This is a genomic window from Actinophytocola sp. (genome assembly GCF_035942955.1).
GTDB lineage: Bacteria > Actinomycetota > Actinomycetes > Mycobacteriales > Pseudonocardiaceae > DASYTH01.
On the sequence record NZ_DASZCQ010000329.1, the window covers coordinates 1 to 53,079 of the forward strand.

Annotated in this window: 50 protein-coding genes; 32 read left to right on the forward strand and 18 right to left on the reverse strand. The window is 71.8% G+C overall.

What is annotated here, in order from left to right:
• On the forward strand, window positions 1-665 hold a 665-nt coding region (locus tag VGX25_RS32795), incomplete at its 5' end, for a MauE/DoxX family redox-associated membrane protein (RefSeq protein WP_326921848.1).
• Between the two features lie 86 nt (window positions 666-751).
• Here VGX25_RS32795 and VGX25_RS32800 read toward each other — a convergent pair.
• Together VGX25_RS32800 and VGX25_RS32805 are read right to left on the reverse strand one after the other, a co-directional pair.
• Entirely contained in the window at window positions 752-1,270 is a 519-nt protein-coding gene (locus VGX25_RS32800) for a hypothetical protein (protein ID WP_326921849.1), read from the reverse strand.
• A 100-nt stretch (window positions 1,271-1,370) separates the two neighbouring features.
• On the reverse strand, window positions 1,371-1,928 hold the full coding sequence (locus tag VGX25_RS32805) for a GNAT family N-acetyltransferase (protein WP_326921850.1): 558 nt from the start codon (window positions 1,926-1,928) through the stop codon (window positions 1,371-1,373).
• 106 nt (window positions 1,929-2,034) lie between these two features.
• On the opposite strand from VGX25_RS32805, the gene VGX25_RS32810 reads away from it, so the two are divergent.
• The 3 genes from VGX25_RS32810 to VGX25_RS32820 all read left to right on the forward strand — a co-directional run bounded on the left by VGX25_RS32810 (window position 2,035) and on the right by VGX25_RS32820 (window position 5,959).
• The gene (locus VGX25_RS32810) at window positions 2,035-3,006 is read left to right on the forward strand and encodes an EamA family transporter (protein WP_326921851.1); all 972 of its coding nucleotides are present in this window, start codon (window positions 2,035-2,037) and stop codon (window positions 3,004-3,006) included.
• Window positions 3,003-4,235, forward strand: a complete 1,233-nt coding sequence (locus VGX25_RS32815; RefSeq protein ID WP_326921852.1) for a winged helix-turn-helix domain-containing protein — start codon at window positions 3,003-3,005, stop codon at window positions 4,233-4,235. Before VGX25_RS32810 ends, VGX25_RS32815 begins: the two co-directional genes overlap by 4 nt.
• 143 nt (window positions 4,236-4,378) lie before the next feature.
• Complete coding sequence (locus VGX25_RS32820) at window positions 4,379-5,959, forward strand: right-handed parallel beta-helix repeat-containing protein (protein ID WP_326921853.1); 1,581 nt, start codon at window positions 4,379-4,381, stop codon at window positions 5,957-5,959.
• 77 nt (window positions 5,960-6,036) lie between these two features.
• Here the strand turns inward: VGX25_RS32820 and VGX25_RS32825 are convergent, their stop codons facing one another.
• Entirely contained in the window at window positions 6,037-6,963 is a 927-nt protein-coding gene (locus VGX25_RS32825; protein WP_326921895.1) for a DUF4097 family beta strand repeat-containing protein, read from the reverse strand.
• Window positions 6,964-6,977: 14 nt separating this feature from the next.
• Window positions 6,978-7,526, reverse strand: a complete 549-nt coding sequence (locus tag VGX25_RS32830; RefSeq protein ID WP_326921854.1) for a toxin-antitoxin system HicB family antitoxin — start codon at window positions 7,524-7,526, stop codon at window positions 6,978-6,980.
• Between the two features lie 138 nt (window positions 7,527-7,664).
• Here VGX25_RS32830 and thyX point away from each other — a divergent pair, with 138 nt between their 5' ends.
• Together thyX and VGX25_RS32840 are read left to right on the forward strand one after the other, a co-directional pair.
• Complete coding sequence (gene thyX, locus VGX25_RS32835; RefSeq protein ID WP_326921855.1) at window positions 7,665-8,417, forward strand: FAD-dependent thymidylate synthase; 753 nt, start codon at window positions 7,665-7,667, stop codon at window positions 8,415-8,417.
• Between the two features lies 1 nt (window position 8,418).
• Window positions 8,419-8,820, forward strand: a complete 402-nt coding sequence (locus VGX25_RS32840; protein ID WP_326921856.1) for an ACT domain-containing protein — start codon at window positions 8,419-8,421, stop codon at window positions 8,818-8,820.
• A gap of 305 nt (window positions 8,821-9,125) precedes the next feature.
• On the opposite strand, the gene VGX25_RS32845 is transcribed toward VGX25_RS32840, so the two are convergent.
• Window positions 9,126-10,166 (reverse strand): DNA polymerase IV, encoded by a 1,041-nt coding sequence (locus tag VGX25_RS32845; protein ID WP_326921857.1) that lies wholly within the window; start codon window positions 10,164-10,166, stop codon window positions 9,126-9,128.
• 196 nt (window positions 10,167-10,362) lie between these two features.
• On the opposite strand from VGX25_RS32845, the gene VGX25_RS32850 reads away from it, so the two are divergent.
• From VGX25_RS32850 to VGX25_RS32865, 4 genes are all read left to right on the forward strand, one after another.
• Window positions 10,363-11,805 carry a serine/threonine-protein kinase gene (locus VGX25_RS32850; protein WP_326921858.1) on the forward strand — a complete coding sequence of 481 codons (1,443 nt, stop codon included), beginning with the start codon at window positions 10,363-10,365 and terminating at the stop codon, window positions 11,803-11,805.
• 28 nt (window positions 11,806-11,833) lie between these two features.
• Complete coding sequence (locus VGX25_RS32855) at window positions 11,834-12,466, forward strand: TIGR03085 family metal-binding protein (protein WP_326921859.1); 633 nt, start codon at window positions 11,834-11,836, stop codon at window positions 12,464-12,466.
• Window positions 12,467-12,525: 59 nt separating this feature from the next.
• Entirely contained in the window at window positions 12,526-13,458 is a 933-nt protein-coding gene (gene dapA / locus VGX25_RS32860) for a 4-hydroxy-tetrahydrodipicolinate synthase (RefSeq protein ID WP_326921860.1), read from the forward strand.
• A gap of 97 nt (window positions 13,459-13,555) precedes the next feature.
• Window positions 13,556-15,256 carry a ribonuclease J gene (locus tag VGX25_RS32865; RefSeq protein WP_326921861.1) on the forward strand — a complete coding sequence of 567 codons (1,701 nt, stop codon included), beginning with the start codon at window positions 13,556-13,558 and terminating at the stop codon, window positions 15,254-15,256.
• A gap of 100 nt (window positions 15,257-15,356) precedes the next feature.
• On the opposite strand, the gene VGX25_RS32870 is transcribed toward VGX25_RS32865, so the two are convergent.
• Entirely contained in the window at window positions 15,357-16,319 is a 963-nt protein-coding gene (locus tag VGX25_RS32870) for an EamA family transporter (RefSeq protein ID WP_326921862.1), read from the reverse strand.
• A gap of 63 nt (window positions 16,320-16,382) precedes the next feature.
• Complete coding sequence (locus VGX25_RS32875) at window positions 16,383-17,219, reverse strand: lysophospholipid acyltransferase family protein (protein WP_414636059.1); 837 nt, start codon at window positions 17,217-17,219, stop codon at window positions 16,383-16,385.
• A 74-nt stretch (window positions 17,220-17,293) separates the two neighbouring features.
• Here VGX25_RS32875 and VGX25_RS32880 point away from each other — a divergent pair, with 74 nt between their 5' ends.
• A complete protein-coding gene (locus tag VGX25_RS32880; protein WP_326921864.1) occupies window positions 17,294-19,687 on the forward strand; it encodes an FtsK/SpoIIIE family DNA translocase in 2,394 nt (797 codons plus the stop codon).
• Between the two features lie 149 nt (window positions 19,688-19,836).
• The gene (locus VGX25_RS32885; protein WP_326921865.1) at window positions 19,837-20,730 is read left to right on the forward strand and encodes a DUF559 domain-containing protein; all 894 of its coding nucleotides are present in this window, start codon (window positions 19,837-19,839) and stop codon (window positions 20,728-20,730) included.
• Between the two features lie 46 nt (window positions 20,731-20,776).
• Here the strand turns inward: VGX25_RS32885 and VGX25_RS32890 are convergent, their stop codons facing one another.
• Entirely contained in the window at window positions 20,777-21,286 is a 510-nt protein-coding gene (locus tag VGX25_RS32890; RefSeq protein WP_326921866.1) for an amino-acid N-acetyltransferase, read from the reverse strand.
• 110 nt (window positions 21,287-21,396) lie between these two features.
• Between VGX25_RS32890 and VGX25_RS32895 the strand changes: the two genes are divergently transcribed.
• From VGX25_RS32895 to pspM, 13 genes are all read left to right on the forward strand, one after another.
• Window positions 21,397-21,930: a flavin reductase family protein gene (locus VGX25_RS32895; RefSeq protein WP_326921867.1), complete on the forward strand. Its 534-nt coding sequence runs from the start codon at window positions 21,397-21,399 to the stop codon at window positions 21,928-21,930.
• A gap of 88 nt (window positions 21,931-22,018) precedes the next feature.
• Window positions 22,019-23,524: a 4-hydroxyphenylacetate 3-hydroxylase N-terminal domain-containing protein gene (locus tag VGX25_RS32900; protein ID WP_326921896.1), complete on the forward strand. Its 1,506-nt coding sequence runs from the start codon at window positions 22,019-22,021 to the stop codon at window positions 23,522-23,524.
• Window positions 23,521-24,354, forward strand: coding sequence for an IclR family transcriptional regulator domain-containing protein (locus VGX25_RS32905; RefSeq protein WP_326921868.1), 834 nt, complete (start codon window positions 23,521-23,523; stop codon window positions 24,352-24,354). Before VGX25_RS32900 ends, VGX25_RS32905 begins: the two co-directional genes overlap by 4 nt.
• Window positions 24,347-25,606, forward strand: coding sequence for an acetyl-CoA C-acetyltransferase (locus VGX25_RS32910; protein ID WP_326921869.1), 1,260 nt, complete (start codon window positions 24,347-24,349; stop codon window positions 25,604-25,606). The genes VGX25_RS32905 and VGX25_RS32910 overlap by 8 nt, the downstream gene beginning before the upstream one ends.
• A complete protein-coding gene (locus VGX25_RS32915; RefSeq protein WP_326921870.1) occupies window positions 25,603-26,658 on the forward strand; it encodes a maleylacetate reductase in 1,056 nt (351 codons plus the stop codon). Before VGX25_RS32910 ends, VGX25_RS32915 begins: the two co-directional genes overlap by 4 nt.
• Window positions 26,643-27,500 carry an intradiol ring-cleavage dioxygenase gene (locus tag VGX25_RS32920; protein WP_326921871.1) on the forward strand — a complete coding sequence of 286 codons (858 nt, stop codon included), beginning with the start codon at window positions 26,643-26,645 and terminating at the stop codon, window positions 27,498-27,500. Before VGX25_RS32915 ends, VGX25_RS32920 begins: the two co-directional genes overlap by 16 nt.
• Before the next feature lie 315 nt (window positions 27,501-27,815).
• Window positions 27,816-29,216: a 30S ribosomal protein S12 methylthiotransferase RimO gene (gene rimO / locus VGX25_RS32925; RefSeq protein ID WP_326921872.1), complete on the forward strand. Its 1,401-nt coding sequence runs from the start codon at window positions 27,816-27,818 to the stop codon at window positions 29,214-29,216.
• An 88-nt stretch (window positions 29,217-29,304) separates the two neighbouring features.
• Window positions 29,305-29,925, forward strand: a complete 621-nt coding sequence (gene pgsA / locus VGX25_RS32930) for a CDP-diacylglycerol--glycerol-3-phosphate 3-phosphatidyltransferase (protein WP_326921873.1) — start codon at window positions 29,305-29,307, stop codon at window positions 29,923-29,925.
• Entirely contained in the window at window positions 29,922-30,437 is a 516-nt protein-coding gene (locus VGX25_RS32935; protein ID WP_326921874.1) for a CinA family protein, read from the forward strand. The genes pgsA and VGX25_RS32935 overlap by 4 nt, the downstream gene beginning before the upstream one ends.
• 140 nt (window positions 30,438-30,577) lie before the next feature.
• On the forward strand, window positions 30,578-31,027 hold the full coding sequence (locus VGX25_RS32940; protein WP_326921875.1) for a helix-turn-helix transcriptional regulator: 450 nt from the start codon (window positions 30,578-30,580) through the stop codon (window positions 31,025-31,027).
• 28 nt (window positions 31,028-31,055) lie between these two features.
• Window positions 31,056-31,622: a hypothetical protein gene (locus VGX25_RS32945; protein ID WP_326921876.1), complete on the forward strand. Its 567-nt coding sequence runs from the start codon at window positions 31,056-31,058 to the stop codon at window positions 31,620-31,622.
• Between the two features lie 147 nt (window positions 31,623-31,769).
• Window positions 31,770-32,621, forward strand: coding sequence for a PspA/IM30 family protein (locus VGX25_RS32950; protein WP_326921877.1), 852 nt, complete (start codon window positions 31,770-31,772; stop codon window positions 32,619-32,621).
• Window positions 32,622-32,639: 18 nt separating this feature from the next.
• Window positions 32,640-33,473: a phage shock envelope stress response protein PspM gene (gene pspM / locus VGX25_RS32955; RefSeq protein ID WP_326921878.1), complete on the forward strand. Its 834-nt coding sequence runs from the start codon at window positions 32,640-32,642 to the stop codon at window positions 33,471-33,473.
• Here the strand turns inward: pspM and VGX25_RS32960 are convergent.
• Together VGX25_RS32960 and VGX25_RS32965 are read right to left on the reverse strand one after the other, a co-directional pair.
• Complete coding sequence (locus tag VGX25_RS32960) at window positions 33,403-34,479, reverse strand: quinone-dependent dihydroorotate dehydrogenase (protein WP_326921879.1); 1,077 nt, start codon at window positions 34,477-34,479, stop codon at window positions 33,403-33,405. The two genes, pspM and VGX25_RS32960, sit on opposite strands and share 71 nt — an antisense overlap.
• A 391-nt stretch (window positions 34,480-34,870) precedes the next feature.
• Window positions 34,871-36,172, reverse strand: coding sequence for a Glu/Leu/Phe/Val dehydrogenase (locus tag VGX25_RS32965; protein WP_326921880.1), 1,302 nt, complete (start codon window positions 36,170-36,172; stop codon window positions 34,871-34,873).
• 73 nt (window positions 36,173-36,245) lie between these two features.
• Between VGX25_RS32965 and VGX25_RS32970 the strand changes: the two genes are divergently transcribed.
• Window positions 36,246-37,112 carry a hypothetical protein gene (locus VGX25_RS32970; RefSeq protein ID WP_326921881.1) on the forward strand — a complete coding sequence of 289 codons (867 nt, stop codon included), beginning with the start codon at window positions 36,246-36,248 and terminating at the stop codon, window positions 37,110-37,112.
• 323 nt (window positions 37,113-37,435) lie between these two features.
• On the opposite strand, the gene VGX25_RS32975 is transcribed toward VGX25_RS32970, so the two are convergent.
• Together VGX25_RS32975 and VGX25_RS32980 are read right to left on the reverse strand one after the other, a co-directional pair.
• Window positions 37,436-38,221 (reverse strand): Fpg/Nei family DNA glycosylase, encoded by a 786-nt coding sequence (locus VGX25_RS32975; RefSeq protein ID WP_326921882.1) that lies wholly within the window; start codon window positions 38,219-38,221, stop codon window positions 37,436-37,438.
• Between the two features lie 2 nt (window positions 38,222-38,223).
• Window positions 38,224-39,096, reverse strand: a complete 873-nt coding sequence (locus VGX25_RS32980) for a ParA family protein (RefSeq protein WP_326921883.1) — start codon at window positions 39,094-39,096, stop codon at window positions 38,224-38,226.
• Window positions 39,097-39,127: 31 nt separating this feature from the next.
• Here VGX25_RS32980 and VGX25_RS32985 point away from each other — a divergent pair, with 31 nt between their 5' ends.
• Window positions 39,128-39,877 carry a class I SAM-dependent methyltransferase gene (locus tag VGX25_RS32985; RefSeq protein WP_326921884.1) on the forward strand — a complete coding sequence of 250 codons (750 nt, stop codon included), beginning with the start codon at window positions 39,128-39,130 and terminating at the stop codon, window positions 39,875-39,877.
• A 62-nt stretch (window positions 39,878-39,939) separates the two neighbouring features.
• Window positions 39,940-41,139, forward strand: coding sequence for a DNA polymerase IV (locus tag VGX25_RS32990; RefSeq protein WP_326921897.1), 1,200 nt, complete (start codon window positions 39,940-39,942; stop codon window positions 41,137-41,139).
• Here the strand turns inward: VGX25_RS32990 and VGX25_RS32995 are convergent.
• A complete protein-coding gene (locus VGX25_RS32995) occupies window positions 41,136-42,551 on the reverse strand; it encodes a M28 family metallopeptidase (protein WP_326921885.1) in 1,416 nt (471 codons plus the stop codon). The genes VGX25_RS32990 and VGX25_RS32995 overlap by 4 nt on opposite strands.
• A gap of 24 nt (window positions 42,552-42,575) precedes the next feature.
• A complete protein-coding gene (locus VGX25_RS33000; protein ID WP_326921886.1) occupies window positions 42,576-43,559 on the reverse strand; it encodes a penicillin-insensitive murein endopeptidase in 984 nt (327 codons plus the stop codon).
• Window positions 43,560-43,632: 73 nt separating this feature from the next.
• Here VGX25_RS33000 and VGX25_RS33005 point away from each other — a divergent pair, with 73 nt between their 5' ends.
• The 3 genes from VGX25_RS33005 to VGX25_RS33015 all read left to right on the forward strand — a co-directional run bounded on the left by VGX25_RS33005 (window position 43,633) and on the right by VGX25_RS33015 (window position 46,535).
• Entirely contained in the window at window positions 43,633-44,451 is an 819-nt protein-coding gene (locus tag VGX25_RS33005; protein WP_326921887.1) for an SAM-dependent methyltransferase, read from the forward strand.
• Between the two features lie 112 nt (window positions 44,452-44,563).
• Window positions 44,564-45,976, forward strand: coding sequence for a hypothetical protein (locus tag VGX25_RS33010; protein ID WP_326921888.1), 1,413 nt, complete (start codon window positions 44,564-44,566; stop codon window positions 45,974-45,976).
• 301 nt (window positions 45,977-46,277) lie between these two features.
• Entirely contained in the window at window positions 46,278-46,535 is a 258-nt protein-coding gene (locus VGX25_RS33015; RefSeq protein WP_326921889.1) for a hypothetical protein, read from the forward strand.
• Here the strand turns inward: VGX25_RS33015 and VGX25_RS33020 are convergent.
• On the reverse strand, window positions 46,510-48,105 hold the full coding sequence (locus VGX25_RS33020) for an SIR2 family protein (RefSeq protein ID WP_326921890.1): 1,596 nt from the start codon (window positions 48,103-48,105) through the stop codon (window positions 46,510-46,512). The two genes, VGX25_RS33015 and VGX25_RS33020, sit on opposite strands and share 26 nt — an antisense overlap.
• A gap of 208 nt (window positions 48,106-48,313) precedes the next feature.
• Window positions 48,314-49,057 (reverse strand): Sir2 family NAD-dependent protein deacetylase, encoded by a 744-nt coding sequence (locus VGX25_RS33025; protein WP_326921891.1) that lies wholly within the window; start codon window positions 49,055-49,057, stop codon window positions 48,314-48,316.
• 94 nt (window positions 49,058-49,151) lie between these two features.
• Between VGX25_RS33025 and VGX25_RS33030 the strand changes: the two genes are divergently transcribed.
• Window positions 49,152-50,114, forward strand: coding sequence for a hypothetical protein (locus VGX25_RS33030; protein WP_326921892.1), 963 nt, complete (start codon window positions 49,152-49,154; stop codon window positions 50,112-50,114).
• Window positions 50,115-50,157: 43 nt separating this feature from the next.
• On the opposite strand, the gene VGX25_RS33035 is transcribed toward VGX25_RS33030, so the two are convergent.
• Window positions 50,158-50,808, reverse strand: a complete 651-nt coding sequence (locus VGX25_RS33035; protein WP_326921893.1) for a dienelactone hydrolase family protein — start codon at window positions 50,806-50,808, stop codon at window positions 50,158-50,160.
• 3 nt (window positions 50,809-50,811) lie between these two features.
• The gene (locus VGX25_RS33040; protein ID WP_326921894.1) at window positions 50,812-52,800 is read right to left on the reverse strand and encodes an erythromycin esterase family protein; all 1,989 of its coding nucleotides are present in this window, start codon (window positions 52,798-52,800) and stop codon (window positions 50,812-50,814) included.
• Window positions 52,801-53,079 lie beyond the last annotated feature (279 nt).

Consider the following 53,079-nt stretch of genomic DNA (forward strand, 5'->3'; position numbering starts at 1 on the left):
CCTACCGCGCCGTCGGATCCGTCGAGCTCGCGGTCGGCGCCCTGCTCCTGCTGCCCCCGGTGCACCCGGCCGAGGCGGTCGCGGCGGTCGCCCTCGGCGCCGGCATGCTCGGCTACCTCGGCTACGCGCGCCTGGCCGCCCCGGAGTCGTCGTGCGGCTGCCTCGGTGAGAAGCACTCGCCGGTCCGCCCGCGCAGCTTCGCCCGCGCCGGCGTGCTGACCGTGGCCGCCGGGCTCGGGGTGGCGGCCGCCGGCTGGTGGCCGGCGCTCGTCCTCGACCGTCCATTCGCGACAGTGGGAATGCTTGGCCTTGAGGCCGCGCTCATCGTGGCGCTCTCGCCCGAGCTGGACACCCGCTGGCTGCACCCGATCCGCCGGCTGCGGCTGCGGATCAGCCACCCGCTGGCCGGCCGGCCGGCCGAGGTGCCGCTGGCGTCCTCCGTGCAGCAGCTGCACCGCAGCGCCGCCTACCGCTCGGTCGCCGAGCTGCTCCGCTCGGACGTGCTGGACACCTGGGACGAGGGGGAGTGGCGAATCCTCACCTACTCCGCGCGCGGCGAGTCCGGCCCGGCCACCGCGGTGTTCGCCGTGCCGCGCCTGCGCTTCGACCCGGACGCGGTGCGGTTCGTGCTCGTCGCCGGGCGGGAGGAGGTCGCGCTGGCGTAATGGTCATAAAGCCGGACCGCGCCGGTCCCGGAGGAGAATGGCTAGTAATATCAACAAGAACCGCGGCGATAATTGCGCCACGGTCGTTAGAGCCACCAGCCGGCGCACGCGGCCGGGGCGGCGGCGAGCAGGCTGAAGCGGATGAACCGGCCGATCAGCCCGGCGGAGACGAACGCGGTCACGTTCATCCGGACCAGGCCGGCCAGGATCGTGGTGGCCATGTACGGCGGCAGCCCGACCAGCGAGCTGACCCCGTAGGTGCCGAGCATCCAGTGCGGGTGGCGGTGGCAGCGCTCGGTGAGCGCGCCGACCCACGCCCGGATCCGCTTGGTGCGCATCGCCCACCGCTCCCGCCGCGGCGACGGCGCCCGGTCCGGTTTGTGCGTCCGGTGCAGGAACGCCGGTAGCCGCAGCGATCCGCGCGCCGCGTAGTAGTGGACCAGCTTGCCGGCCACCTGCCCGACGGCGATCACCGCCCCCAGCAGCAGCCACGGGATGCCCGGCTCCTGGGTGACCAGCCCGACCAGGAAGATCTCGACGCTGATCAGCGGCAGGACCGCCGAGCCGAACGCGACGCCGAGGCTCACGCCCAGCCACATCAGCATCCGGTTCCCCTTCGGCGAAGGCCCAGGCTAACCGAGGCCCCACCGCCGCCGGTGCCCCACCGTGCCGATCTCCGGGAAAGATCGGGGACATCCTCGGAGTTCACACCAGCGCGATGTCGAGGGTGCCGGTGAGCCGGACCTCGCGCAGCGCCTGCCCGCCCGCGTCGAGGGTGCGCACGGTGCCGTCGGGCGCCCAGCCGGCGCGGCGGTAGAAGGCGAGGGAGGCGGTGTCGGCCTCGGGAACCCAGCAGATTCCCCGGGTGGAGCCGGCCGCGCGCATCGCGTCGGCGGCGGCGGCGAGCAACCGGCCGCCGTGGCCGCGCCGGCCCCAGCGCGGCTCCACCAGCAGGGTGGCGATCAGGGCGACGGTGGCCGCGTCGGGGGGCGGGCTGCCGTCGGCGGACGCGGACTCCGGCGCCGGCGCCGGGCCGGCCGCGCCGAACCCGACGGTCCACTCGCCCTCGGTGGCCACGAACACCGTGGCCGGGCCCCGAGCGATCGTGGCCCGCCACTGGTCGGCGGTGGCGCCGGCGTCCAGCCCGGCCAGCACGTCCTCGGGCAGGATCGCGGCGTAGGCCGTGCGCCAGGTGACCAGCTGGATCCGGGCGATCTCCTCGGCGTCGGCCGGCCGGGCTGCGCGGACGTCGGCATCGGCCATGCGTGGAAACCTATCCGGCGGCCCGGCTGTGATGCCGGACACGGCCGTTGGGCAGTGCGCGAATAACCGTTCAACGATTGTCGGTGGTTTGTGCGAGGGTGCCAGCATGACCATGACCAGTACTGACCGGAGGACCGCGCCGGCGTGGCTGGCCTGGGGAGCGTTGGGCGTGGTGTACGTCGTGTGGGGTTCGACCTACCTGGCCATCCGGTTCACCGTGGAGTCGATGCCGCCGCTGCTGTCCGGCGGGCTGCGGTTCATGGTGGCCGGCGCGGTGCTCGTGCTGGCCGTCGGTGTCCTGGTTGGGCGGGGAGCGCTGCGGATGGACCGGCGCCAGCTCGGCAGCGCGGTGCTCATCGGCCTGCTGCTGCCGGCATGGGGCAACGGCATGGTGGTCATCGCCGAGCAGCACGTCGCATCGGGGCTGGCCGCGCTGCTGATCGCGTCGGTGCCGCTGTACGTGGTCGTGCTGCGCCGGCTGCTCGGCGAGCGGCCGCCGGCGATCACGCTGGTCGGCGTCACGATCGGGATGGCCGGGCTGGCGCTGCTGCTGCTCGGCGGGCCGGTCGCCGGCGCGCACGGCTCGGCCGGGTGGGGGCCGTGGCTGGTGCTGCTCGCGGCGCTTGGCTGGTCGGTCGGCTCGGTGGCCAGCACCCGGCTGCCGGTGCCGGCCAACCCGTTCGCCCTGTCCGCGGTGGAGATGCTCGCCGGCGGAACGGCCATGGTGCTCGTCGGGCTGGTCGCCGGGGAGCGGGTGGACCTCGACCGGATCACCACCGGATCCTGGGTCGCGCTGTCCTACCTGGTCGTCTTCGGCTCGCTGCTGGCGTTCAGCTCGTACGTGTTCGTGCTCGGCATGCTGCCGGTGTCCACCGTGGCCACCTACGCCTACGTCAACCCGGTGATCGCGGTGCTGCTCGGCGTGCTGGTGGCCGGGGAGCGGTTCGGCATCGCCCAGCTCGCCGGCGGCCTTGTGGTGCTGGCCGCCGTGATCCTGGTGGTGCGCGCCGAGCGGCGGCCCAAACCCGAGCCGCCGTGCGGCGAGATGTCGGTGCCCGATGGCAGAGTGCCCTCATGACGGAGACGTTGACCGCGGCCGCCGCGCGCCGGATGGCGTTGGCGGCGCAGGGGTTCGCCGATCCGCGGCCGGCCGCGGCGCCGTCCCACCGGCACCTGCGCAAGGTGCTGTCCCGGGTTCAGCTGTTCCAGCTCGACTCGGTGAACGTCGCGGTGCGGGCGCACTACATGCCGATGTTCAGCCGGTTGGGGCCGTACAAACCGTCCCTTGTGGACGATGCGGCGTGGGCGCACACGGCCCGCCGGCCGCGGCTGCTCGTGGAGTACTGGGCGCACATGGCCAGCCTGATGCCGGTCACCGACTGGCCGCTGCTGCGCTGGCGGATGCGGCAGTACGAGCAGCGGTTCTGGGGGTACACGGACCAGAAGCTGGCCGAGCACGCCCGCCTGTTCGCCGACCTGCTGACCGCGGTGAAGGAGCTCGGTCCGGTCAGCGCCGGCAAGCTCGAGGACGAGCTCGGCGGCAGCCCGCGCCGGGCCCGGGCCTCCGGCGGCTGGTGGAACCGCTCGGACGTCAAGCACGCCTGCGAGTACCTGTTCGCCGCCGGGCAGCTGACCACCGGGGCGCGCCAGGGGTTCGAGCGGCTCTACGACGTGCCCGAGCGGGTGCTCCCGCCCGAGGTGCTGACCGCGCCGCCGGTGCCCGACGAGGAGGCGGCACGCCGGCTCATCCTCCGCGCGGCGGTGGCGCACGGCGTGGCCACCGAGCCCGACCTGCGCGACTACTACCGGCTCAAGCCACAGCGCAGCCAGCCGGCGGTGGCCGAGCTGGTCGACGCCGGGCTGCTCGAGCCGGTCAAGGTCGAGGGCTGGCGGCACCCGGCCTACCGGCACCCCGACGCCCGGCTGCCCCGCGCGATCACCGGCCGCGCCCTGCTCTGCCCGTTCGACCCGCTGATCTGGGAGCGGGACCGCACCGAGCGGATCTTCAACTTCCGCTACCGCATCGAGATCTACGTCCCCGAGGCCAAGCGGGTCCACGGCTACTACGTGTTCCCGTTCCTGCTCGACGGCGAGCTGGTCGCCCGGGTCGACCTCAAGTCCGACCGTGCCGCCGGCGTGCTCCGCGTCCAGTCCGCCTTCGCCGAGCCCACCGCCGACGTCCCCCGGGTCGCCGCCGAGCTCGCCGCCGAGCTGCGCGTCATGGCCGACTGGCTGCGGCTCGACAAGGTCGTGGTCGCCGACCGGGGCGACCTCGCCGCCCCCCTCGCCGCCGCCGTCCGCGCATAACCCCCAAGCCTTCGACGACATCTCGTCATTCGCCCCCCGGGTCGCTACGCTGCCGACGGTCCGAGCGGCTGGGGGCCGGCCATCGACGTGCCGCCCTTCGAGCGCAATCGCACATCCAGCACTTCACTGGGAGGAGTCCGTCCATGAGACGTCTACGCCGTGGCGTTCTGTGGCTGCCGATGATGATTCTTTGGGCCATGTTCCTCGTGCCCTTACCGGCCGAGGGGACCGCCGCTGCCGCGGTGTTACGGGTGCCGCAGGACCATCCGACGATTCAGGCGGCGGTCGATGCGGCCGCGCCCGGCGACACCGTGTTGGTTTCTCCGGGGACGTACGTGGAGCTCATTGATTTCCTCGGAAAGGAGATCACGGTCGAGAGCACCGACGGGCCGGCGACCACCATCATCGACGGAAACCAGGCGGGGACGGTCGTCACGATCAACGCGGGCGCGGATCAAACCCCGGTCCTGCGCGGGTTCACGGTTCGCAACGGCTCCGGTGAGACCGGTATCTTCACGCAGAACGGTCCGGCGCTCATCGAGGGCAACCGGGTGACCGGCAACTCGATCTGCTCCGGCGCCATCCAGGCCGCCTTCTCCGCCGCCACCATCAGGAACAACGTCATCTCGGGCAACCACCCCAACTGCAGCGGCGGGGTCGGTGGCGGGGGAATCGCGGTGCGCGGGGCCGGGACGGTGACCGTCGCGGACAACCTGATAACCGACAACTCGTCCAGCTTCGACGGCGGCGGTATCGCCCTTTTCGCGGCCGGCACGCCGGTGATCTCCAATAATGTGATCAGTAACAATTCGGCCGCCAGTTTCGGCGCCGGCGGCGGGATCTCGATGTTCAACCTGTCCGACGCGCTGATCACGAACAACATCATCGTCGGAAACACGGCGGGCCAGGGCGGCGGGATATATTGGCTCGTTCCCTCCGGTGACCGCGGCCCGATCGTCATGAACAACACCATCGCCGACAACGGTGGCTCCGCGGTGATCGCGGACGGCTTCGACGTCGCGGCACGGCTCGTGAACAACATCCTCTTGTCCTCCGGCGCGCAGGCCACCCTCCATTGCGGCGACTTCAACGACCCCAATCCGCCCGTGATCGAGCACAACGACGTCGTCAACACCGGCGGCGGACCCCGCTACGGCGGGCTCTGCACCGACCGGACCGGGCTGGACGGGAACATCTCGGCCGACCCCGCGTTCGCCGCCCCCGCCGCGGGCGACTACCACATCACGCCCGGCTCGCCAGCCGTCGACGCCGGCCGGAACGCCGGCGCCCCGACCACCGACATCGACGGCGACCCCCGGCCACTGGACGGCAACGGCGACGGGATCCCCGTCGTGGACCTGGGAGCCGACGAGCTCAGCGCGCGCGACACCGTTCCCCCGACGATCACCTGCGCGGCCACCCCGGCCACGCTGTCGCCGGCCAACCACCGGCTGCGGCCGGTGCACGTCGACCTCTCGGCCGGCGACGACTCCGGCACCGTGACCGTCACCCTGACCTCGGTCACAAGCAGCCAACCCGACAGCGGCCTCGGCCGCGGCGACGTGCCCAACGACATCCAGGGCTGGACCACCGGCGCCGACGACCGCGACGGCCTGCTGCGGGCCGAACGGTTCGGGACCGCCCGCGGCTACACGCTCACGTACCTGGCCGCGGATCCGGCGGGCAACACCGCGACCTGCCGGACGACGGTGACCGTGCCGTAGCCCCGCAATCGGGAGCGCCGTGTGCCGCGCCTTCCCCCGTCGAAGGCGCACACGGCGCTCCCGCCCCCTCGGTGCGGTCAGGTGGCGGCCGGGCTGACGACGGCGATGCCGGAGGCCGTGCGGCCGCGGATGCGCAGGGTGGGCTCGGACTCGGGGCGCGTGTCGGACAGGGCCAGCTCGCTGCGCGCCTCGCCGGTGGCCGACGACAGGTCGACCTCGGCGGGGGAGCCCTTGCGCACGCCGATCCGGATCGCGCCGGAGCCGGTCTGCAGCTCGATCTGGCCGGACGTGGCGTCGGCGACGGTCAGGTCGCCGCTGCCGGTGCGGGCCATGACGTCGCCGGACACGGCGCCGAGCCACACGTCGCCGCTACCGGTGTGCAGCGAGGTCGGCCCGCCGACCGCGCTGACCTCGACGTCGCCGGTGCCGGTGCGGGCGCGCAGGCCGGCCGGCATCGCGCCCAGCCGCACGGCGCCCGAGCCGCTCTGCACGCTGGCGGCGCCGTCGGCCCGCTCCGCGTTGATCTCCCCGGACCCGCTGTGCAGGTCGAGCCGGCCGGCCGTCCCGGTCACCGAGATGCTGGCCGCGCCGCTGCGCGCGGTCACGTGCGAGCCGGCCGGCGCGCGCACGGTCACCGCCACCGGCACGGTGCGCAGCGGCAGCGCCAGCGGCGTGCGCACCACGACCCGGTTGCCGGTCAGCTCGATCCGGGTCTGCCGCACCGCCTCGGCCGGCGACACCTCGCCGACCTGCTCGCCGAACTGGCCACCGAACTGGTCGCTGACCCAGGTGAGCAGGCTGGACACGCCCCGCATCCACGGGCTGGCCGCCGACGGATCGTGCCGGATCTCCACGTGCACGCCGGCCTCGTCGACCAGCCGCACCTCGATCCGGCCGGCCCCGGACCGCAGGTCCAGCTCGACCGGCCCGTCCACCTCGAAGCTCTGCTGCCGTACCAGGTCCTCGGCCTCGTCCTCGACGCGGGCCTGGAACTCCTCCGTCATCACCGACCGCTCCCTCATCCCTCGTACCAACCGTGCACGCGGGACGAGCTCCCGCCCCCGGAGCCGCGGTGCTCCTCGGCCCACTGCTGCTTCCACTGGCGCTTCCACTGCTGCTTGGCCTCGCGCCAGCCCTCCTTGTCGCCGTGCAGGGCGGACTGCACCGCCTGCTGGACGAACGTGTTGAGCGACACGCCCTGTGCCGCGGCCGCCGCCTCGGCCCGCGCCTTGAGCTGCTCGAACAGCCGCAGCGTCATGCGGCTCATGTCGCCCTGCTCGCCGGTGGGCGGGGGTGGCGGCGCAGGCACGTCGTCGGCGGGCGAGCCGGTCGCGGTCACGACCACCTGCACGTCGCGGCCGTCCAACCGGACCTCGACCACATGGTCGTCCAGCGCGGCGGTGACCTCGGCGGCCAGGTCGGACAGCGCGTTCATGATCGCCAGGCGGGCGGCGGGCCCGATCGCCGCGGCGAGCACCTCGGCCGCCCGCCTGGTGTTCTCGTCACCGGCCGCCGCCGTGGTGATCAGGTCCTCGCGCAGCGAGGCGATGTACTGACTCAGATCCATGACATCACTATGACGTCACTTATGACATCAGTCAAGCGCGACGGCGACATCACCATGATGCCGTGTGTCTCGCGCCGGTCGCCCGTGCGTCGGCGGATAGGCTCACACCCGGGATGCGGGGAGCGAAGGAGGTCTTCAGTGGCGGACATCGTGATGCCGAAGGTCGAGCTGATCGCGAAGACCGAGTTCTTCCCGCCGGCTGACGTGCCGTGGTCCACAGACGCCGACGGCGGCGAGGCGCTCGCCGAGTTCGCCGGCCGGGCCTGCTACCAGTCCTGGAAGAAGCCGAACCCGGCCACCGCGACCAACGCCGGCTACCTGCGGCACATCCTCGAGGTGGGCCACCTGTCGGTGCTCGAGCATGGCTCGGTCACCTTCTACATCACCGGGATCTCCCGGTCGCTGACCCACGAGCTGATCCGGCACCGGCACTTCTCCTACTCGCAGCTGTCCCAGCGGTACGTGCCCGAGCGCAACGCCGCGATGGTCGAACCCGACGTGATCGCGTCCGACCCCGAGTTGCACGCCAGGTTCCTGGCGGCCACCGAGGCGAGCGTCGAGGCCTACAAGGAGCTGCTTGCCGGGCTCGAGGAGAGGTTCGCCGACGTCCCCAACGCGACCCTGCGCCGCAAGCAGGCCCGCCAGGCGGCCCGCGCGGTGCTGCCCAACGCCACCGAGACGCGCATCGTGGTCACCGGGAACTACCGGGCCTGGCGGCACTTCATCGCCATGCGCGCCTCCGAGCACGCCGACGTGGAGATCCGCGCGCTGGCCGTGGAATGCCTGCGCCAGCTGCAGAAGGTCGCCGGCAACGTGTTCGACGACTTCGTGATCTCCACGCTCCCGGACGGCACCGAGGTCGCCTCGAGCCCGTTCGTGACCGAGGGTTGAGGTGAAGCGCCTTGCGGTCGACGTGCGACCGGGCGACTACAGCATCGTCCGGTTGCCAAGCGGTTCCCCGCCGCCATCGGGCCTGTTCGCGCACGCCGGTTCCGGGCTGGTGTCGGTCACCAGCACGCCGGACGAGGTCTCCGTGGTCTGCCCCACCGAGCACGCCCCGGCCGCCGAGCAGGTGGAGCACGGCTGGCGGCTGCTCACGGTGCGCGGCCCGCTGGAGTTCACCCTGACCGGGATCATGGCCGCCCTGGCCGGAGAGCTGGCCGCGGCCGGCGTGAGCCTGTTCGCGGTGTCCACATTCGACACCGACCACGTGCTGGTGAAGGCCGTCGACCTCGCCAGGGCCGTCGCCGCGCTCACCGAGGCCGGGCACGACGTGGCCCAGCCGGCCGGCTAAGGCGTGTTTCCACACTGCGCTGGGGGTCGCCAGTCTTTGGCGAGGGCGGCCGATCGTTGAAACTGCGCTGGGGTCGACCGATCTTTGGCGAGGGCGGCCGCCCCACGACGACAAGGGCAGGGCGAGGAACGAGCCCTGCCCGCAGGCGTCGTCAGCCAACCACCTACAACACTCAACCACCCACCCCGGCCCGCAATCACCCCGCCAACCCGACCCAAGGCCGGCGCCGAAGGCGACCGGCGGCCTTGCCCGAGCTATCAAACACCGAGGCGACCGGCGGCCTTGCCCGAGCTATCAAATACAGCTCATCCGCCCCGGCTGTCGAGGCCGTTCTCGAAGGTGGCCCAGACGCCGAGCAGGCGCACCGGGCGGGTCAGCTCGAACATCTCGAGCACCTGCAGGGCGGCCTTCTCGAGCACGCCGGCGTCGTCGGTCGGCTCGGGCAGCGTGATGCTGCGGGTGGTGGTGACGAACGGGGCGAAGCGCACCTTCACCCCCACCCGGAACGCCGGGCGGGCCTCCTCGCGCACGTCGTCGGCGACCCGGCGGGCCAGCGCCGCCACCTGCTCGGTGATCTCGGCGGGCTCGGTGAGGTTGGTCTGGAACGTGGTCTCCCGGCTGCGGTGCTTGTTCAGCCACGGCGTGGCGGTGACCTCGGTGCCGCTCGCGCCGCGAGCCAGCTCCCAGAACCAGGGGCCCATCTTGGGCCCGAACCGCTTGGCCAGGACCTCCGGGTCGGCGAGGGCGAGGTCGCGCACCGTGGTCAGACCCATGTCGGCCAGCTTCTTGGCGGTCTTGCCGCCGATGCCCCACAGCGCGTCGGTGGGCCGGTCGGCCATCACCTTCACCCAGTTGTCCCGGGTCAGCCGGTAGATCCCGGACGGCTTGCCGAACCCGGTGGCCAGCTTGGCCCGCAGCTTGTTGTCGCCGATGCCGACCGCGCAGGTCAGCTTGGTGCGCTCGGTGACGGCCCGCTGGATGTCGCGGGCAAGCGCCTCCGGGTCGTCGGTGTGCACCCCGACGAACGCCTCGTCCCAGCCGAGCACCTCGACGACGACCGGGAACTCCCGCAGCACGGCCATGACCCGCTCGGACGCCTCGTCGTAGGCGGCCGGGTCGCTGGGCAGGAAGATCGCGTCCGGGCACTTGCTCGCGGCCGTGCGCATGGGCATTCCGGAGTGCACACCGAACTCGCGGGCCTCGTAGGATGCGGTGGCCACCACGGATCTCTTGGTCGGGTCGCCATCGCCGCCCACGATCACCGGTTTGCCCTTGAGCTCGGGATGCCGCAACACCTCGACCGCGGCGATGAACTGATCGAGGTCGACATGCAGGACCCACCACATGAGGCCCAGTCTCCTCCGGTCGCTCCCGCGCGGCCGATCCCACCCGCTCCACCCAGGGCCTCGAGTCCGCTCCGGTCTGCTCCACGGAACGCAACCACGCGCTGATCCCTCGCAGTACCATCCTCGGCGATTGGGAGGCGCGGTGACACAGGACCAGGGACAGGCCCCACAGGCTCCCCAGCAGGCTCCGCCCGGCATGGGCGCGACGCGGCTGATCGCCGGGCGGTACAGCTTGCTCCGCGAGATCGGCCGCGGCGGCATGGGTGTCGTCTGGCTGGCCGAGGACCGGATGATCGGCCGGCGGGTCGCGATCAAGGAGCTGCACCTGCCGGACGGTGTGCCGCCCGACGAGCGCGGCGTGTTCGAGGAGCGGGTCCTGCGCGAGGCGCGCGCCGCGGGGCGGCTCAACGACCCGGCCGTGGTGACCGTCTACGACGTGCTGCAGGAGTCGGGCACCACCAACATCGTGATGGAGCTGATCGAGGCGCCCACGCTGTCCGACATCGTGCGGCAGCGCGGCCCGCTGCCGCAGGACGCCGTGGCCGCGCTGGCCGGGCAGCTGCTGTCGGCGCTGGAGTCGGCGCACGCGGCCGGCGTCGTGCACCGGGATGTCAAGCCCAGCAACGTGATGGTGCTGCCGAACGGGCGCGTGAAACTGACCGACTTCGGCATCGCCCAGTCGGTCGACGATCCGCGGCTGACCACCAGCGGGGTGCTGATCGGCTCGCCCACCTACATGGCCCCGGAGCGCATCCAGGGCGCCGAGGCCGACGCGGGCTCGGACCTGTGGGCGCTCGGCGCGGTGCTGTTCTTCGCGGTGGAGGGCTACTCGCCGTTCGAGCGCTCGTCCACCGCGGCCACCATGCACGCGATCATGACCGAGGTGCCGTTCCTCACCCGCTGCCAGGGGCCGCTGGCCTCGGTGATCATGGGCCTGCTGATCAACTCGCCGCAGGCCCGGCTGAGCGCGGCGCAGGTGCGCGGGCTGCTCGCCCAGATCACCCCCGGCCCGCACACCGGGCCGCAGACCGTCATGTACGCCGGGCAGCAGCAGTACCCGACGATGGCCGTCACCGGACCGCAGCCGCCCCGCCGGCGCGGCCGGGCGCGCACCTGGCTCGCGGCCGCGGCAGTGGTCCTGCTGCTGGCCGGCGCGCTCGCCGGAGGTTGGTTCCTGCACCGCGGGCTCGCCGCGCCGAAGCCGGAAGCGGCCGACGGCGGGGTCTTCACCTACGGCAAGGACGGCGACATTCGGGACTTCAGCATGAGCACCCGCGACTGCGCGGCCGTCGAGCTGAGGCCGAACATCAGCGTCCCGTCCACGGTGGACTGCGACGAGCCGCACGCGATCCAGGTCTTCGGGTACAACAGCGCAATCGGCAACGGGAACACCACCAAACCCGATTACCCCGGCCTGGACCGGCTCCGGGAGTACGGGCGGGTCTGGTGCTCGATGGTGTTCGCGAGCAACTGGGTGACCCCGCGGGACAAGTACGAGACGTTGAGCTTCATCACGCTGATTCCCACCCAGACCCAGTGGAACGACAACGACGACAAGCCCAACGAGCGGCAGATCGGCTGCGTGCTGCGGGACCGCGACAACGCCCAGATCCGTGGTTCGAAGGTGGCGGAGTACTGACGGCTACCGGCGAGTAGCATCGGGGCCCATGGGCGTGGCCAAGGACGAGCGCACCGCGCTGTGCGACCTGTTCGTCGAGCTCGGTCCCGACGAGCCGACCCTGTGCGAGGGCTGGCACACCCGCGACCTTGCCGCCCACCTCGTGATCAGGGAACGGCGGCCGGACGCCGCGCCCGGCATCCTGATCAAGCCGCTTGCCGGGTACGCCCGGCGCGTGCAGGACTCCTACGCGCGCCGGCCGTGGACCGAGCTGGTCGGGGCGATCCGCTCCGGTCCGCCCCGGTACTGGCCGTCGGCGCTCGACGAGTTGGTCAACACCACCGAGTTCTTCGTGCACCACGAGGACGTGCGCCGCGCCCGGCCCGGCTGGCAACCGCGCCCGCCGGACGAGCGGCGGGACCGCGCGCTGTGGGGCGCGGTGGCCCGGTCCGGCCGGATGTTGTTGCGGCACAGCCCGGTCGGCGTGGTGCTCCGGCGCTCCGACCGGGACGGCCGGGACGGCCGGGAGGTGACCGCCCGGCGCGGGCCGAGCACGGTGATCATCTCCGGCCCGCCGGGGGAGCTGCTGCTGTTCGCGTTCGGCCGGGATCGGGCGCTGGTCGACTTCGAAGGCGACCAGTCCTCGATCGGCCTCGTGAAGGGCGTTACTAGGGGGCTGTGAACCACTCCTAGGGAGCTGTAACTGCTGCGCAGACGCCGTGACGGGGTAGTTTCATTGGCATGACCGCATCTCCCACCGCCGTACCAGGCCGGCCGTTCGGCCGCGTGCTGGTCGCCATGGTTACCCCGTTCACCGCCGGCGGCGCCCTCGATCTGAACGCGGCGCAGGCGCTCGCCACGCACCTGGTGGAGCTGGGTGCCGACGGTCTGGTGCTCAACGGCACCACCGGGGAGAGCCCGACCACCTCCGACACCGAGAAGAGCGACCTGGTCCGGGCCGTCGTCGAGGCCGTCGGCGACCGGGCCACGATCGTCAGCGGCGCCGGGACCTACGACACCGTGCACAGCGTGCACCTGGCCAAGGACGCGGAGAAGGCCGGCGCGCACGGCCTGCTGCTGGTGACGCCGTACTACTCCCGACCGCCGCAACGCGGGCTGCTGGCCCACTTCACCACCGTGGCCGACTCCACCGGGCTGCCCGTGATGCTCTACGACATCCCGCCGCGCACCGTGGTGCCGATCGAGACGGACACGCTGTGCCGGCTGGCCGAGCACCCGCGGATCGTCGCGGTGAAGGACGCCAAGGGCGACCTGCGGGCCGGCGCCGAGGTGATGGCCCGCAGCGGGCTGGCCTACTACTGCGGCGACGACGCGCTGAACCTGCCGTGGCTGTCCGTCGGCGCGGTCGGCTTCGTCAGCGTGATCGGCCACGTGGTCGCCGACCGGCTGCGCAGCATGATCGACGCGTTCGAGTCCGGCGACGTGGCCACCGCCCGCCGGATCAACACCGGGCTACTGCCGGTGCTGCGGGCGTTCGGCCGGGTCGGCGGCGTGATCTTCAGCAAGGCCGCCCTCGGGCTGAGCGGCGTCCAGGTCGGCGACCCGAGGCTGCCGCTGCCCGCCGCCACGCCGGCCGAGCTCGACCTGATCTCGGCCGACCTGACCGAGGCGGGCGTGGTGATGTCCCGGGGTGTCGAAGTGGCCCCACGGTGAGCACGCCTTCCCGGGATCTCGCGCGCGTCGGTACTCTCCACGGGTGCCCCGCCACCCCGACCGCGAGCCTTCGGCCTGAGCGCGCTCGGTGGTTCATTTGACGGCCGCGCAATCGTTCCCCGGTGGTCAGGCCGCACCGCCGCCGCCGTTGCCCGAAGGCGCCCTGCGCGTCGTCGCGCTGGGTGGGATCGGCGAGGTCGGCCGGAACATGACGGTGTTCGAGTACGGCCGCCGGCTGCTCGTCGTGGACTGCGGGGTGCTGTTCCCCGAGGACATGCAGCCCGGTGTCGACCTGATCCTGCCGGACTTCCGGGCGATCGAGGACCGGCTGGTCGACATCGAGGCGATCGTGCTGACCCACGGGCACGAGGACCACATCGGCGCGGTGCCGTTCCTGCTGCGCCAGCGGCCGGACGTGCCCGTGGTGGGCTCGCGGTTCACCCTGGCGCTGCTGGCCGCGAAGTGCCGGGAGCACCGGCTCGAGCCGACCCTGGTGGAGGTCCGGGAGGGCGGCCGCTGGGCGTCCGGCGACTTCGAGTGCGAGTTCTTCGCGGTCAACCACTCCATCCCGGACGCGCTGGCCGTCGCGATCCGAACGCCGGCGGGGCTGGTGCTGCACACCGGCGACGTCAAGCTCGACCAGCTGCCGCTGGACGGCCGGCTCACCGATCTCGCCGGCTTCTCCCGGCTCGGCGACGAGGGTGTGGATCTGCTGCTGATGGACTCCACCAACGCCGAGGTGCCCGGTTTCCTCGTGCCGGAGCGGGAGATCGGCCCGGTGCTGGAGAGCGTGATCGCGCGGGCCGACCAGCGGGTGATCGTGGCCTGCTTCGCCAGCCACGTGCACCGGGTGCAGCAGGTGCTCGACGTGGCCGAGCGGCACGGCCGGCGGATCGCGCTTGTCGGCCGGTCGATGGTGCGCAACATGGGCATCGCCGCCGACCTCGGCCTGCTGCGGGTGCCGAGCGGGCTGCTCGTCGACCTCGACGAGGCGCTGGAGATGCCCGAGAACAAGGTGCTGTTCGTGTCCACCGGGTCGCAGGGCGAGCCGCTGTCGGCGCTGTCGCGGATGGCCCGCGGCGAGCACCGGTCGATCCGGGTCCGGCCGGGCGACACCGTGGTGCTGGCCAGCTCGCTGATCCCGGGCAACGAGACGGCCGTGATCTCCGTGGTCAACGCGCTGGTTCGGCTGGGCGCCCTGGTCGTGCACCAGGGCAACGCCAAGGTGCACGTGTCCGGGCACGCGCCCGCGGGCGAGCTTTTGTTCCTGTACAACGCGATCCGGCCGAGCAACGTGATGCCGGTGCACGGCGAGTGGCGGCACCTGCGGGCCAACGCCGAGCTGGCCGTGGCCACCGGGGTGCCGGCCGACCACGTGGTGATCGCCGAGGACGGCCAGGTGGTGGACCTGGTGGACGGCCGGGCCCGGATCAGCGGCCGGGTCGAGGTCGGCCACGTCTACGTCGACGGGCTGTCGGTCGGCGACGTGGGCGAGTCCACGCTGTCCGACCGGTTGATCCTCGGCGAGGGCGGGTTCATCGCGATCACCGTCGCGGTGGACTCGACGACCGGCCGGGCGGTCGCCCCGCCGACGATCTCCGGGCGCGGCTTCTCCGACGACCCCAAGGCCCTCGACGACGTGGTGGCGCTGGTGGAGGTCGAGCTGTCGCACACGGAGTCGGAGGGGATCACCGACACGCACCGGATCGCGCAGGCGGTGCGGCGGGTGGTCGGCCGCTGGGTGGCCGAGACCTACCGCCGCCGCCCGATGATCGTGCCCACGGTCATCCCCGTGTGAGGGCTTACCGGCGCCGAGGCCGGGCCCGGAGGGTCCGCCGAGGGGTCGGTCAGTGCCAACCGCCGGCCAGCAATGCCAAGTAGTGCTACCAGCCCTGCCCTCACGTTGAGTTCAACACTGTGACGAGCGGTCGCTGCGCGGAGATCTGCACCAGGGTGGCGCCGCCGAGCAGCACGCCCGCGCCGAGGAACTGGATCGGGGTCAGCGCCTGGCCGAGGAACACCCAGGCGATCGTGATGGCCACGACCGGCTCGCACAGCGCGAGCACGCTGACCACGTTGGACGGCAGGTGGCGCATGGCGGCCGTGCTCAGCAGGTAGGCGGTGGCGGTGCTGAGCAGCACGATCGCGGTCAGGAGCAGCCACACGGGCGGGTGCCACGGGCCGAACGTCGTGAGGTTGTCGATCACGTCGGTGGGGACCGTCCACGGGGGCACGACGATCCAGATGGCCACCGCGCCGATGACCATCCCCCAGGTGACCAGCCCGAGCGGCTCGATCGTGCCGACGCCGCGCTCGCCGAGCAGGAAGTAGGCCGCGGCCCCGAGCGCGGCGCCGATCCCGGCGAGCAGGCCGAGCGCGTCGAACGCCAGCCCCTGCCACACCTGCGCCACCATCGCCAGGCCGAGCAGCGCGAGCACGGTGCCCACCCAGGCCTGCGCGGGCAGCACGGTGCCGCGCACGAACCGCACCCACAGCGCGACCAGGATCGGCGCGGTGAACTCGAGCAACATGGCGATCCCGATCGGGATCCGGGACACCGCCGCGAAGTACAGCAGCTGCACCGCCGCCACGCTGACCAGCCCGTAGGCCACGATCAGGCGCCAGTCCGACCGGCTCACCCGCAGCACGGCCGGCCGGACCAGGCCCACCACGGCGAGCAGCAGCGCCGCGGCCAGCCCGATGCGCAGGCTCACCATCTGCAGGGGGCTCCATCCCGCGCTCATCATCGGCTTGGCCAGCGGACCGGACGTTCCGAAGCAGAACGAGGCCAGCAGGATCAGCCCGGTGCCCCGGGCCCGGCTTGTTGATCTCGTAACCAGTGTTTCGAGTTCAGTGGTCACTCATTCAGTGTGCCCCGTACCCCCGGCCGGAAACACGTGATTTCCCAGCGGGCGAGAGCCGGATCACGGCCGCCAGGGGCTGCGGGTGTCCGTGGGGCGGGTGGGGTCGCGGAACCGCGGCACGTCCGGCTCGTCGCGGCGCAGCGGCACCAGGCCGTCGGTGATCGCCTGCATGATCCGCTTGTGCGCGCGCATCGCGTCGCCGGGGCGGTCTGCGGACAGGCCGGACAGGTCGACCTGGGGTCCGAAGTGGACGCGGAACGTGGGCCGGTTGACCAGCGCGCGGCCGAACGAGGTGAGCAGCGGCAGGAAGTCGGCCGGCCTGGTCACCTTCTCGGTGCCCCAGTAGACCGCCTCGTGCGCGCCCCACTGGCTGATCGTGATCACCGGGATGTCGCCGGCAAGGGCCATCCTGGCCAGGCCGGTCTTGCCGCGCTCGGGCCACAGTCCCGGATCGTGGCTGATCCGGCCCTCCGGGTAGATCAGCAGCGGGATCCGCGCGTCCCGCAGCTGGGTCACCGCGCGGTCGAACGCCTCGATCACCGTGCTCTTCCCGCGGTCCACCCGCACGTGCCCGGCCCGGCGCAGGAAGTAGCCGATCACCGGCGCGTCGAGCAGGCCGCCGGCGAGCAGGAACCGCAGGTGCACGCCGATGTCCGCGCATGCGGCGACCAGGACAAACGGGTCGAACACGCCGATGTGGTTGGCGGCGACCAGCACCGGACGCCCGCGCAGCTGCTCGGGAAACGAGCCGGAGATCTCGATCCGGCCGACCATCCGGACGAACCCGCGGTCCAGCCAGGCGATCAACCGCCAGTCCGGCGGGACGACGGCAGCCGCACCGTTACGGCGTGTCGGCTCGTGCGGCCGGCGAGACAGCGCAACCATGGTCCGGAGCATCGCACGCCCCGGTCCGGGCCCGGTGAGCTGGGCCCGCTGTTGCTGCCGTGACGAAAGTGACTGGGGTGATAAGAATGGACGGCATGGCGACCACCAGGACCACGCGAACGGGTCGGGGCGGCCGGGCGGCGCCCCGGCGTCCGGCCACACGGTCGGCTCCGCGGTCCCGATCCCGGCGACCCCCGGCCCGGCGCAGCGGGCCCGGCCCGCTCGGCCGGGCGCTGCGCGGTGGCTGGAACCTGCTGGCCAAGGGCGTCGGCGGGCTGGCGCGGGCGGTCGGGCGGACCAGGGACATCGAGGCCGAGGTCCGCCGCGACGGGGTGGCGTTCGGCCTGATCGCGGTGGGCGTGGTGGTCGGCGCCGGGATCTGGTGGGACACCGGCGGGCCGGTCAGCGTCTGGCTGGAGCGCGGCGTCCGCACCGCCATCGGCGCCGGCGCGGTGGCGCTGCCGCTGGCGCTGCTGGTGATCGGCGTGACGCTGATGCGCTCGGACCCGCAGCCGGACAAGCGCCCGCGGCTGATCACCGGCGCGCTGCTGTTCACGCTGGCGCTGCTCGGGGTGCTGCACGTGTTCGTCGGCCTGCCCGAGGACAACGAGCACCGGATGTACGGCGGCGGCGCGCTCGGCTACGTCTCCGGCGGCCTGCTGTCCAAGGGCGTCACCCCGTGGGTCGCGCTGCCGCTGCTGTTCCTCGCGCTGGGCTTCTCCGTGCTGGTGTTCACCGGAACCCGGCTGCGCGACATCCCGACCCGGCTGCGCGAGCTGGGCATGGACCCCGACGACGCCGAGCTGTCCGATGTGGACACTCCGGCCGAGGAGCCCAAGCCGCGCCGCCCGGCCCGGCGCCGGCAGGCCAGCATGGTCGAGCCGGAGCAGGAGCCGCTGCCGCTCGACGAGGAGCCGCCGGCGCGGCCGGTCCGTCCCGCGGTCAAGGAGCATCCCCCGGCCAAGGAGCCGCCGCCGAGCAAGCTCGCGGTGACCAGGGTGGTCGACGGCGACTACAAGCTGCCCGACCCGGCGCTGCTCGAGATGGGCAGCGCGCCGAAGGCCCGCAGCCGGGCCAACGACCTCATGATCGAGGCGATCAGCGGGGTGCTCGACCAGTTCGACATCGACGCCCAGGTCACCGGCTTCACCCGGGGCCCGACCGTGACCCGCTACGAGGTCGAGCTCGGCCCCGGCGTCAAGGTGGAGAAGATCACCGCGCTGACCAAGAACATCGCCTACGCGGTGGCCACCGACAACGTCCGGCTGCTCGCGCCCATCCCCGGCAAGTCCGCGGTCGGCATCGAGGTGCCCAACAGCGACCGGGAGATGGTGCGGTTGGGCGACGTCCTGCGCTCGCGCACCGCGACCGAGGACCACCACCCGATGGTGATCGGCCTCGGCAAGGACATCGAGGGCCACATGGTCACCGCGAACCTGGCCAAGATGCCGCACCTGCTGTGCGCCGGCTCGACCGGGTCGGGCAAATCGTCGTTCGTGAACTCGATGCTGGTGTCGCTGCTGGCCAGGGCCACCCCGGACGAGGTCCGGATGATCCTCATCGACCCCAAGATGGTCGAGCTGACCCCGTACGAGGGCATCCCGCACCTGATCACCCCGATCATCACCCAGCCGAAGAAGGCCGCCGCCGCGCTTGCCTGGCTCGTCGAGGAGATGGAGCAGCGCTACCAGGACATGCAGGCCAACCGGGTGCGCCACATCGACGACTTCAACAGGCGGGTCCGCTCAGGGGAGATCACGGCGCCGCCCGGGTCCGAGCGCGAGTACCGCCCCTACCCGTACATCCTGGCCATCGTCGACGAGCTGGCCGACCTGATGATGACCGCGCCCCGCGACGTCGAGGACGCCGTCGTGCGGATCACCCAGAAGGCCCGCGCCGCCGGCATCCACCTGGTGCTGGCCACCCAGCGCCCCTCGGTCGACGTGGTCACCGGCCTGATCAAGACCAACGTGCCGTCGCGCCTGGCCTTCGCCACCTCGTCGCTGATCGACTCCCGGGTCATCCTCGACCAGCCCGGCGCCGAGAAGCTCATCGGCATGGGCGACGGCCTGTACCTGCCGATGGGCGCCCCCAAGCCGATCCGCATCCAGGGCGCCTTCGTCACCGACGAGGAGATCGCCGCGGTCGTCAACTTCTGCAAGGACCAGGCCCAGCCCGACTACAACGAGGGCGTCACCGCCGCCAAACCCGGCGAGGCCCGGGAGATCGACCCCGACATCGGCGACGACCTCGACGTGCTCCTGCAAGCCGCCGAGCTGGTCATCACCTCCCAGTTCGGCTCCACCTCCATGCTCCAGCGCAAGCTCCGCGTCGGCTTCGCCAAGGCCGGCCGCCTCATGGACCTGCTCGAGACCCGCGGCATCGTCGGCCCCTCCGAAGGCTCCAAGGCGCGCGAGGTCCTGATCAAACCCGACGAGCTCGACTCCGCCCTCTACCTCATCCGCGGCGCCCCCGAGTAACCCCGTGTCCCGCCCTCGAGCAGCCGTGTTCCGCCTTCAGACAGCCGTGTCCCGGCTTCGTGCAGCCGGGTTATCCACACCCCGGCCCCTTATCCACAGGTGAGCCGCCACGGGCCCCGAGCCGACCCCGCGGACTCCATGCTGGACCCATGCCCGAATCACTCCACGGCGCGCACCTGCGCCGCGACCTCATCGCCCAGTTCGGTCGGCACGCGATCCTGGTGGCACTGCGCGACGGCCTGCTGGAACAACCTTGGCGCGGTGTCATCGTGGCGCGCGACCAATCCGCTCGACTGGAGACGCGGGCCGCCGCTGCCCTGCTCGCCGTCGGCGAGCGTGCGGTCCTGTCCGGGCCGACGGCGGCCGCGCTGCACGGATGCACGGCGGCGGCCGAGTGCGGCGACATCCACGTGACGGTTCCCTACCAATGCCGAGCCGACAGCCGCCGGGGCCTGATCGTCCACCACGACCGATTCGCGGCGGCGGACGTGACCACCCGGATCGGCCTGCCGGTTCTGGTGCTGGATCTGATCATCGCCGAGCTGCTGTGCGCCCAACCGCGCCGGCTGGCCCTCGCCTGTGCCGACCAGGCGCTCGCCGCGCTGCCGCCGAGCCGGCGCGAGGACTTCCGCGCCGCGGTGGACGACCGCTTGGTCAACCGCGACGATCGGCGCGGGACCCGCCGCGCCGAGGTGCTGCTCGGGTTGGCGACCGGGCTGGCCGAGTCGCCGCCGGAGAGCTGGCTGCGGTTGCTGGTGGCGGACGCGGGATTTCCGCTTCCCGAACCGCAGTACGAGATTCGGGACCTCGCGGGTCGGCTGGTGTACCGGCTCGACCTGGCCTGGCCGGACCTGCGCGTCGCGCTCGAGTACGACGGTTACGAGGCACACGAGGGTCGGGCGGAGGCGGATGCGGAGCGCGATCGGCGTCTCGCCGGCCGGGGCTGGGTCGTGATCCGGGTGCGCGCACGGGATCTGAGCAAGCCGGATCGGGTGCTCGCCGAGTTGCGGAGGGCATTCGAGGCTCGTGGGCGAGCGGCATGACTGCCCGAGGGCGGAACATGGCTGCCTGAAGGCGGGACACGCGGGGTTAGAGCTCCAGCAGCATCCTCGTGTTGCCCAACGTGTTGGGTTTGACGTAGGGGAGGTCGAGGAACTCGGCGACGCCTTCGTCGGCGGAGCGGCGCATCTCCTCGTAGACCTCGGGGGCGACAGGGGTGCCGGCGATCTCCTTGAAGCCGTGCTGGGCGAAGAAGGACGTCTCGAAGGTGAGGACGAAAAGGCGGGACAGGCCGAGGTCCTTGGCCACGGTGATCAGAGCGTCGACGATGGCGTGGCCGATGCCGCGACCGGTGACGTGCGGGAGGACGGCGATGGTGCGCAGCTCCGCCAGGTCCTCCCAGAGGACGTGCAGGGCGCCGCAGCCGACCAGCTCGCCGTCCAGCTCGGCCACCCAGAACTCCTGGACGTCCTCGTAGAGGGTGACGAGCGGCTTGGCGAGCAGCACCCGCCCGACGTAGCCGTCGATGATCGACTTCATGGCCCGGACGTCGCTCGTTCGCGCGCGCCGGACGGTGAGGTTTGGGCCCTGGGTACTCATCGGTGTCCATTGAACACCCGGCCTCTTGACACCCGTCGTCTCCCGGGGTGACAGTGGACGTCACCGGATAGCGACAGCTTTGTACGCATTGCGGACACCCAGGAGTTCCCATGGATGCGCGTCAGCTCCGCAACTGCCTCGGCCACTTCGCCACCGGGGTCACCGTGGTGACCTCCGCCGACGCGGACGGTCAACCGCACGGGGCCACGGTCAACGCCTTCTCCGCGGTGTCGCTGGATCCGCCGCTGGTGCTGGTGTCCCTCGACCGGCGCACGACGACGTGCCGGCTGCTCGACGGGAACCCGTTCACCGTCAACGTGTTGCGCGCGCACCAGGAGGACCTCGCGATGCACTTCGCGCGCAAGGAGAGCCCGCGGGACGTGGGATGGGCGCCGCGCAACGGCATCCTCGCGCCGCGCCTTGCCGACGTGCTCGCGTACGTGGCGTGCTCGCCGTGGCGCAGCTACAACGGCGGCGACCACGCGCTGTTCCTCGGCAAGGTCGAGGAGTACGCCTACTTCGGCGGCGAGCCGCTGCTGTTCTTCCGCGGAAAGTTCTCCGGCATCCGCCCGGAGCACTCGCCGTGGATCGACTCCCTCGACTGCCCGGAAGCCGGCTGGTTGACCCCCGCAACCACGAAGTGAACACCCCGACGAGGAGCGCGAAGTCGTGAGCACGCAACAGGATGAGGCGCCGCCAAGCACCAACGACGAGGTCCGCCACACCCGGCCGATGACCGGCGCGGAGTACATCGAAAGCCTGCGCGACGGCCGCGAGATCTGGCTATACGGCGACAAGGTGCCCGACGTCACCACGCACCCGGCGTTCCGCAACATGGTGCGGATGACCGCCCGGCTGTACGACTCGCTGCACGACCCGGACAAGCAGAGCATCACCACCGCCCCGACCGACACCGGGAGCAAGGGCTTCACCCACCCGTTCTTCCGCTCCCCACGGTCCAAAGAGGACCTTCTGGCCGACCGGGACGCGATCGCCGAGTGGGCCAGGATGACCTACGGCTGGATGGGCCGCAGCCCCGACTACAAGGCCGCGTTCCTCGGCACGCTGGGCGCCAACTCCGACTTCTACGAGCCGTACGCGGACAACGCGCGCCGCTGGTACACCGAGTCGCAGGAGAAGGTCCTCTACTGGAACCACGCGATCATCAACCCGCCGGTGGACCGTCACCGTCAGCCCGACGAGGTCAAGGACATCTTCATCCATGTGGAGGAGGAGCGCGACGACGGCCTGATCGTCAGCGGCGCCAAGGTGGTCGCCACCGGCTCGGCGATCACCCACTACAACTTCATCGCCCACTACGGCCTGCCGATCAAGAAGCGCGAGTTCGCGCTGGTCTGCACGGTCCCGATGGGCGTGCCCGGGATGAAGCTGATCTGCCGGCACTCCTACGCGATGAACGCCGACATCATGGGCAGCCCGTTCGACTACCCGCTGTCCAGCCGGTTCGACGAGAACGACACGATCTTCATCCTGGACCGGGTCAAGATCCCGTGGGAGAACGTGTTCATCTTCGCCGACCCGGAGAAGGCCAGCACGTTCTTCCCCGGCTCGGGATTCCTGCACCGCTTCACGTTCCACGGCTGCATCCGGCTCGCGGTCAAGCTGGACTTCCTTGCCGGGCTGCTGATGAAGGGCGTGGAAGCCACCGGCACCAAGGACTTCCGCGGCATCCAGTCCCGGGTCGGCGAGGTGATCGCCTGGCGGAACATGTTCTGGGGCCTGACCGACGCGATGGCCAACCACCCCGACGAGTGGATCGACGGCGCCGTGCTGCCGCACCTGGACTACGGCCTTGCCTACCGCTGGTTCATGACGGTCGGCTACCCGAGGGTCCGCGAGATCATCATGCAGGACCTCGGCAGCGGCCTGATCTACCTCAACTCCAACGTCAAGGAGTTCCACAACCCCGAGCTGCGGCCCTACCTTGACCAGTACGTCCGCGGCTCCAACGGGATCGACGCGGTCCAGCGGATCAAGCTGATGAAGCTGATCTGGGACTCGATCGGCAGCGAGTTCGGCGGCCGGCACGAGCTCTACGAGCGCAACTACTCCGGCAACCACGAGAGCGTGCGCGCCGAGCTGCTCTTCGCCGCGGAGGCCTCGGGTGAGGCCGATGCCATGAAGGGCTTCGCCGAGCGGTGCATGGCCGAGTACGACCTGGACGGCTGGACCGCGCCCGACCTGATCAATCCCGACGACGTGAGCCTGCACCGGTGAAGGCGGCCGAGGACAAGGACTACGTGCAGTCCCTGGAACGGGGACTGGCGGTGCTCCTCGCGTTCTCGGACAAGCACCCGAGGCTGACCCTCGGTCAGCTGTCCGGCCTGACCGGCCTGTCCCGCCCGACGGTGCGGCGCCTTGTGCTCACCCTGGCCCGGCTTGGCTACGTCCGCGAGGAGGGCCGGGCCTACGCGCTGACCCCGCACGTGCTTGCGCTGGGGTATGCGTTCACGTCGTCGCTGAACCTGACCGAGCTGGCCCAGCCGCAGATGGAGGAGGTCACCGAGGTCACCGGGCACACCTGCTCGCTGGCCGCGCTGGACGGCGAGGACGCGGTGTTCCTGCTGCGGGTGCCGTCCCGCCGGGCAATGCAGCACCTGCTGCTGACCGGCACCCGGCTGCCGGCCTTCGCCAGCGCGATCGGCCGGGTGCTGCTCGGCGGGCTGCCGGATCCCGAGGTCGACTCGTTCCTGCGGCACGCGCCGTTCCCGCGGCTGACCCCGCACACCGAGACCGACCCGGACCGGTTGCGGGCGCGGATCTCCCAGGTGCGCAAGCAGGGTTGGGAGCTGGTGGACCAGGAGCTGGAGGAGGGGGTCCGCTCGTTCTCCGCGCCGGTGCGGGCCAGCGGCGGCCGCGTGATCGCCGCGCTCGGCATGTCGGTGCACGCCGGCACGGTCAGCATCGCCGAGATCCACCGCGCCTACCTGCCGCCGCTCATCAAGGCCGCCAAGGAGATCAGCAGCCGGCTGGGCGCCAGCTACCACCCCAACGGACAGTATTCGTCCCGCCAACCCTCCCCCGGAGAGAGCTCAGCCTATGCGTGACGCGGTCATCTGCGAGCCCGTGCGCACCCCGGTCGGCCGGTTCGGCGGGGTGTTCCGGGACGTTCCGGTCACCGAGCTGGCCGCGACGGTGATCCGGGAGTTGGTGCGGCGCACCGGAATTCCGCCGGGCACGATCGACGACGTTCTCTTCGGACAGTGCTATCCGAACGGCGAGGCGCCCGCGCTCGGCCGGGTGGCGGGGCTGGACGCCTGGCTGCCGGTGCAGGTGCCGGGCCTGCAGGTGGACCGGCGCTGCGGGTCGGGGCTGCAGGCGGTGGTGGACGCGGCCATGCGGGTGCAGACCGGGGTGTGCGACGTGGTGCTCGCCGGCGGTGCGGAGAGCATGAGCCAGGTGGAGTTCTACTCGGCCGCGATCCGTTGGGGCGTCAAGGGATCCGGGGTGGAGCTGCACGACCGGCTGGCCAGGGCGCGGACCACGGCGGGCGGCAGGTTCCATCCGGTGGACGGCGGGATGCTCGAGACGGCGGAGAACCTGCGCCGGGAGTACGGGATTCCGCGCGAGGAGCAGGACGAGCTGGCGCTGACCTCGCACCGGCGGGCGGTCGCGGCGATCGAGGACGGCCGGTTCGCAGCGGAGATCGTGCCGGTTCCCGTTCCCGGCAAGAAGAAGCGCCCCGAGGTCCGCGCCGACGTACTCTCCTCCGCGGAGGCGCAAGGCAACAGTGTGGAGCGCGACGAGCACCCGCGGGCCGACACCAGCCTCGAGTCGCTGGCCGCGCTCAAGCCGGTGCGGCTGCGGCTGGACCCGGACTCCACGGTCACCGCGGGCAACTCCAGCGGCCAGAACGACGGCGCCGCGGTGTGCCTGGTGACCACAATGGACAAGGCGGAATCGTTGGGGCTGCGGCCATTGGCCCGGTTGGTCTCCTGGGCGGTGGCCGGCGTGCCGCCGTCGACGATGGGCATCGGGCCGGTGCCGGCCACCGAGCGCGCGCTGGCAAGGGCCGACCTGCGGCTGGCGGACATGGACCTGATCGAGCTCAACGAGGCGTTCGCCGCGCAGGTGCTGGCCGTGACCAGGGAGTGGAAGTTCACCGCGGCCGACTTCGAGCGGACCAACGTCAACGGCTCGGGCATCTCGCTCGGCCATCCGGTCGGCGCCACCGGGGTGCGCATCCTGACCACCCTGCTGCGCGAGCTGGACCGGCGCGGCGCGCGCTACGGCCTTGAGACCATGTGCATCGGGGGCGGCCAGGGGATGGCCGCGGTGTTCGAGCGGGTGGCGGGATGAGGGCGTTCCGCTATCAGACGTTGCCGGGCCGGGTGGTGTTCGGCCCGGGGAGCGCACACCGGGCTCTGGTGTCCGAAGTGGACGATCTGGGCACGCGGGTGCTGTTGATCACGACGAAGCGGGCCGAACCGCTGGCCACCGAGCTCGCGATGCCGTTGGGCGAGCGGGTGGTCGGCGTGTTCGCCGAGGTTCAGGAACACGTCCCACAGGAGATCGCCGAGGCGGCACGGACAGCGGTGCACGAGGCGCGGGCCGACTGCATGCTGAGCATCGGCGGGGGTTCCGTGGTCGGCACCGCCAAGGCGGTGGCCGTGGAGGCGCGCCTGCCGATCGTGGCGGTGCCGACCACGTACAGCGGTTCCGAGATGACCCCGACGTGGGGCCTGACCGTGGGCGGCCGGAAGCGCACCGGGCGCTCGCCGCACGCGCGGCCGCGCTCGGTGCTCTACGACCCCGAGCTGACCACCACGTTGCCGCCCGGGATCACCGCGGCCAGCGGCATGAACGCGCTCGCGCACTGCGTCGGCGCGTGCTATCTGCCGGACACCGATCCGATCACCGAGCTGCTGGCCGTCGAGGGTGTGCGGGCGCTGGCCGCCGGCCTGTCCGAGGCGGTGCGCGAGCCCGACGACCTCGACGCCCGCGGCGACGCGCTGTACGGCGCCTACCTGGCCGGCACGGCGCTCGCCGCCGTCGGACCGGCCACCCAGCACCGGATCTGCCATGTCCTCGGCGGGGCCTACGGGCTGCCGCATGGCCCGACCCACGCGGTGCTGCTGCCCTATGTCGCGGCGCTGGTCGAGGCCGACCGGCCGGACGCTCTGCGCAAGGTGGCCGACGTGCTCGGCGCGTTGCGCGCGGCCGACGGGCTGCGCGAGCTGGCCGAGCGGATCGGCGCGCCGACATCGCTTGCCGAGCTCGGGATGCCGGCCGACGATCTCGACGACGCGGCCCGCCTGGTGGCCGCCCAGGTGCCGGCGGCCGAAGCGGTGGCGCACGAGCTGCTGCGGGTGGCCTACGACGGGAGGTGGACGGAGTGGACACCGGGCTGACCGACCGGGTGGTGTCCAGTTTCGACGGTGCGGCCTCGCCGCGGTACGCCGAGATCATGCGCAGCCTGGTCCGGCACCTGCACGCGTTCCTCGCCGACGTGCGGCTCACCGAGCAGGAATGGGCGACCGCGGTCGACTTTCTCACCCGCACCGGCCAGAAGTGCGACGCCAAGCGCCAGGAGTTCATTCTGCTGTCCGACGTCCTCGGCGCGTCCATGGCCGTGATCGGTCTCAACCACCCGACCGGCGGGACAGCGACCGAGTCCACGGTGCTCGGCCCGTTCTTCGTCGAGGGCGCACCCGAGTTCCGCAACGGCGACGACATCTCCGGCGGCGCCCCCGGCGAGCCGTGCTACCTGCACGGCACGATCCGCGGGCCGGCGGGGGAGCCGGTGGGCGGGGCGCTGATCGACGTCTGGCAGTCCGACGAGACCGGCAACTACGACGTGCAGTACCCGGACCTGGACCGGCCGCGGGGCCGCGGCCGGCTGCGCGCCGACGAGAACGGCCGTTACCGGTTCTGGTCGGTGCATCCGGAGGCGTACCCCATCCCGCACGACGGCCCGGTCGGCGAGCTGCTCACCGCGGCCGGTCGCGGCCCGATGCGACCGGCCCACGTGCACTTCAAGGTCGCCGCGCCCGGCTACCGGACCCTGATCACCCACATATTCGCCGCGGGGGACAAGTACCTCGACTCCGACGCGGTGTTCGGGGTCAGGGAGTCGCTGATCGTCGACTTTGAACACCACGAGCCGGGCCCGGCCCCGGACGGCTCCCATCGGGACACTCCCTTCTCCACGGCCACGTTCGACATCGCTCTGTCCACTGTGGACGTCGAGTAGGCCGTTCGGCATAACGCCGCGCGCGGATGGCGCAATGTGAGCCCCCAGGATTTCGCTTGCAGGTGGTCCACGTGCGGGGCGTCCACCAGGCCGTTGGAATTCGACGCTGTGAGGGCTTGCCGGCGCCGGGGCCGGGCCGCAGGCTCGCCGAGGGGTCGGTGTCTGCCAGCCGCCGGCCGGCGACGGCGAGTAGTGCTTCCAGCCTTGCCCTGACGTGGAATTCAACACTGTAGATCAGTAGTCCTCGGGGCCCGGCATGAGCAGCGCGGCTCATGCCGGGCCCCGGCCCGCGTGGGTGCCGTTAGGCTGTGAGGCGTGTCCACTCCGCCCTCCTCCCGCCGCGTCGCGCTGCTCACGCTGGGCTGTGCGCGCAACGAGGTCGACTCGGAGGAGCTGGCCGGGCGGTTGACCGGCGCGGGGTGGGAGCTGGTCGACGACGACGCCGACGTGGTCGTGGTGAACACGTGCGGGTTCGTGGCACAGGCGAAGAAGGACTCGGTGGACGCGCTGCTCGCCGCCGGGGACGGCGGGGCCAAGGTGGTCGCGGTCGGGTGCCTTGCCGAGCGGTACGGGGCGGAGCTGGCCGACAGCCTGCCGGAGGCGGCCGCGGTGCTGGGGTTCGACCACTACCCGGAGCTGGCCGAGCGGCTCGACGAGGTCGTCGCCGGCCGCGCGATCCCCGCGCACACGCCCACCGACCGCCGGACTTTGCTGCCGATCACCCCCGTTCGGCGGCCGGCCGAGGCCGAGCGGATCGCCGTGCCCGGCCACGGGTGGGGCCCGCGGGTGCTGCGCCGCAGGCTGGACGACTCCCCGGTGGCCCCGCTGAAGATCGCCTCCGGGTGCGACCGGCGCTGCTCGTTCTGCGCGATCCCCTCGTTCCGCGGCGCGTTCGTCAGCCGGCACCCCGACGAGATCGTCGCCGAGGCGCGGTGGCTGGCCGACCACGGGGTCCGCGAGCTGTTCCTGGTCAGCGAGAACTCCACGTCCTACGGCAAGGACCTGCCCCGCGAGCTCGGCGGGCTGGAGGCGCTGCTGCCCCGCCTCGCCGCCGTCGACGGGGTCGACCGGGTCCGGGTGTCCTACCTGCAGCCCGCCGAGACCCGGCCGAGCCTGATCACCGCGATCGCCGGCACGCAGGGCGTCGCCGACTACTTCGACATGTCCTTCCAGCACTCCAGCGAGACCGTACTGCGCCGGATGCGGCGGTTCGGCTCCACCGAGTCGTTCCTGGCGCTGATCGAGCGGATCCGCGCGCTCGCCCCGGCCGCGGGCATCCGCAGCAACGTGATCGTCGGCTTCCCCGGCGAGACCGAGGACGATCTCGCCGAGCTGGAGCGGTTCCTGGTCGCGGCCCGGCTGGACGCGGTCGGCGTGTTCGGCTACTCCGACGAGGACGGCACCGAGGCGGCCGGCCTGGCCGGCAAGCTCGACGAGGACGCGATCGCCGAGCGGGTGAGCCGGGTGTCCGGGCTGGTCGAGCAGCTCACCGCGGAGCGGGCCGAGGACCGGGTCGGCGACGAGGTGGTCGTCCTCGTCGAGCGGACCGGCGAGGACGTGGCCGGCCGGGCCGAGCACCAGGCGCCCGAGGTGGACGGCGAGTGCGTGCTGTCGGACGGGTCCGGGCTCACCGTCGGCGACCTGGTGCGCTGCAAGGTCATCGACGCCGCCGGGGTCGACCTGATCGTGTCGCCGCTGGAAGTCGTGCGGTCATGAGAGCTTGCGGAGCGAACCGTGGGCACTGCCCCGGCGCCAAGGGACGAGGTGCCGGGCTCGGCCGTCACCGAGCTTGCGAGGTGACGGAGTGAGCGCGGCGGGCGAGCCGGTGCCGCCGAGCCTGCCGGAGCCGGCGGCGATTCCGCTGCTCAACGTGGCCAACCTGCTCACCGTGTCGCGGCTGGTGCTGGTGCCGGTGTTCCTGATGACATTGTTCGCCGCGGGCGGGCACGCGACGGGCTGGCGGCTGGTGGCGACCATGGTGTTCGTGGTCGCGTCGATCACCGACAACCTGGACGGGCGGCTGGCCCGCAAGCTGGGGCTGGTCACCGACTTCGGCAAGATCGCCGACCCGATCGCGGACAAGGCGCTGATCGGCTCCGCGCTGGTCGGGCTGAGCCTGCTCGGCGAGCTGCCCTGGTGGGTGACGATCGTGATCGCGACCCGCGAGATCGGCGTGACGCTGCTGCGGTTCTGGGTGATCCGGTTCGGGGTGATCCCGGCCAGCCGGGGCGGCAAGCTCAAGACGCTCACCCAGATCGTCGCGATCGGCCTGTTCCTGCTGCCGCTGGACGGCTCGGTGCAGCTGGTCAGCTGGCTGGTCCTGGGCGTTGCGGTGGCGCTGACCGTGATCACCGGGCTGGACTACGTGGTGCAGGCGCTGCGGCTGCGCGCAAAGGGCCTGCGGGAGATCCCGGAAACCGGATGAGCCCGCTGGCCGAGGCGCTCGGCGTCGATCCCGACCGGGTGGCCGTGCTGGTCGACACGCTGCGGGAGCGCGCCGAGACGGTGGCGACCGCGGAGTCGCTGACCGGCGGGCTGGTGTGCGCGCTGCTGACCGCCGTCCCTGGCGCAAGCGACGTGGTGCGCGGCGGCCTCGTCGTCTACGCCTCCCAGCTGAAGGTGGCCCTGGCCGAGGTGAGCCGGCGCGCGCTGGACGAGCACGGCGCGGTGCACCCGGTCATCGCCGAGCAGCTGGCCGCCGGGGCCCGGCGGCGCTGCCTGGCCACCTGGGGGATCGGCCTGACCGGGGTGGCCGGACCGGACCCGCAGGACGGGGTCGATCCCGGCACCGTGCACATCGGGCTGGCCGGACCGGACGGCGGCGAGGTGCGCACGATACAGGCCGCCGGCGGGCGGCACGAGGTGCGCGCGGCCGCGGTCGGCGGCGCGCTCGACCTGCTCTCCCGCCGACTTCAACGTTTCTCCAGGCAGAGTTGAGAGCGGCTCACCGCGCGCGCGGGAACATGGAAGGCCCACCACTCGTTCGCCCTTGGCGGACGGATGGTCATGCCGCTGCGGGCCGTCGTACGGTCTCGGTAACGTAAGGACTGTGCTCGCCGGACGAAGGGAGGCGCGCGATGACCGTGCTGCTGCGCGAGGCGATCGGTGATCGACTTCGGCACGCCCGCACCCTCCAGCAGCGCACGCTGCGTGAAGTCTCCCGGTCGGCCCGGGTGAGCCTTGGCTACCTGTCCGAGGTCGAGCGCGGCCGCAAGGAGGCGTCCAGCGAGCTGCTCGCTGCCATCTGCGACGCGCTGGAGCTTCCGCTGTCCGAGCTGCTGCACAACGTCGCGTCCGACATCGGCGCGCTGACCGCGGTCGAGGACGCCGTGCGGTCGCGCCCCGAGCCGGTCGACGCCGACAGCGCCCCCGGCGGCGCCGCCCCGCGGGCCGCCGTGGACGGTGGCCGCCTTGTGCCGAGCGTGGTCGGGGAGAACCTGGCCGACCTGCGCATCCAGCCGGCGCTGAGCCACCGCATGCAGGCCTCGATCAACCAGGCCCGGGCCGGGGCCGTCGTCGCCGCCTGACCCACGCCGCACCTGCCAGAATCGGTGGGTGACCACCCTTGTGATCATCTTGGTGCTGGTGGCCGTCGCCGTGCTCGCCGTCGCCACCGTGCCGTTGGTGATCCGCAGCACCCGCCGGCACCAGCTCGCCGGCCGCGACGGGCCGCGTCGCCCGGCCCTTGGCAGCCCCGCCCAGGTGTGGGTGGCGCGCGGCGAGCGGGTGCTGGGCGAGCTGGACGCCACGCTCGCCGAGCACGACGTGTGGCCGGGTGTGTCGGCCGACGCCGCGCAGGTGGTGGCCGAGCTGCGGCGGACAGCCGGCCAGGTCGCCGAGCTGGACCACGCCCTTGCCCAGCTCCCCGATCCCGATCTTCCCGCGGCCGGCCGGCTGCGGGCGGCGCGCGCGGCGCTGCTGGCGCGGATGTCGGACGCGGTGGCGGGTCTGGAGCGAGCCCGTGCCGAGGTCGTTGAGCTGATCGCCACCGCGGCGACATCGGCGGTCGTGGCGGATCCTGGGCCGGTGCGAGAGCTGGCCGGTAGGTTGGACGGGCTGCGGGAAGGGCTGGTCGAGGTACGCCGGCTGGCCGACCCGGAGACCGGCTCAGGGACCTCGTAGGCGCCGTCAGGGCCATCCCTGATTTCTGCGGGGTCGGTGGAAATTACGCCGCCGTACCTGGAACGATGGAACCCACGGTAACGGCGGGACGTTGCTCAACCAGCCGTGAGAGCAGTCAGCCCAGCACGGAGAAGGCAGGCGGAGGAGATGGCCAACCCGTTCGTGAAGTTCTGGAAGTACCTGATGGCGGCCTTCTCGTCGAAGATCGACGAGCACGCCGACCCGAAGGTGCAGATCCAGCAGGCCATCGAGGAGGCCCAGCGGCAGCACCAGGCCCTCTCGCAGCAGGCCGCCGCGGTGATCGGTAACCAGCGCCAGCTCGAGATGAAGCTGAACCGTCAGCTCGGCGAGGTGGAGAAGCTGCAGGCCTCGGCCCGTCAGGCGCTCGTGCTGGCCGACGAGGCGCGCGCCAAGGGCGACGACGCCAAGGCGACCCAGTTCGAGCAGGCCGCCCAGTCGTTCGCCAGCCAGCTGGTCACCGCCGAGCAGAGCATCGAGGACCTCAAGACCCTGCACGACCAGGCGCTGCAGGCCGCCACGCAGGCCAAGGCCGCGGTCGAGCGCAACGCCATGGTGCTGCAGAACAAGCTTGCCGAGCGCACCAAGCTGCTCAGCCAGCTCGAGCAGGCCAAGATGCAGGAGCAGGTGTCCAAGTCGCTCACCCAGATGAGCGAGCTGGCTGCGCCGGGCAACGTGCCCTCGCTGGAGGAGGTCCGCGACAAGATCGAGAAGCGGTACGCCACCGCGATCGGGTCCGCGGAGCTGGCGCAGAACTCGGTGCAGGGCCGGATGCTCGAGGTGCAGGCGTCCACCACCGAGATGGCCGGCCAGGCACGGCTCGAGCAGATCCGCGCGTCGCTGTCCGGCGGCAAGGTGGCCGGGCAGGTCACCAGCGGGCCGGCGGCCGCCCAGTCGGCGGCCCCGTCGTCCAACATCCAGGCCGAGATCGCACAGCGGGTTGCCCAGGAGCAGAAGGCGAACCCGCAGGCCGGCTCGTAGCGCACGATCGGGAGCACCATGGGCCGGGCCGGCGAACTCAAACGACTCATCGCGCTTGCCGAGCAGTTGCGTGGCCCGGCGCTGCAGCACGTCCAGCAGCTGCAGAGCGCGCTGGCGCGGCGCGGGGACCCGGCCGAGCAGCTCGAGCGCCAGCGCCGCCGGCTGGCCCGCAAGCGGGCCTGGGCGTCGCGGTGGCTGGCCGTGTGGTCGATCATCACCGCGATCTGCACGGTCCTCGCGGTCGGCTGGTTCACCGGCGTGGTCGAGGATCCCAGCGACACCACCCCGGTCGCCGCGATCATCATCGGGCTGATCTCCGGCACCTTCGCGGTGCGTTCCGGGCTGCGGATGCGCAACCTGGGGCGCGAGCACCGCGCCCTCGGCGCCGGCTCGAACCAGATCCCGGCAAGGGCGCCGGCCGCGCTCCCGCCGCGCGGCTCGCTGGCCCGCGAGCCGATGGAGCGCCTTGCCCAGTGCGAGGCCACGCTGGCCGAGCTGCTCGTCCAGATCGGACGCGGCGGCTCCGTGCCCGTCGAGTCCGTCGAGCACACCCGGCGCACGGGGGCCGACGCGGCGCTGGTGCTGCGCCGGGTCGCCGCCCAGCTGCACGCCGTTGAGCGCGCCCGCGATCACGCCCCGCCGCTGGAGCGCGGCCCGCTGGCCGACGCGGTCCGGGCCTTGCGCCGCCAGCTCGACGAGGGCGTGGACGGCTACGGCAGCCTGGTCGCCGCCGCCGGCCGGGTGCTCGCCGCCAGCTCCATGGGCGCCCCCAACCAGGACCTCAGCGACGCCACCGAGCACCTCGCCGGCCTCGCCCTCGCCCTGCGCGACCTGTCGCCCGAGGGGAGCTGATCTCGCGGTTGATCCGCCGCACCAGGCCCGGTCCGGAGTAGATCAGTCCGGTGTAGAGCTGGATGAGGCTCGCGCCGGCGTCGAACATGCGCAGGGCGTCGTCGACGGTGAGGATGCCGCCGACGCCGATGATGGGGAGTCTGCCGCCGGTTTCCTTGGCGATGAAGGCGACCACCTCGCGGGCACGGGCGGTCAGCGGGCGGCCGGACAGCCCGCCGGACTCCCCGGCGACGGCGGCGTCGGCCGGGGCGAGGCCGGCGCGGCCGAGCGTGGTGTTGCACGCGATCACCCCGGCGACCCCGTGCGCGGCGCACACCTCGAGTAGCTCGCCGATGGCGGTGTCGGTGAGGTCGGGCGCGATCTTGACCAGCAGCGGCTCGGTGCACTCCTGGCGCAGGGCGCCGATCAAGATGTCCAATGTGGACCGACTCTGCAGGCCGCGGAGGCCGGGAGTGTTGGGAGAGCTGATATTGATCGCCACGTAGTCGGCGTACCGGCGCACGGCGCGCAGCGCTGCCAGGTAGTCGGGGACGGCCTCGTCGACCGGGGTGCTCCGGGACTTGCCGATGCTGATGCCCAGCGGTGTCCGAAGTGGACCCAGCGCGTGCAGCCGGGCGGCAAGGGCGTCGGCGCCGGCGTTGTTGAAGCCCATCCGGTTGATGATCGCCTCGCTGGCCGGCAACCGGAACAGCCGCGGGCGCGGGTTTCCCGGCTGCGGGTGCCGGGTCACGGTGCCCACCTCGACGAAGCCGAAGCCCAGCGCGCGCCACGCGGGCAGCGCCACCCCGTCCTTGTCCATCCCGGCGGCGAGCCCGACCGGGTTCGGGAACGGCACGCCGAACACGGTGCGCGGCGCGTCGGCGCCGAAGTACCGGCGCAGCACGGACACCGCCGCCGGAACCGCGCCCAGCCGGCACAGTGCCGCCACGGTCCGCTCGTGCGCGACCTCGGGATCGCCCTTACCGAGCCCAAACAGCGCGCGCCGCAGCACCCGGGTGTACATCACGGCCCCATCATCCGTTAGCGCGCGTCACGAAACCGCGCTGGGGGTCGCAATCTTCGGCGAGCACAGCCGATCCTCGGCGAGCACAGCCGATCCTCGGCGAGCACGACCGATCTTCGGCGAGGTCGGCCGATCTTCGGCGAGCACGGCCGATCTTTGGCGAGGGCGGCCGATCTTTGAAACTGCGCTGGGGTCGGCAAATCTTTGGCGAGGGCGGCCGCCCCACGACGACAAGGGCAGGGCGAGGAACGAGCCCTGCCCGCAGACGTCGTCAGCCAACCACCCACAACACCCAACCACCCACAACACCCAACCACCCACCCCGGCCCGCAACCATCCCAGCAAAACGACCCGAGGCCGGCGCCGAAGGCGCCCGGCGGCCCTGCCCGAGTTGTTAAATACGGTGCCCGTTGCTCTGGAAGGCCTCGGCGTGGCCCTTGTCGACGATGGCCTGGTCGATGCGGCGCAGGGCGTGGGCGTAGGCGGCGGTGCGCAGCGGGACCGACTTCTCCTCGGCGAGGCTCCAGATGTTCTCGGTCTCGACGATCATCCGGTGCTCGAGCCGGGCGGCGACCTCCTCGGCGGTCCAGTACAGGCCCTGGCGGTTCTGCACCCACTCGAAGTAGGAGACCGTGACCCCGCCGGCGTTGGCCAGGATGTCCGGGATGACCGTGACGCCGTTGTCCACCAGGATCTCGTCCGCCTCAAGGGTGACCGGGCCGTTGGCCAGCTCCAGGATGGCCCTTGCCCGGATCTTGCCGGCGTTGCCGGCGGTGATCGCGTTCTCCAGCGCGGCCGGGACCAGGATGTCCACGTCCAGCTCGAGCAGCTCCTCGTTGGACAGCTTCTCGTGGTCGACCAGGTCGCACACGCTGCCCTCGCAGTACACCGCGCGCAGCTCGCGCTGCTCCTCCTTGACCTTGCGCACGCTGGGGATGTGCAGGCCGTCGCCGGAGAAGATGGCGCCCCGCGAGTCGCTGACCGCGACCACCTTGTAGCCGGCGTCGTGCAGCAGCCCGGCGACGATCGCGCCGGCGTTGCCGAAGCCCTGGACCGCCACCGTCGGCGCCTCCGCGTCGCCGACCAGCCGCGAGCGCAGGGTCTGCAGGGAGTGGAAGCCGCCCATCGCGGTCGCGCTGTCCCGGCCGCGGCTGCCGCCCATGGACAGCGGCTTACCGGTGATCACGCCCGGGATGAACTGCCGGTGGATGATCGAGTACTCGTCCACCATCCAGCCCATGATCAGCGCGTTGGTGTACACGTCCGGGGCGGGGATGTCGGTGTCCGGGCCGATGAAGTCGGCAAGCGCGTCGATGTAGCCGCGGGCCAGCCGCTCCACCTCCATGAGGCTGAGGTCCTTGGGGTCCACGGTCACGCCGCCCTTGCCGCCGCCGAACGGCAGGTCGAGCGCGGCGCACTTGAACGCCATCCAGAACGCCAGCGTCTGCACCTCGTCGGCGTTGACCTGCGGGTGGAACCGGATGCCGCCCTTGGTCGGGCCGCGGGAGTCGTCGTAGCGGCACCGGTAGCCGCGGAACGTCCGCAGCGTGCCGTCGTCCATGCGTACCGGGATCGACACGGTGAGGGTGGACTTGGGGTGGCTGAGCCGTTCCAACGTGTCGTCCGACACGCCGTCGACCACGCGCAGCGCGTCGTCGAGCCGCCGGCTCGAGGCCTCCAACAGGGAACCGCTCATTGCGTCACACTCCAGCCGCCCAGGTTGACCGCCCTTGGTCCGATGCAGCGAGGGTATTCGGGATGATGTGCAGGTGGCTCGAATTGACCTTGACTCCGCGGTGAACGAGCTCTACGCGGCGCCGCGCGAGGAGTTCGTCCCGCGGCGCAAGGACCTGGCCAAGGCGGTCCGCGCGGCCGGCGACGCCGACGTGGCGGCGCGCATCGAGAAGCTGGCCAAGCCGACCACCGCGGCCTGGCTGGCCAACCAGCTCGCCCGCAGCGACGCCGAGGACGTCCGGGCCCTTGCCGCGCTCGGCGGCGAGCTGCGCGCGGCGCACGAGCGGCTCGACGGAGCGGAGATCAGGAACCTGACCCAGCGGCGGTCCGAGCTGATCCGCGGGCTGCTGCGCCGGCTCGAGGAGGGCCACGACCTGAGCGAGGCCGTGCTCAGGGAGCTCGAGGACATCTTCACCAAGGCGGTGGCCGACGAGCAGGTGGCCGCGGCCCTGGTGTCCGGCCGGCTGACGTCGGCCAAGGCGTTCGCCCCGCTGACCGGGTGGCCGTCGCTGCCGGCCGGCGAGCCCGCGCCGAAGCCCGCGCCGCGCACCCAGGGTTCGGCGAAGGTGGAGCCTCGGGCGGGGGAGAAGCCCGAGCATGCCCGCAAGCGTGAGCGGGCCCGGCAGGCCCTCGAGGAGGCCCGCGCCGCGGTCAAGGAGGCCGAGGCGGAGCGGGCCGACGACGAGCGCTCGCTGGCCGACGCGGAGGCCGCCGCGGCGGAGGCGGCCGCGGAGGTGACCCGGCTGGGGGAGGAGTTGGACGCCGCTGAGGCGCGGGAGAAGCGGGCCAGGGGGTTGGTGGCGATGGCGCGGCGGTCGGTGAAGGAGGCCGAGAAGCGGGCCGCGCAGGCGTGGCGGCAGGTGCAGGCGGCCGAGGCGAGGCTGGCGGAGCTGGAGGAGTAAGGAGCGGACGCGAGGCCTTGGTGGCGGGTGGGGCGGCCTCGCGGGAGCGACCCATCGGACACAGGACAGCCCCCGGAGCCGCTTCCTCGTGGACCGGGGGTCCGCGAGGCCCCAGGGAGGACTAAGGCCTGGGGGCTCCGGGGGCCGGGTGACTGCCTGGTATTCGCCGACCACACGGCCGGCCGAGCCGAACGGTGGTCCTAGCGGACAGCCACCTCACGAGTCCTATAGCAATTCACCGTTGGACCACCTCCTTTCTCGTGTACCTGGCACGTTATGCGCTGACCCGGCGGCCCGACAATCCGTTTTGCGCAGAGAATGCGTCAGGGGTGCGGGCCGGGCTGGCAGGCGGGGCAGAAGTAGGTGATCCGCTGCCGGGTGTCGGCGCCCTGGTTCGCGACGCGGATCCGGCCGCCGCAGCGCAGGCAGCCGGAGCGGGTGCGGCCGTAGACCCACAGCCGGCGGTCGCGGCGGGGGTCGCCGGTGGTGCTGCGCGCCATCCCGGAGGCGTTGCGCAGCAACAGGTCCCGGCCGAGCTCGACCACCCGGGTAGCGTCCACTGTGGACACGGGGGCCCACGGTGAGACGCCGAGCAGGAAGCAGATCTCGGCCTTGTAGACGTTGCCGAGGCCGGCCAGCACCGTCTGGTCGAGCAGGGCAAGGCCGATCTCCCGGTCCGGCTCGCGGCGCAGCCGCTCGGCGGCCTCGGCGGCGTGCCGCGGCGACCAGTCCGGGTCGAGCAGGTCCGGGCCGAGGTGGGCGACGAGTCGGTGCTCGTCGCCGGTGGGCACAAGGGCGAGCTGGTGCAGGTTGACGCCGACGGCCGTGGTGGATCCGGTGGCGAGCACCACCCTGGCCCGGTGGTCGACGCGGGCGCGCGGGCCGAACTGCCAGGATCCGTCCAGCTCGAGGTGGTGGTGCAGGCTCAGGTCCCGGTCGAAGCGCAGGAACAGGTGCTTGCCCACGCTGCGCGCGCCGAGCACGGTCCGACCGGCGAGATCCACAGTGGACAGTCGAGGGTGGCGGAGCTCGCCGCGTACCAGCACCTTCCCGGCCAGCGTCTCGGTGAGCCGCCGGGCGGTGAGGAACACGGTGTCGCCCTCGGGCACGGTCAGCCGTTCGCCTGGACGTCCTCGGAGTCGACGTCGGCGTCCTCGTCGTCCTCCTCGGGCCAGCTGACCGCCTGGTGCCGGCCGCGGCCCCCGGTGCGCAGCAGCCGCGCCAGCAGCAGGTTGAACGCCAGCGACACCTCGCGCGCGCCCGGCGTGGCCCACTGGTGGATCGGCATGCACGCACCCTGCGCCTGCTGCACCGCCAACCGGTCCGGCAGCGCCACCGGCATGATCAGCGAGCCGAAGCTCTCCCGCAGCTCCGCGATCCGGTACTGGTGCTCGTATGAGTGCGGGCGCACCCGGTTGACCACGACGCCGAGCGGCACCAGCGCCGGGTTGTGCTCCTCGCGGGTCTCCTCGACCGCGTCGAACGCCCGGTTCACCCCGGACACCGCGAACAGCGTCGGCTCGGTCACCAGCAGCGCGCCGTCCGCCGCCACCAGCGCCGAGCGGGTCAGCCGGCCGAGCGACGGCGGGCAGTCCAGCAGCACCAGCTGGTACGGCAGCTGGCCGTCGGCCAGCAGCGACCCGAGGGCGTCCAGCGCGCGGCCCAGCTTGCCGAGCAGGCGCGCGTCCGGGTCCGGGTCGTTGAGCGACTCCAGCTCCTCGGCGCCGACCAGGACGTCCACCTCCTCGCTCCAGCCGCTGTGCGCGATCGCCGAGCGCAGCACGGTCGGGTGCGGCGTCTCCAGCACGTCGGCAAGCGAGGTCGTGGTGTCCGCCGGGTCGAGGGTGGTGGTGGCGTTGCACTGCGGGTCGAGGTCGACGACCAGCGTGCGGGCGCCCCGGCGCATGGCCGACGAGGCCAGCCCGAGCACCACAGTGGTCTTGCCGACCCCGCCCTTGAGGCTGAGCACTGCCACCGTTCGCACGCCAAGAACCCTACGGTCCTACTCTCTGTGCATGCGACTGGATGCCGTTCGCCGGACCCTCGACGCCGAGCTGACCGCCGTCCGGCAGCGTCGGGCCGGCGAGCCACCCAGGGTGCTCGACGTCGGCGGGGGCAGCGGAACCCTCGCCGTCCCGCTCGCCGCCGCCGGCTGCCTGGTCACCGTGGTGGAGCCCAACCCCAACGCGCTGGCCACCCTGCACCGCCGGGCCGAGGAGGTCGGCGTGTCCGGGCGGATCGCGGCCGTGCAGGGCGACAGCGACGTGCTGGGCGACCTGGTGCCCGAGGCCGGGGCCGACGTGGTCCTGGCACACGGCGTGCTCGAGGTGGTGGACGACCCGAAGACCACGGTCGGCGCCATGGTGGAGGCGCTGGCCCCGGGCGGGGCGATGTCGGTGGTCGTGGCGAACCGGTACGCGGCCGTGCTGCACCGGGTGATCCACGGCCGGCTGACCGACGCCCGCGACCTGCTCGCCGACCCGGCCGGGCAGCTGTCCGGCGAGTCGATCCTGCGCCGGTTCGACACCGACGGCCTGCGCCGCCTGCTCGTCGACGCCGGCCTCGTGGTCGAGCTGATCCAGGGCAGCGGCGTGTTCGAGGACCTCGCCCCGGTGGACCTCAACCCCGGCGCCGCCGGCCTCCTCGCCGACCTCGAGCTCAAGGTCGCCACGGTGCCGGCCCTGCGGGACGTCGCCAGCCGCGTGCACGCCCTGGCGCGCCGGCACGGGACGCGGGGACACGGCGGGGGGACGGCGGGCGGGTAAGAACAGTCGTACCGGCCTGCCATGCTTGGGGCGTGGGGCGCAGCGGGGACCTGCCGAGGGGCATGGTCGAGCGGTACCGGGCCGGGCCGGATGGGTGGCCGGACGACGCGGGGTGCCCGATTCTGCATGTGGACATGGACGCCTTCTATGCCTCGGTGGAGTTGAGGGAGCGGCCGGAGCTGCGGGACAAGCCGGTCGTGGTGGCCGGCGGAAGCGTGCGCGGGGTGGTGCTGGCGGCGAACTACCCGGCCCGCGCGTTCGGGGTGCGCTCGGCGATGCCGGCGGCGCGGGCGCGGCGGCTGTGCCCGCAGGCGATCTTCCTGCCGCCCAGCCGGGGCAAGTACGAGGCCGTGTCCAGGGCGGTGATGGGGCTGTTCCGGGAGCTGACCCCGCTGGTGGAGCCGCTGAGCCTGGACGAGGCCTTCCTCGACGTCGGCGGGGCGCTGCGCCGGCTGGGCATGAGCCCGGCCCGGATCGGCGCCGAGCTGCGCCGCCGGGTCGCCGCCGAGCACGACCTGACCTGCTCGGTGGGCGTGGCGTCGACCAAGTTCGTCGCGAAGCTGGCGTCCGGGCTGGCCAAGCCGGACGGGATGGTGGTGGTGCCGCGCGACGAGTCGCTGGCGTTCCTGCATCCGCTGCCGGTGTCGGCCCTGTGGGGCGTCGGGGAGCGCACGGCAGAGCGGCTGCTGGCCGTGGGGCTGCGGCGGGTCGGCGACGTGGCGGCGACGCCGCTGTCCCGGCTGCGTCGCACGCTCGGGGTGGCCGCCGCCGAGCACCTCTACGCGCTGGCCAACGGGCACGACGACCGCGCGGTCGAGCCCGAGGTCGCCGAGAAGTCGATCGGCGCCGAGGAGACCTTCGAGGTCGACCAGCCCGACCGGGACGCGGTGAAGCGTGAGCTGCTGCGGCTGTCCGAACGCACCGCGGCCAGCCTGCGCCGGCGCGGCCTGCGCGGGCGGACCGTGTCGATCAAGGTGCGGTTCGGCGACTTCACCACGATCACCCGGTCCCGCACGCTGCCGGTGGCCACCGACGTCACGCAGCAGATCTACCGGACCGCCGCCCAGCTGCTGGCCGAGCAGACCCCGCCGGGGGCGATCCGGCTGATCGGGGTGCGGGTCGAGCAGCTCGGCGACGACGGCGGCGAGCAGCTCACCCTGGACGCCCCGGAGCGGGGTTGGCGGGAGGCCGACCAGGCCGCCGACGAGGCCCGCGGCCGGTTCGGCCACGCCGCCGTGCGCCCGGCCTCCCTCCTCGACTAGGTGGTCGTCGGTCCCGGGAAGGCCACCGGGCTGCGGTAGCCGGCCCGGTTGACCGCGCGCACCCCGAAGGAGAAGTTGTCCTTGTTGACGCCGGGCAGCGTCACGGTGGTGACGTTGCCGACCGGGATGACGTCCTCCCATTCGAGGTCGGTGGTGTCCCGCAGGACGATCTCGTATCCGGCCAGGTTCGCCTCGGTGTTCGGGTTCCAGCGCAGGACGGTGTCCGCGCGCAGCCCCTGGACGTTGAACAGGGCGCCGGCCGGGGCGGCCGGGGAGCGGGCCAGGTTCGCCAGGGCGAGCGCGTTGACCCGAGCGGCCCTGGCGATGTAGTCGAAGTCGCAGAACTCCGGCAGGTCGCCGAGCTGCACGCCGTCCCGGACCTCGACGTTGATGTGCTGGTGCCGGTAGTCCTCGTTCGGCTCGGTGAACCGGACGGCGGGGTAGCCCTGCTGCAGGAACGGAATGTGGTCCCCGCCGCGGCCGTACCGGTCCCGCCGGTATACGATCTTGACCCGCATCCGGGTGGCCTCGTTCTCCGCGACATCCTTGATGTAGCGGGCCAGCTGCCGGGGCGCGGACTCGATCTCCCACCCGCCGAACCGGCGCCAGTCGGCCTCCAGCGTCGGGTTGGCCGGGTTCGGCAGGCCCTCCCCGAAGCACCGGATGGTGTGCGGGTCGTGCACGCCGTTCTGCCCGACCGAGCTGCCGATGATGTCGTTGGTGAACATGCCGGCGATGTTGCGGCCGGCCGCCTTCGCCGTCGTGGCGAAGTGGTTGGCGCCGAGCAGGCCCTGCTCCTCGCCGGCCACGGCCATGAACACGATCGTCGCGTCGAACTGGCGGGTGGCCATGACCCTGGCCATCTCCAGCACGGCGGCCACCCCGGACGCGTCGTCGTTGGCGCCGGGCGCGTCGGTGGTGAAGTCGGTGACGCTGGTCGGCATCGAGTCGTAGTGCCCGCTGACCACGTAGGTCCGGTCGACCGAGTCCGGCGAGCCGCCGCGCAGCGTGGCCACCACGTTGGTGATCGGCGTGGGCACCGGGATCCGCGGCGCCACGTCCTGGATGTACGTCTGCAGCTCGACGGTCATCCGTCCGCCGGACGGCGCGGCCGCCTTCTGGAACTCCGACAGCAGCCAGTCCCGCGCCGCGCCGATGCCCCTTGTCGGGTGGTCCTGGGACGACAGCGTGTTGCGGGTGCCGAACGAGACCAGCTTGTTGATCGTCCGCTCGATGTTGCGCGGGTCGATTTCGCGCAGCATCTCGCGGAGATCGCGCGGCACGTGCCGGCCGCCGGGGTCGGGCGAGTCCGGCTCGGCGTGCGCGGTGGCCGCGCCGAGGATCGGCACCGAGCCGATCGCCGCGGCGCCGGCGAGCATGTTTCTCCGGGAAATGGCAGGGTGTTCAGTCACGCCTGGGACGCTACGCGCGGCCGATCAGCACGTGTAGAGGCTGTTCGGATGCACCCGTTCGCAGTAACGGATGTGCAGGTGGTTGTCGTGGTTGGCCTGGCTGGTGGTCAGCCCCTCGTTGATCAGCACCGGGTCGTTGAAGAAGATGAGCCGGACGTGGCCGGGCGCGGCCGAGCGGATCGCGTTGACCAGTTGCCGGGTCGCGGCCCGGTCGTAGGTCGAGGACTGCCAGGTGATCCGGCCGGCCGTGCACTGCGCGCTGTCGGTCCGGATCGGCCAGACGTCGACGTCCAGGCCGACCTCGTGGCTGGCGTGGCCACCGATGTCGCCGCCGTGCTCGAAACCGGCGTCCCCCAACGGAACCTGGCCCTGCCCGGTGCCGGCGAACGTGCGCACCGCCTGCTCCAGCTGGCCGATCGCGGCGGCCGTGGCCCAGTTCGCCGCGGTGCCGTTGCCGTCCGGGTCCTTGTCGCAGATTCCGGCCGCGAAGTCCGGATAGCCGTAGTGCCACACCAGGTTGCGCCAGGTGACCGGGCCGGCGATGCCGTCGACGCCGATCCCGGCGTGCGTCTGGAACGCCCGCACGGCCGACTCGGTGGCCGCGTCGTAGGACCCGTTGACCGGCAAGCTGATCCGCCGTTTCTCGTTCAGCTCGACCTGCAGCGCCCGCACCGCGTTGCCGCTGTCTCCCGGGCGCAGCAACACCACCAGCGCGCCCCAGGTGTCCGGGCCGGCGGTGCCGTCGACGCCGAGGCCGCGGGCGGACTGGAACGAGCGCACCGCGGTGGTAGTGGCCGGGCCGAACACGCCGATCGGGTCGACGGCGAAGCCGTGGTGGTTGAGCAGGTACTGGATGGCCTGCACGTCGACGCCGCGGTTGCCGGTGCTCTGGGTGTGGAAGAAGGCGTTGGCGTAGGCCTGCGCCGGAATTCCGACGATCACCACGCCGGCGGCGGCGAGGGTGGTGACGGACGCCGCGACCAGGCGGCGTAGGTTGCTTCGACGCATCTGTCCTCCCGGTCGTGAGGTTCGGACCAGTATGGTCAAGATCTAACGCGATCGGTAGATCGAATGGGGAAAAATGACGGGGAGGTGGGGCGCGGGCATCCCGCCCAACGTGAACCTGGACACGCCGAGCGCGGCCCGGATGTACGACTACTACCTCGGCGGGGCGCACAACTTCGCGGTCGACCGGGAGGCCGCCGAGCGGGCGATCGCCGCGCTGCCGGCGACCGTGGCCGGCGCGCGCACCAACCGGGCGTTCCTGCAGCGTGCGGTCCGGTTCCTGGTCGGGGCGGGCATCCGCCAGTTCATCGACCTCGGCTCCGGCATCCCGACCTCGGGCAACGTGCACGAGGTCGCCCAGGGGATCGACCCGGGAGCCCGGGTGGCCTATGTGGACCTGGACGCGGTGGCCGTCGCGCACGGCCAGGCCGTCCTCGACGGGAACGACCTGACCGCGTTCATCCACGCGGACCTGCGCGACGTGAGCTCGGTGCTGGACGCCCCCGAGCTGCGCAAGGTGATCGACTTCGCCGAGCCGATCGGCCTGCTCACGGTGGCGGTGCTGCACTTCGTGCCGGACTCCGACGGCCTTGCCGACATCATGGCCCGGTACCGCGACGCGCTGCCGCCCGGCAGCTACCTCGCCCTGTCACACATGAGCATGACCGGTCAGCCCAAGGAGTTCCTCGAGCGGTTCAAGGCGGTCTACCGGAACACCGCCAACCCGGTAGTGCTGCGCTCCCGCGCCGAGATCACCGCCCTGTTCGGCGATCTCGACCCGGTCGAGCCGGGCATCGTCACGCTTCCACTGTGGCGCCCGGACGGCATCAGCTACTTCACCGAGGCGCCCGAGCGCTTCCCCGGCTTTGCCGGCGTGGCAAGGAAATCGGGCTAGTTCCGAGACAATGGTGCGCGACTGCGCCATATTCGTGTAATGCCGTACCCGGCCGACCGATACTGAGCACGGACAAGGTATGCGGCAGGACAAGTGGAAAAGAGGCGTGCGGGTGAGCGATGCCGTAGCCGACGGCGGGCCGCGCCGCCACTATCTCATCGGTCGACTCGAACGCCTCCGCCGGCACTTGCGCGTTCATTTCACCAGGGCCTTTCTCGGCGGAATCAGCAGCAGCGCCATCGTCGCGGGCTTTCTGGACGCCACCGGAGTGAGCTGGTCGCTGATCGCCTACATCTCGCTGGCCGCCGGGGTCACCGCGGCCATCCTGACCGGCCAGGGGCTGTCCAGCCCGCGCACCCGGTACCTGCTGCTGAGCCTCGGCCGGCCGATGCCGGGCGCACCGGACGGGGGGCCGGCGCACGGCTCACTGGTGGCCGCCAGCCGATCGGCACCGGTCCGGCAGATCGAAGCGGCCCGTTGCCCGGATCCGGTCTACGCCGGCGGACTCCGCATGCTCTGCGGATCTTCGCATCCGCTCATCGTGGTGCCGAGCAACCGGCGCGACGTCGGCAAGGCGCACGAGTTGTTGTTTCCGTTGTTCACCGCCGGCCAGCGCCATTCGCGCGTGCAGGTCGACCTGCTGGCCGCCGGCATCCCGCTCAAGCCCTACGAGTTCGAGCGCGAGCTGCCCGACGGTGCCCAGGACCCGGAGCACACCCTGGCGATCAAGGACCTGGTGTACGTGCCCGAGCTGGCCGACGCCCTGCGCCGGGCGGGCGCGCGCATCCGGTCGCCGCTGCTGTGGCCGGAGCACTGTGTCGATCCCGCGCTGCTGGCCGCTCGGGATCTCGTCATCGTCGGTGGCGCCGACACGAACTTCTGGCACGCGACGCTGTTCGAACCGGTCGTTCGGGAGTTCGAGCGGCCGAAGAGCTCGGTGCCGCTTGCCATGGATCTTCGCGACGCCACCGGGCAGCTGCCCGCGTACGGTTCCCGGGTGCTCACCGCCCGGCTGGCCGGCCTGAGCGCCCTCTTTCCGCACACCCGGGGCGACGAGGCCGAGTTCGACGAGCGGGTCTTTCCCACCTACGGAATGGTGCTCGCCTGCCGCAACCCCTTCGCCGCGGCCGTCGACCGGTCCCACTGGTGCGTGTTCATCGCGGGGACGCGCAGCCTCGGCACGAGCGGCGGGGTGCTGGCCCTGGCCGCCATGCTCAACGCGATGCACGCCGACCCGGAGCGCAACTTCTTCAGCCTGGCCCCGACCGCCGCGCCCGACGTGCGGGCTCGGGTGTCCGCGGTGCTCTACCGCACCCGAGAGGTCGAGCAGGCGGTGCTCCGCCGGTCCGGTCGCCTGCTTCCGCGGACGCGCCGCCTCCTCGAGCCCGAAGGTCTCGATCTCAACTACAGCGACTCGTACATGCCCACCGCCGTGGAATATCTCGGCTATGAGACCGGTGTGCCGGAGTGGCGAACACTCGGTCGAATCCCGGACGCGGAGTGCGAATGTGCGGACTGCCGGTAACGGCCGGACGAATTCAATCGACTCACACCGTACACGGCGGTGCAGGAGTAGCCCGGGGTGATGAGGTCGGTGCGGTGCGATGACGTCAATTGACCAGCATTTAAGTCGGCCGTCAGGCGGCGATACTACTGTTGACGCCGAACTACTTGTGGGTAGCCCATCACGGAACATGGTCGCCGCAAACGCGCTCCGTAGTGATTCGGTTGCGCATGGTTGCCCTCCGGATAGCGGCATTGTAGGCTGCGGGTCACCGGACCGAGCTCCGGGCACCGGCGCCTACCGGACCGAGGCGGTGGTCACGATGGCACAGCCACCGACGGAGATCGTGTCGTATGCGCCCATGCCCGCCGACGCGAGTGAGCAGGACATCGCGCAGTACCAGGCCAATTTGGCTCGGGCGAGGCACGAGCGCACGAACGTCGACGGGCTGCGTCCCATCGACCGGCTCGTGAAGCAGGAAATCTCCGATTATCTGACCTACCACTACGACCCGCGGCCATTGGAGCAGATCGCCGGAAACGTGCGGTCCGTGATTATGAGCCAAATGGGTCGGCGCTGACCAGCTCCGACCCGATCCTGGCCAGCGCCTCGGTGATATCCGACACCGACGCGGCTTGATTCTGCCGTATCCGCGTGGCGGAGTCCATCGAGGCCAACGAGATCACCGCCACGGGTAATTCCTGCCCGTCCCGCTCCCCGGTGCACACCGGAACACACAGGTGCGTGCGCCAGCGGTCGCCCGGCGGCTCCTTGATCTCCGGCCGACCGCGGCAAAATGTCGCCAGGGCGGGTGGCAGACCATTCAGCGGGCTGACGATGTCCGACACCCGCATGGAATCCTTGTTCCACCACGTTCCGGTGGACGCCGCCCACAACTTGAACTGTCGATGGTTCGTCTGCGGCTCCCACCGGATCCAGAGCTCGAGCTTCATGGGCTCGTTCGTGAGCTCGAACCGCTCCTGCAGATTCTTCAGGTGGTCCCGCAGGCGCTCATGGCACCGCTGGTTGGCGGCGCCCCAGTTCTCCGAGCGCGTCTCGCTCCACGTCTCCCACCAGGAACGCAGCCGGCGGCCGTGCTGGACCGCCGAGCCTTTGTAGCGACGACCCGCTCGGTGCTCGGCCACGGCGATGCGCGTCTCGGTCATGAATTGGGTCGCCTGCGCGTAAAAGTCGGGGAAGGTCACCTTTACGCGGAAGTGCGCCATCCGGTCGCCGATGTTCTTCTGGACGGCCGCGGCGACGGTGTCGCTGTCCTCGGCGGGCAGCTCGAAGGCCTGCATGGGCATGACCGCGAGCCGGAGGAGCCTGTTGTCGGCCGCCTCGTTCCTGGTTCGCGCCAGGGCGTTGAGCAGCGGGGGATCTGTCAGGCTCGACCCGACGATGAGCAGCGAGTGCTCGCGGAGCAATGCCTCGAGAACCGCCGCGGACAACCGGTAGGACTCGGCGTAGTCGACCTCGCTGAGGGTCACGCTGCCGACGGTGACCGTCGGATCCTGTGGAACGTATCCGTGCAGGTGCACCAGCCGGTGCCCGCGTGGGCCGGCGGCCGCATCGTGATCGCACCGCGCGAACCGGCGCACCTGGGCGTCGAACGCGTCCCGATCGGTGAGGTCGACGTCGTAGTCGATGGTCGTGGTGCTCAGCGGAAGCCGGTCCCTGCCGCGATCCTCGCGATCCGCGTCCAGAAGACGCTGCTGCTTTTCCAGAAAGTCGTCGTAATTGGTCGTCAGGACGTGATAGTCGACGCCGCTGTCGTTCAGTTCGGCGATCAGCTTCATGACGGCCTGCGGGAACTCGGCCTGCCGCCAGAGTTGGCCCGGGTAGAGAATCCTGCGCAGGTCGCCGATTATCTCGCCGTTGGCGTTGTTGGCGCCGAACTCGTCCTCGTACATCTGCTTGACGATCGAGGCGGCCTCCAGCGGGCTGGCCGGCTTGATGACCTCGTGCACGACATGGTTCTGCACCCGGGACGCCATGAGCTTGTCGACCAATCCGGACCAGGTCAGGTTCGTCTTGTCGATGGAGACGCCCGAGCCGGCGTAGACGACGACCTTTTGCTTTTCCGCGATCTGCTCGATGCGCTCGAGCGTGTCGTCCCGGTCGAAGTACGGTTTACCCGAACCCGGCATGGCTGGCTGTCCTCCATGACGACCAGGCTGTTCGAGTCAGGTGCGAGGTTGCTGGCCGCTATGCAGCTAGGTCGTCGGTCGAACGCGAGCCGTTACCGGCGAAGATCACGTCAATGGTCGTGCATTGTGCATCGCGTTCCGTCCTCGGACGGCTACGAAAGCGCTGGCACATTGCCGTGCTTCTCCGAAGCGGCGTGGCATCGCTTTCCTACACCAGGGCCGGGAGGACTTGGCCGAGCGGCTCGCGGAGGATGGCCGCGGCGAGGTGGTCGTAGGGTGTCTCGGATCCGTTGCACACCACCACGGTCGCGCCGGCACGGGCGGCGAGGCCGACGAGGCCGGCCGCCGGTTGGACGGTGAGCGAGCTGCCGGCCACGAGCATCAGGTCGCAGGAGACGGCCGCTTCCCGGGCCCGGCGCAGCACCTCGACGTCCAGCGGCTGTCCAAAGGAGATGGTCGCGGACTTGAGGATGCCGCCGCAGTTCAGGCAGGGCGGGTCGGGCTCCCCGGCGGCCACCCGGTCGAGCGCGGCCCGCATGTCCCTGCGGTCGCCGCAGCCGAGGCAGACCGTGTCGAACATCGTGCCGTGCAGCTCGATCACCAGGTCCGGGTCGGAGCCGGCCCGCTGGTGCAGCCCGTCGATGTTCTGCGTGGCGATCGCCAGCAGCCGGCCGTCGCGCTCCAGGCTCACCAGCGCGCGGTGCCCCGCGTTCGGCTCGGCCGTCCACGCGGTGTGCGCCGCGCGCGCCTGCCAGGATCGCCGCCGCACCTCGGGGTCGGCGACGTAGGCCTGGATGCTGGCCAGCCGCTCGGCGCCGGGATTGGTCGTCCACACCCCGTTGGGTCCGCGGAAGTCCGGGATGCCCGACTCGGTGGAGATCCCGGCGCCGGTCATGGCCACGATCCGGTCCGCCCCGGCAACCAGCGCCCTGGCCCGTTCCAACTCGCTCATCTCACGATAATGCCGCGCTGGTCCGGTGTTTGCCTTTTCCCGGTTGGCTCCGGTAGATGTGAAGCCCTTTCACTACGAGCTGGAGGTCCGCGTCATGACCCTGCTACGCCGCCTCACCGCGGTGGGATCCGCCCTGCTCACCGCCGCCGCGCTGGCGCTGCTGAGGCCCGCGCCCGCCGTCGCCGTGCCGACCGACGCCGAGCTCGCCCTGCGCTGGGCGCCGGTCCACTACCAGGACACCGCCGCGGCCGACTACGACGCGGACTATCTGTCCACAGTGGACTACGATGGCGAGTGGGACACGCTGAACAACTGGGAGCACCAGGACGACGTGCTGTCCCGGCTCACCGGCGGCGCCTACTACTCGGTCGTGGAGACCGCGACCCACTGGTTCCTGGTCTACGCCTACTACCACCCGCGCGACTGGGAGGACTTCCCGGACCCGTTCGGTCTGTTCACCCACGAGAACGACATGGAGGGCGTGCTGCTGACCGTGCGCAAGGACGGCAGCACGTTCGGCCGGCTCGAGGCCATGGTCACTGTGGCGCACAACGACTTCTACTCCTACGTGCCGGCCGGCGGCACCTACACCTCCGGCCGGGAGACCGTCGACGGCACCCTGCTCATGCAGAACGTCGACGGCGTCGCGCACCCCACCACCTTCCAGGAAGCCAAGGGCCACGGCATCTTCCGGTGGAACGGCGCCAACTTCCCCGGCGGCGACGGCGTCGTCTACCTGCCCGACGCAACCACCGCCGAGGTCCCGTCCAGCGGCAACGACCGCTCGGTGGCCTACGGACTGACCGACACGTTCGCTCCCGGCGGCCTGTGGGCCCGGCGCGCCGACCCGATCACCTTCGCCGGTCCCGGCACCTTCCGCGGCGACAACGGGGCCGACAACGCGGCCAACTCCCCCTGGGGCTGGGACGACCAGAACGACGGCGGCGACATCCCGCGCGGCCTGCTCGCCACCGACCCGGCGTACCTGGTCTCCACCTACTTCGCAAACGAGGGAAGCTTCAGCCTCACCTACACCCGCAACGCCTACCGGGGCTGACCGCGGTGTGACCCGACTTCCCTGCAAGGGAGGGAATCCGGTGTCACTCCCGGACAACCGCGCCTTCCTTGCTCGTCAGGTGTCGGCTGAACCAGTCGGCGGCCAGCCGGGCGACCTGGTCGAGCGCTCCGGGCTCGGCGAACAGGTGCGTCGCGCGGGGCACGATCTCCAGTCGCGTCTCGGCGGTCAGCATCGGCATGGCGGCGCGGTTCAGCTCGATGACGGGCTGGTCGCGCCCGCCGACGATCAGCAGCGTCGGGGCCCGCACGGCCCGGAGATGGTCGCCGGCGAGGTCGGGCCGGCCACCGCGGGACACCACGGTCCGCACGGCGTCCGGTCGCTCGGCGGCGGCCACCAGCGCGGCCGCCGCCCCGGTGCTCGCGCCGAACAGCCCGATCGGCAGGCCGGCAAGCGGCTCGGGCACCCAGTCGGTCAGGGCCGTGAGCCGCCGCGCGAGCAGGTCGATGTCGAACCGGAACGAGCCGGTCACGGCGTCGGCCCGCTCCTCCTCCGCGGTGAGCAGGTCGACCAGCACCGTTGCCAGCCCGGCGTTCTGCAGCTCCCTTGCCACGTAACGGTTTCTGGGACTGTGCCGGCCGCTGCCACTGCCGTGCGCGAACACGACGACACCGTGCGCCCCATGCGGCACGGCGATGTCGCCGTCCAGCGTGGCTCCGGCGGCCGCGATCCGCATTGGTCACACCTCCGCTGGATAGGCCTCGGGCAGCTCGCCCGACTCCCAGCGCGCCGTGCGCTCGAGGGGCTCGAGTGCCCTGGTCTCATCGATATGGATCACCGCGTCGAACTGGTCGGCGAGCCGGACGCGGAAGTAGTGGCTCTGCCGTTCGGTGCGCGGCCGGTAGATCACGCCGATCGCGCGCTCGATCCTGGCCGAGCGCAACGCCTCCGCCGCCGAGGACGACGCGCCGAGCGTCAGCAGGAACTCCTTCTGCCCGACCTCGTGGAACAGCTCCTCGACGCTGCCCGGCAGCGCGGGCCGCACCTGCTTGCGATCGGCCGGCGCGCCCCAGTCGTCGGCGGCGGTGACCGTGCCGGTGTAGGTGGTGAACCCGATCAGCCGGCTGTCGCCCGGGTACTGCTCGCGGACCAGCTGCCCGACGTTGAGCTCCCCGCGGGCGGCGAGCTCGGTGGCCCGTGCGTCGCCGAGGTGGGAGTTGTGCGCCCACACCACGATCTTGGCCGGCGCGCCGCGCTGCCTGGTCAGGTGGTCGGCCAGCGCGGTCAGCGTGTCGGCCATGTGCCGGTCGCGCAGGTTCCACGACGACGTGCGGGCGCCGAACATCGCCCGGTAGTAGCGCTCGGCGTCGTGCACGAGCCGGGCGTTCTGCTCGGCGTAGAACAGCTCGTCCTCGGCGATCATGCCGTCCCGGCGGGCATACTCCAGCGCGTGTCGCCGCAGGTCGACCAGCTGCTCGACCACCTGCCGCTCGCACGACGCACCGGCGCCGAACGCCGCGGTGTAGCCGTACTCCCGGGCGTCACCGTGGTCGAAGCACGCGTAGCGCTCCCGGGCCCGCGCCGCGGCCGCCGGGTCGACGGTGGCGAGGTACGAGATCACCGCCTCGATCGAGGCGTGCAGGCTGTACAGGTCCAGCCCGTAGAACCCGACCATGGCCCGCTCGTCGCCGGCCCGGTCGTTGTGCTCCCGTAGCCAGGCAACGAAGTCCAGCACGTCGGCGTTGCGCCACAGCCAGGCCGGGAACCGGGTGAACCCGCGCAGCGCCGCCTCGGCCGTCGGGTCCGCGCCGCGGCCCCGGACGTACCGGTTGACCCGGTAGGCGTCCGGCCAGTCGGCCTCCGCGGCCACCGCGCAGAACCCCTTGCGCTCGATCAGCCGCCGCGTCAGCTCGGCCCGCGCCGCGTAGAACTCGTGGGTGCCGTGCGACGCCTCGCCGATCAGCACGAACCGGGCGCCGCCGACCAGCCGGTCCAGCGCGTCGTCGGCCGGAACCCCGTCGCTGACCGGCAGCGCCGCCGACCGGATCAGCGACACCTCGCTCGGGCGCTGCACCGATTGCCGGCGCCGGGCGTCCGCAAGCAGCTCCCGTACCTCCGCGTCGGACGTCTGCCGGAAGTCCCAATAGGACTGTCCAACCGCGAAGAACGGCGCCGGCGTCGTCGCGCACACCACCTCGTCGGCCTCGCGCCGCAGCTCCTGGCACGTGGATCTGGGCGCCGCCGGCACCGCGGCGACGATCCACGCCGGGCCGAGGTTGCGCAGCGCCTCGATGGCGGCCCGCATGCTCGCCCCCGTCGCGAGCCCGTCGTCCACCACGATGACGACCCTGCCCGTCACCTCGGCCATCGGCGTGTCACCGCGATACGCCCGCTCCCGGCGCAGCAGCTCCCGACCCTCCTCGTCGGCCACCCGCCGGACGACCTCGGCCGGCACACCCGTCCCACGGATCACATGGTCATTGGTCACCGCCACCCCGCCGCTGGCAATGGCCCCCATCGCCAGCTCGCGGTGGCCGGGCAACCCCAACTTCCGCACGAGGAACACGTCCAGCGGCACCCCCAGCCCCACCGCGACCTCATACGCCACGGGCACCCCACCCCTGGGCAGCCCCAGCACAATCACGTCCTCGCGGCCGCGATACTGCTCCAACGGCCCGACAAGAGCCCGACCGGCGTCCCTCCGATCCTTGAACAGACGGTCTGACATGCATAGTTGGCTACCCGGCCCGGTCCGGGACCAACCGTCTCCAGCCCGGATTTTGTCCCCCGCCGCCCGCCCCGCGGCCCGGCCGAGCTCATCCCGCCATCCACAACACTCCAGTTATCCACACCCGCCCCTCGATCAACCCGTTGCCTCACGTCAAGATGCCCGCGTAGGGGGAGTCGTTGCCTCATGAGAAATGCCCGCCATGGACAGCCCGGTGTAGGGGTTGATCGGGAAGTAGGTGCGGGTGACCTCGGCGGCCAGCGCGTCGGACAGGGCGAG

Coding starts and splice junctions, on each gene's coding strand:
- VGX25_RS32800 (WP_326921849.1), bottom strand. CDS start 1,270: ATGCTGATGTGGCTGGGCGTGAGCCTCGGCGTCGCGTTCGGCTCGGCG.
- VGX25_RS32805 (WP_326921850.1), bottom strand. CDS start 1,928: ATGGCCGATGCCGACGTCCGCGCAGCCCGGCCGGCCGACGCCGAGGAG.
- VGX25_RS32810 (WP_326921851.1), top strand. CDS start 2,035: ATGACCATGACCAGTACTGACCGGAGGACCGCGCCGGCGTGGCTGGCC.
- VGX25_RS32815 (WP_326921852.1), top strand. CDS start 3,003: ATGACGGAGACGTTGACCGCGGCCGCCGCGCGCCGGATGGCGTTGGCG.
- VGX25_RS32820 (WP_326921853.1), top strand. CDS start 4,379: ATGAGACGTCTACGCCGTGGCGTTCTGTGGCTGCCGATGATGATTCTT.
- VGX25_RS32825 (WP_326921895.1), bottom strand. CDS start 6,963: ATGACGGAGGAGTTCCAGGCCCGCGTCGAGGACGAGGCCGAGGACCTG.
- VGX25_RS32830 (WP_326921854.1), bottom strand. CDS start 7,526: ATGGATCTGAGTCAGTACATCGCCTCGCTGCGCGAGGACCTGATCACC.
- VGX25_RS32845 (WP_326921857.1), bottom strand. CDS start 10,166: ATGTGGTGGGTCCTGCATGTCGACCTCGATCAGTTCATCGCCGCGGTC.
- VGX25_RS32850 (WP_326921858.1), top strand. CDS start 10,363: ATGGGCGCGACGCGGCTGATCGCCGGGCGGTACAGCTTGCTCCGCGAG.
- VGX25_RS32855 (WP_326921859.1), top strand. CDS start 11,834: ATGGGCGTGGCCAAGGACGAGCGCACCGCGCTGTGCGACCTGTTCGTC.
- dapA (WP_326921860.1), top strand. CDS start 12,526: ATGACCGCATCTCCCACCGCCGTACCAGGCCGGCCGTTCGGCCGCGTG.
- VGX25_RS32875 (WP_414636059.1), bottom strand. CDS start 17,219: ATGCTCCGGACCATGGTTGCGCTGTCTCGCCGGCCGCACGAGCCGACA.
- VGX25_RS32880 (WP_326921864.1), top strand. CDS start 17,294: ATGGACGGCATGGCGACCACCAGGACCACGCGAACGGGTCGGGGCGGC.
- VGX25_RS32885 (WP_326921865.1), top strand. CDS start 19,837: ATGCCCGAATCACTCCACGGCGCGCACCTGCGCCGCGACCTCATCGCC.
- VGX25_RS32890 (WP_326921866.1), bottom strand. CDS start 21,286: ATGAGTACCCAGGGCCCAAACCTCACCGTCCGGCGCGCGCGAACGAGC.
- VGX25_RS32895 (WP_326921867.1), top strand. CDS start 21,397: ATGGATGCGCGTCAGCTCCGCAACTGCCTCGGCCACTTCGCCACCGGG.
- VGX25_RS32900 (WP_326921896.1), top strand. CDS start 22,019: ATGACCGGCGCGGAGTACATCGAAAGCCTGCGCGACGGCCGCGAGATC.
- VGX25_RS32910 (WP_326921869.1), top strand. CDS start 24,347: ATGCGTGACGCGGTCATCTGCGAGCCCGTGCGCACCCCGGTCGGCCGG.
- VGX25_RS32915 (WP_326921870.1), top strand. CDS start 25,603: ATGAGGGCGTTCCGCTATCAGACGTTGCCGGGCCGGGTGGTGTTCGGC.
- VGX25_RS32935 (WP_326921874.1), top strand. CDS start 29,922: ATGAGCCCGCTGGCCGAGGCGCTCGGCGTCGATCCCGACCGGGTGGCC.
- VGX25_RS32940 (WP_326921875.1), top strand. CDS start 30,578: ATGACCGTGCTGCTGCGCGAGGCGATCGGTGATCGACTTCGGCACGCC.
- VGX25_RS32950 (WP_326921877.1), top strand. CDS start 31,770: ATGGCCAACCCGTTCGTGAAGTTCTGGAAGTACCTGATGGCGGCCTTC.
- pspM (WP_326921878.1), top strand. CDS start 32,640: ATGGGCCGGGCCGGCGAACTCAAACGACTCATCGCGCTTGCCGAGCAG.
- VGX25_RS32965 (WP_326921880.1), bottom strand. CDS start 36,172: ATGAGCGGTTCCCTGTTGGAGGCCTCGAGCCGGCGGCTCGACGACGCG.
- VGX25_RS32985 (WP_326921884.1), top strand. CDS start 39,128: ATGCGACTGGATGCCGTTCGCCGGACCCTCGACGCCGAGCTGACCGCC.
- VGX25_RS32990 (WP_326921897.1), top strand. CDS start 39,940: ATGGTCGAGCGGTACCGGGCCGGGCCGGATGGGTGGCCGGACGACGCG.
- VGX25_RS33000 (WP_326921886.1), bottom strand. CDS start 43,559: ATGCGTCGAAGCAACCTACGCCGCCTGGTCGCGGCGTCCGTCACCACC.
- VGX25_RS33005 (WP_326921887.1), top strand. CDS start 43,633: ATGACGGGGAGGTGGGGCGCGGGCATCCCGCCCAACGTGAACCTGGAC.
- VGX25_RS33015 (WP_326921889.1), top strand. CDS start 46,278: ATGGCACAGCCACCGACGGAGATCGTGTCGTATGCGCCCATGCCCGCC.
- VGX25_RS33020 (WP_326921890.1), bottom strand. CDS start 48,105: ATGCCGGGTTCGGGTAAACCGTACTTCGACCGGGACGACACGCTCGAG.
- VGX25_RS33025 (WP_326921891.1), bottom strand. CDS start 49,057: ATGAGCGAGTTGGAACGGGCCAGGGCGCTGGTTGCCGGGGCGGACCGG.
- VGX25_RS33030 (WP_326921892.1), top strand. CDS start 49,152: ATGACCCTGCTACGCCGCCTCACCGCGGTGGGATCCGCCCTGCTCACC.
- VGX25_RS33035 (WP_326921893.1), bottom strand. CDS start 50,808: ATGCGGATCGCGGCCGCCGGAGCCACGCTGGACGGCGACATCGCCGTG.
- VGX25_RS33040 (WP_326921894.1), bottom strand. CDS start 52,800: ATGTCAGACCGTCTGTTCAAGGATCGGAGGGACGCCGGTCGGGCTCTT.